55 protein-coding genes and 2 pseudogenes (2 of these 57 running past the window's edge) are annotated in these 55222 nt (G+C 73.7%); 39 read left to right on the forward strand and 18 right to left on the reverse strand.

The window, feature by feature from the left end; genetic code table 11:
- Window positions 1-32, reverse strand: the beginning of a protein-coding gene (locus QJR14_02190; protein MDI3316432.1) for a VIT1/CCC1 transporter family protein. Its footprint begins 679 nt before the window's first position; only the first 32 of its 711 coding nucleotides appear in the window; it begins with the start codon at window positions 30-32; its stop codon lies off the left edge, out of view.
- A 29-nt stretch (window positions 33-61) separates the two neighbouring features.
- Between QJR14_02190 and QJR14_02195 the strand changes: the two genes are divergently transcribed.
- Window positions 62-880, forward strand: coding sequence for an MBL fold metallo-hydrolase (locus QJR14_02195; GenBank protein MDI3316433.1), 819 nt, complete (start codon window positions 62-64; stop codon window positions 878-880).
- 34 nt (window positions 881-914) lie between these two features.
- Here the strand turns inward: QJR14_02195 and QJR14_02200 are convergent, their stop codons facing one another.
- Together QJR14_02200 and QJR14_02205 are read right to left on the reverse strand one after the other, a co-directional pair.
- Window positions 915-1883: a cytochrome d ubiquinol oxidase subunit II gene (locus tag QJR14_02200; protein MDI3316434.1), complete on the reverse strand. Its 969-nt coding sequence runs from the start codon at window positions 1881-1883 to the stop codon at window positions 915-917.
- Between the two features lie 46 nt (window positions 1884-1929).
- Window positions 1930-3282: a cytochrome ubiquinol oxidase subunit I gene (locus tag QJR14_02205; GenBank protein ID MDI3316435.1), complete on the reverse strand. Its 1353-nt coding sequence runs from the start codon at window positions 3280-3282 to the stop codon at window positions 1930-1932.
- 132 nt (window positions 3283-3414) lie between these two features.
- On the opposite strand from QJR14_02205, the gene QJR14_02210 reads away from it, so the two are divergent.
- From QJR14_02210 to QJR14_02225, 4 genes are read left to right on the forward strand one after another with little or no spacing between them, the layout of a single operon-like run.
- Window positions 3415-4290, forward strand: coding sequence for an alpha/beta fold hydrolase (locus QJR14_02210; protein ID MDI3316436.1), 876 nt, complete (start codon window positions 3415-3417; stop codon window positions 4288-4290).
- Window positions 4274-5014, forward strand: coding sequence for a uracil-DNA glycosylase (locus tag QJR14_02215; GenBank protein MDI3316437.1), 741 nt, complete (start codon window positions 4274-4276; stop codon window positions 5012-5014). The genes QJR14_02210 and QJR14_02215 overlap by 17 nt, the downstream gene beginning before the upstream one ends.
- Complete coding sequence (locus tag QJR14_02220) at window positions 5011-5949, forward strand: phosphotransferase (GenBank protein MDI3316438.1); 939 nt, start codon at window positions 5011-5013, stop codon at window positions 5947-5949. Before QJR14_02215 ends, QJR14_02220 begins: the two co-directional genes overlap by 4 nt.
- A gap of 4 nt (window positions 5950-5953) precedes the next feature.
- Entirely contained in the window at window positions 5954-6250 is a 297-nt protein-coding gene (locus tag QJR14_02225; GenBank protein MDI3316439.1) for a DUF503 domain-containing protein, read from the forward strand.
- Window positions 6251-6264: 14 nt separating this feature from the next.
- On the opposite strand, the gene QJR14_02230 is transcribed toward QJR14_02225, so the two are convergent.
- From QJR14_02230 to QJR14_02245, 4 genes are read right to left on the reverse strand one after another with little or no spacing between them, the layout of a single operon-like run.
- Window positions 6265-6666 (reverse strand): TrkA family potassium uptake protein, encoded by a 402-nt coding sequence (locus QJR14_02230; GenBank protein MDI3316440.1) that lies wholly within the window; start codon window positions 6664-6666, stop codon window positions 6265-6267.
- A gap of 15 nt (window positions 6667-6681) precedes the next feature.
- Window positions 6682-7119, reverse strand: a complete 438-nt coding sequence (locus tag QJR14_02235; GenBank protein MDI3316441.1) for an NAD-binding protein — start codon at window positions 7117-7119, stop codon at window positions 6682-6684.
- A 3-nt stretch (window positions 7120-7122) separates the two neighbouring features.
- Entirely contained in the window at window positions 7123-7722 is a 600-nt protein-coding gene (locus tag QJR14_02240; protein MDI3316442.1) for a universal stress protein, read from the reverse strand.
- A complete protein-coding gene (locus QJR14_02245) occupies window positions 7719-9269 on the reverse strand; it encodes an APC family permease (GenBank protein ID MDI3316443.1) in 1551 nt (516 codons plus the stop codon). The genes QJR14_02240 and QJR14_02245 overlap by 4 nt, the downstream gene beginning before the upstream one ends.
- A 233-nt stretch (window positions 9270-9502) precedes the next feature.
- Here QJR14_02245 and QJR14_02250 point away from each other — a divergent pair, with 233 nt between their 5' ends.
- On the forward strand, window positions 9503-10204 hold the full coding sequence (locus tag QJR14_02250) for a chlorite dismutase family protein (protein MDI3316444.1): 702 nt from the start codon (window positions 9503-9505) through the stop codon (window positions 10202-10204).
- Between the two features lie 38 nt (window positions 10205-10242).
- Here QJR14_02250 and QJR14_02255 read toward each other — a convergent pair whose 3' ends face one another.
- Window positions 10243-11262, reverse strand: coding sequence for an ornithine cyclodeaminase family protein (locus QJR14_02255; protein MDI3316445.1), 1020 nt, complete (start codon window positions 11260-11262; stop codon window positions 10243-10245).
- A gap of 145 nt (window positions 11263-11407) precedes the next feature.
- Here QJR14_02255 and QJR14_02260 point away from each other — a divergent pair, with 145 nt between their 5' ends.
- From QJR14_02260 to QJR14_02275, 4 genes are read left to right on the forward strand one after another with little or no spacing between them, the layout of a single operon-like run.
- Complete coding sequence (locus tag QJR14_02260; protein MDI3316446.1) at window positions 11408-12595, forward strand: branched-chain amino acid ABC transporter substrate-binding protein; 1188 nt, start codon at window positions 11408-11410, stop codon at window positions 12593-12595.
- 21 nt (window positions 12596-12616) lie between these two features.
- Complete coding sequence (locus QJR14_02265) at window positions 12617-13525, forward strand: branched-chain amino acid ABC transporter permease (GenBank protein MDI3316447.1); 909 nt, start codon at window positions 12617-12619, stop codon at window positions 13523-13525.
- A complete protein-coding gene (locus QJR14_02270) occupies window positions 13522-15348 on the forward strand; it encodes a branched-chain amino acid ABC transporter ATP-binding protein/permease (protein ID MDI3316448.1) in 1827 nt (608 codons plus the stop codon). Before QJR14_02265 ends, QJR14_02270 begins: the two co-directional genes overlap by 4 nt.
- Window positions 15345-16076, forward strand: a complete 732-nt coding sequence (locus QJR14_02275) for an ABC transporter ATP-binding protein (GenBank protein MDI3316449.1) — start codon at window positions 15345-15347, stop codon at window positions 16074-16076. Before QJR14_02270 ends, QJR14_02275 begins: the two co-directional genes overlap by 4 nt.
- A gap of 109 nt (window positions 16077-16185) precedes the next feature.
- Here the strand turns inward: QJR14_02275 and QJR14_02280 are convergent, their stop codons facing one another.
- On the reverse strand, window positions 16186-17562 hold the full coding sequence (locus QJR14_02280) for a hypothetical protein (GenBank protein MDI3316450.1): 1377 nt from the start codon (window positions 17560-17562) through the stop codon (window positions 16186-16188).
- 136 nt (window positions 17563-17698) lie between these two features.
- Between QJR14_02280 and QJR14_02285 the strand changes: the two genes are divergently transcribed.
- The 19 genes and pseudogenes from QJR14_02285 to lepB all read left to right on the forward strand — a co-directional run bounded on the left by QJR14_02285 (window position 17699) and on the right by lepB (window position 34146).
- Window positions 17699-18298: a DUF177 domain-containing protein gene (locus tag QJR14_02285; GenBank protein MDI3316451.1), complete on the forward strand. Its 600-nt coding sequence runs from the start codon at window positions 17699-17701 to the stop codon at window positions 18296-18298.
- Window positions 18285-18464 (forward strand): 50S ribosomal protein L32, encoded by a 180-nt coding sequence (rpmF, locus tag QJR14_02290; GenBank protein MDI3316452.1) that lies wholly within the window; start codon window positions 18285-18287, stop codon window positions 18462-18464. Before QJR14_02285 ends, rpmF begins: the two co-directional genes overlap by 14 nt.
- A 171-nt stretch (window positions 18465-18635) precedes the next feature.
- Window positions 18636-19193 (forward strand): annotated as a pseudogene (gene fapR / locus QJR14_02295) (transcription factor FapR).
- Window positions 19190-20242 carry a beta-ketoacyl-ACP synthase III gene (locus tag QJR14_02300; protein MDI3316453.1) on the forward strand — a complete coding sequence of 351 codons (1053 nt, stop codon included), beginning with the start codon at window positions 19190-19192 and terminating at the stop codon, window positions 20240-20242. The pseudogene fapR and the gene QJR14_02300 overlap by 4 nt, the downstream one beginning before the upstream one ends.
- Window positions 20230-21183 carry an ACP S-malonyltransferase gene (gene fabD, locus QJR14_02305; GenBank protein ID MDI3316454.1) on the forward strand — a complete coding sequence of 318 codons (954 nt, stop codon included), beginning with the start codon at window positions 20230-20232 and terminating at the stop codon, window positions 21181-21183. Before QJR14_02300 ends, fabD begins: the two co-directional genes overlap by 13 nt.
- The gene (gene fabG, locus QJR14_02310) at window positions 21180-21926 is read left to right on the forward strand and encodes a 3-oxoacyl-[acyl-carrier-protein] reductase (GenBank protein MDI3316455.1); all 747 of its coding nucleotides are present in this window, start codon (window positions 21180-21182) and stop codon (window positions 21924-21926) included. The genes fabD and fabG overlap by 4 nt, the downstream gene beginning before the upstream one ends.
- 22 nt (window positions 21927-21948) lie before the next feature.
- Window positions 21949-23232 (forward strand): beta-ketoacyl-[acyl-carrier-protein] synthase family protein, encoded by a 1284-nt coding sequence (locus tag QJR14_02315; GenBank protein MDI3316456.1) that lies wholly within the window; start codon window positions 21949-21951, stop codon window positions 23230-23232.
- Window positions 23229-24056, forward strand: coding sequence for a ribonuclease III (gene rnc / locus QJR14_02320; protein ID MDI3316457.1), 828 nt, complete (start codon window positions 23229-23231; stop codon window positions 24054-24056). Before QJR14_02315 ends, rnc begins: the two co-directional genes overlap by 4 nt.
- Window positions 24057-24247: 191 nt before the next feature.
- Window positions 24248-24508 carry a stage V sporulation protein S gene (locus QJR14_02325; protein ID MDI3316458.1) on the forward strand — a complete coding sequence of 87 codons (261 nt, stop codon included), beginning with the start codon at window positions 24248-24250 and terminating at the stop codon, window positions 24506-24508.
- A 186-nt stretch (window positions 24509-24694) separates the two neighbouring features.
- Window positions 24695-28264, forward strand: coding sequence for a chromosome segregation protein SMC (smc, locus tag QJR14_02330; GenBank protein MDI3316459.1), 3570 nt, complete (start codon window positions 24695-24697; stop codon window positions 28262-28264).
- Window positions 28265-28308: 44 nt separating this feature from the next.
- Window positions 28309-29262 carry a signal recognition particle-docking protein FtsY gene (gene ftsY, locus QJR14_02335; protein MDI3316460.1) on the forward strand — a complete coding sequence of 318 codons (954 nt, stop codon included), beginning with the start codon at window positions 28309-28311 and terminating at the stop codon, window positions 29260-29262.
- A complete protein-coding gene (locus QJR14_02340) occupies window positions 29259-29714 on the forward strand; it encodes a sigma factor-like helix-turn-helix DNA-binding protein (protein MDI3316461.1) in 456 nt (151 codons plus the stop codon). The genes ftsY and QJR14_02340 overlap by 4 nt, the downstream gene beginning before the upstream one ends.
- A gap of 106 nt (window positions 29715-29820) precedes the next feature.
- Window positions 29821-31209, forward strand: a complete 1389-nt coding sequence (gene ffh / locus QJR14_02345; protein ID MDI3316462.1) for a signal recognition particle protein — start codon at window positions 29821-29823, stop codon at window positions 31207-31209.
- Between the two features lie 96 nt (window positions 31210-31305).
- Window positions 31306-31656: a 30S ribosomal protein S16 gene (gene rpsP, locus QJR14_02350; protein MDI3316463.1), complete on the forward strand. Its 351-nt coding sequence runs from the start codon at window positions 31306-31308 to the stop codon at window positions 31654-31656.
- Between the two features lie 6 nt (window positions 31657-31662).
- Window positions 31663-31917, forward strand: a complete 255-nt coding sequence (locus tag QJR14_02355; GenBank protein ID MDI3316464.1) for a KH domain-containing protein — start codon at window positions 31663-31665, stop codon at window positions 31915-31917.
- A gap of 13 nt (window positions 31918-31930) precedes the next feature.
- The gene (rimM, locus tag QJR14_02360) at window positions 31931-32458 is read left to right on the forward strand and encodes a ribosome maturation factor RimM (protein MDI3316465.1); all 528 of its coding nucleotides are present in this window, start codon (window positions 31931-31933) and stop codon (window positions 32456-32458) included.
- The gene (gene trmD, locus QJR14_02365) at window positions 32455-33204 is read left to right on the forward strand and encodes a tRNA (guanosine(37)-N1)-methyltransferase TrmD (GenBank protein ID MDI3316466.1); all 750 of its coding nucleotides are present in this window, start codon (window positions 32455-32457) and stop codon (window positions 33202-33204) included. Before rimM ends, trmD begins: the two co-directional genes overlap by 4 nt.
- Before the next feature lie 34 nt (window positions 33205-33238).
- Window positions 33239-33622 carry a 50S ribosomal protein L19 gene (gene rplS, locus QJR14_02370; GenBank protein ID MDI3316467.1) on the forward strand — a complete coding sequence of 128 codons (384 nt, stop codon included), beginning with the start codon at window positions 33239-33241 and terminating at the stop codon, window positions 33620-33622.
- A complete protein-coding gene (lepB, locus tag QJR14_02375; protein ID MDI3316468.1) occupies window positions 33619-34146 on the forward strand; it encodes a signal peptidase I in 528 nt (175 codons plus the stop codon). Before rplS ends, lepB begins: the two co-directional genes overlap by 4 nt.
- A gap of 49 nt (window positions 34147-34195) precedes the next feature.
- Here the strand turns inward: lepB and QJR14_02380 are convergent, their stop codons facing one another.
- Window positions 34196-34444 carry a DUF3243 domain-containing protein gene (locus tag QJR14_02380; GenBank protein MDI3316469.1) on the reverse strand — a complete coding sequence of 83 codons (249 nt, stop codon included), beginning with the start codon at window positions 34442-34444 and terminating at the stop codon, window positions 34196-34198.
- A 137-nt stretch (window positions 34445-34581) separates the two neighbouring features.
- On the opposite strand from QJR14_02380, the gene ylqF reads away from it, so the two are divergent.
- The 5 genes from ylqF to QJR14_02405 are packed head-to-tail and all read left to right on the forward strand — an operon-like array spanning window position 34582 to window position 40876.
- On the forward strand, window positions 34582-35445 hold the full coding sequence (gene ylqF / locus QJR14_02385) for a ribosome biogenesis GTPase YlqF (protein MDI3316470.1): 864 nt from the start codon (window positions 34582-34584) through the stop codon (window positions 35443-35445).
- Entirely contained in the window at window positions 35426-36058 is a 633-nt protein-coding gene (locus tag QJR14_02390) for a ribonuclease HII (GenBank protein MDI3316471.1), read from the forward strand. Before ylqF ends, QJR14_02390 begins: the two co-directional genes overlap by 20 nt.
- Window positions 36059-36098: 40 nt before the next feature.
- A complete protein-coding gene (gene galU / locus QJR14_02395) occupies window positions 36099-36992 on the forward strand; it encodes a UTP--glucose-1-phosphate uridylyltransferase GalU (protein ID MDI3316472.1) in 894 nt (297 codons plus the stop codon).
- Complete coding sequence (locus tag QJR14_02400) at window positions 36989-39289, forward strand: bifunctional alpha,alpha-trehalose-phosphate synthase (UDP-forming)/trehalose-phosphatase (protein MDI3316473.1); 2301 nt, start codon at window positions 36989-36991, stop codon at window positions 39287-39289. Before galU ends, QJR14_02400 begins: the two co-directional genes overlap by 4 nt.
- Before the next feature lie 48 nt (window positions 39290-39337).
- Window positions 39338-40876, forward strand: coding sequence for a YifB family Mg chelatase-like AAA ATPase (locus QJR14_02405; protein MDI3316474.1), 1539 nt, complete (start codon window positions 39338-39340; stop codon window positions 40874-40876).
- Here QJR14_02405 and QJR14_02410 read toward each other — a convergent pair.
- The gene (locus QJR14_02410; protein MDI3316475.1) at window positions 40863-41450 is read right to left on the reverse strand and encodes a class I SAM-dependent methyltransferase; all 588 of its coding nucleotides are present in this window, start codon (window positions 41448-41450) and stop codon (window positions 40863-40865) included. The two genes, QJR14_02405 and QJR14_02410, sit on opposite strands and share 14 nt — an antisense overlap.
- Window positions 41451-41528: 78 nt before the next feature.
- On the opposite strand from QJR14_02410, the gene QJR14_02415 reads away from it, so the two are divergent.
- Entirely contained in the window at window positions 41529-42011 is a 483-nt protein-coding gene (locus QJR14_02415; GenBank protein ID MDI3316476.1) for an ATPase P, read from the forward strand.
- Window positions 42012-42036: 25 nt separating this feature from the next.
- Here QJR14_02415 and QJR14_02420 read toward each other — a convergent pair whose 3' ends face one another.
- The 3 genes from QJR14_02420 to QJR14_02430 are packed head-to-tail and all read right to left on the reverse strand — an operon-like array spanning window position 42037 to window position 45166.
- The gene (locus tag QJR14_02420; protein ID MDI3316477.1) at window positions 42037-43083 is read right to left on the reverse strand and encodes an MBL fold metallo-hydrolase; all 1047 of its coding nucleotides are present in this window, start codon (window positions 43081-43083) and stop codon (window positions 42037-42039) included.
- Window positions 43065-43973 carry a hypothetical protein gene (locus tag QJR14_02425; GenBank protein ID MDI3316478.1) on the reverse strand — a complete coding sequence of 303 codons (909 nt, stop codon included), beginning with the start codon at window positions 43971-43973 and terminating at the stop codon, window positions 43065-43067. The genes QJR14_02420 and QJR14_02425 overlap by 19 nt, the downstream gene beginning before the upstream one ends.
- Entirely contained in the window at window positions 43970-45166 is a 1197-nt protein-coding gene (locus tag QJR14_02430; protein MDI3316479.1) for a mannose-1-phosphate guanylyltransferase, read from the reverse strand. The genes QJR14_02425 and QJR14_02430 overlap by 4 nt, the downstream gene beginning before the upstream one ends.
- Here QJR14_02430 and QJR14_02435 point away from each other — a divergent pair.
- Window positions 45147-46991, forward strand: a pseudogene (locus QJR14_02435) (stage II sporulation protein P). The gene QJR14_02430 and the pseudogene QJR14_02435 sit on opposite strands and share 20 nt — an antisense overlap.
- An 80-nt stretch (window positions 46992-47071) precedes the next feature.
- Here the strand turns inward: QJR14_02435 and QJR14_02440 are convergent.
- Complete coding sequence (locus tag QJR14_02440; GenBank protein MDI3316480.1) at window positions 47072-48304, reverse strand: PQQ-binding-like beta-propeller repeat protein; 1233 nt, start codon at window positions 48302-48304, stop codon at window positions 47072-47074.
- A gap of 170 nt (window positions 48305-48474) precedes the next feature.
- Here QJR14_02440 and pruA point away from each other — a divergent pair, with 170 nt between their 5' ends.
- Window positions 48475-50022, forward strand: a complete 1548-nt coding sequence (gene pruA, locus QJR14_02445; protein MDI3316481.1) for an L-glutamate gamma-semialdehyde dehydrogenase — start codon at window positions 48475-48477, stop codon at window positions 50020-50022.
- Window positions 50023-50087: 65 nt separating this feature from the next.
- Here pruA and QJR14_02450 read toward each other — a convergent pair whose 3' ends face one another.
- Window positions 50088-50522: a PaaI family thioesterase gene (locus QJR14_02450; GenBank protein MDI3316482.1), complete on the reverse strand. Its 435-nt coding sequence runs from the start codon at window positions 50520-50522 to the stop codon at window positions 50088-50090.
- A gap of 279 nt (window positions 50523-50801) precedes the next feature.
- Between QJR14_02450 and QJR14_02455 the strand changes: the two genes are divergently transcribed.
- Entirely contained in the window at window positions 50802-53048 is a 2247-nt protein-coding gene (locus QJR14_02455; GenBank protein ID MDI3316483.1) for an aconitate hydratase, read from the forward strand.
- 142 nt (window positions 53049-53190) lie between these two features.
- Here QJR14_02455 and QJR14_02460 read toward each other — a convergent pair whose 3' ends face one another.
- Together QJR14_02460 and tatA are read right to left on the reverse strand one after the other, a co-directional pair.
- Window positions 53191-54240, reverse strand: coding sequence for an NAD(P)/FAD-dependent oxidoreductase (locus tag QJR14_02460; GenBank protein ID MDI3316484.1), 1050 nt, complete (start codon window positions 54238-54240; stop codon window positions 53191-53193).
- A gap of 216 nt (window positions 54241-54456) precedes the next feature.
- Complete coding sequence (gene tatA, locus QJR14_02465; protein MDI3316485.1) at window positions 54457-54705, reverse strand: twin-arginine translocase TatA/TatE family subunit; 249 nt, start codon at window positions 54703-54705, stop codon at window positions 54457-54459.
- Between the two features lie 118 nt (window positions 54706-54823).
- Here tatA and QJR14_02470 point away from each other — a divergent pair, with 118 nt between their 5' ends.
- Window positions 54824-55222: the 5' end (the start) of a DNA-processing protein DprA gene (locus QJR14_02470; GenBank protein ID MDI3316486.1), read on the forward strand. It continues 744 nt past the right edge of the window; 399 of the gene's 1143 nt are visible here — the first part of the coding sequence; it begins with the start codon at window positions 54824-54826; its stop codon lies off the right edge, out of view.

A 55222-nucleotide genomic window follows, 5' to 3' on the forward strand; every position in this document is an offset into this window, starting at 1 on the left:
TGCTCGACGTGCTTGCCCCGGGTCGTCTCCATGACCCTGACCGCCTCCTCCACCAGGGTGGATGATAACCTACGCGGGATGGGAGGTGCTCGACGTGCGACTGGAGGTACTCGGCTTCTGGGGGGGCTATCCTGGCCCCGGCGGCGCCAGCGCGGGCTACCTGCTCTCCGGGGAGGAGGCCGGTGGGGGCGAGATCCTGCTGGACTGCGGCTCCGGCGTGCTCGGCCGGCTGCTGGCGAGCGAGGGGCTGGACGGTTTGCGGCGGCTCAAGGCGGTCTTCCTCTCCCACCTCCACCACGACCATGCGGCCGATCTGGGTGTCCTCTCCCAGGCGCTCGTGGTGGAGTCGTATCGCGGTTTCACCCGGGCGCCCCTGCCCGTCTACGCGCCCGAGCAGGCGCTGGAGCGCGCCCGCTTCTACCTGGCCGGGGATCCCTGGACGGAGCTCCGGCCGCTCCGCGTGGGCGAGAGCGTCCAGGAAGGGGCCTTCCGGGTGGAGGTGGCCCCGGCCCGCCACCCGGTGCCCGCGCTCGCCCTCCGCGTCGAGAGCGGCGGCGCCAGCCTGGTCTACACCGGCGACACCGCCACCAGCCCGGAGGTGGAGGCGCTGGCCGCGGGCAGCGACCTCCTCCTGGCCGAGGCCACGCTCCGTGCGGGCGAGGACGGTTCCCGGGCGGGCCACCTGACGGCGGAAGAGGCCGGCAAGATGGCGCGGCGGGCGGGAGTGGCCGCCCTGCTGATCACGCACCTGCCTCCCTTCGGCGACCTCGAACGGCTGGAGAGGGAAGCGCGCGAGGCGTTCGCCGGCCCGACGCGGCGGGCGCGGGAGGGGCTGAGCCTGGAGGTGGGGAGCGAGCGCGGCCGCGACGACGGCTCCTAGCCCGCAGGCGCGACCGGGGCGGGGAGGACGACGACTACTCCGGGCCCATCGCCGGATTCCGGCCCTTGAAGACGGCGAAGAGGAGAGCCAACGCCGGCACCAGCAGCAGGAGGCCCCAGGGCAGGAGGGCGAGCACCTGGCGGAGGACCGCGCCGGGAGCCGCGGCGGCGGCGGCGGTCCATTCGCCGGCGACCAGCCAGGGCCACGAGGCGGCGGCCCAACCGGCCCAGACCAGGAGGACGAGGCTGCCGGTCCAGAGGCGGGCCACCTCGGGGTGCCGGAGGGCCAGGGCGACCGCGTCCAGGACGGCGGCCAGCGCCGCCAGCAGGACCCAGGGCAGGCCGGGGCCCCCGGCGAGGCGCGGGCCCAGCCAGGGCGCCGCCTGCTGCGCGGCGACCAGTGCCAGCGCCGCCAGCAGCGCGAAGACCGCCAGGCTTCTCGTGGCGCGCCGGAGAAAACGGCGGCGGAGCTCGTCCCGGCTTTCCACCGCCAGGTAGACCGCCGCCTCCAGCGCTCCGGCGGCCACCGTGGCGAGACCGACCAGCACGGCGAAGGGCGACCACCAGACCAGCCCCGGTTGCGCCGCGGCGGCCAGGCTCAGCCCCAGGAAGAAGGGCGCGATCAGGCTGCCGGCGCCGAAGACGGCGCCCCACCGGTCGGCGGCGGGATCGCCGCCGGCGGCCTTCCGGCCGTGGGCAAGGAAGACGAAGGCGGCCCCGCGCAGGATGATGCCGGCCAGCGCCAGGTGGAGCGGGACGAAGAGCCCCGTGCCCAGCCGGGCGAAGGCGCGGGGGAAGGCGGTGAAGAGGAGGACCAGCGCGAAGATCAGCCAGACGTGGTTCGCCTCCCAGACCGGTCCCATGCCGCGCGCCACCGCCCGCCGCTCGGCCGTCGCCCACCCGCCCCTGGCGACCAGGTTCCACAGCCCGGCGCCGAAGTCGGCCAGGCCGAAGAGCGCGTAGACCCCGAGGACCACGGCCAGGAGGAGCCCGGCCGCTGCCACGGGCCCTCCCTGCCCGTCCGGGATGGAAACCGGCAGTCCGCCCGGTTCAGTGGGCACGCTGGGGCACCCCCGGAAGCGCGGGCTCCTCCCGCAAGGCGTCGCCCGGCCCTTCCCCGGGATCGGGCGAAGCGGAGTCCAGCCGCCGCAGGAAGTAGACCACGGCCGCGCTCAGCGCGGCGTAGAAGAGGATGAAGCCCAGGAGGCTGAAGGAGATCCCGCCGCCGGTGGTGACGGCGTCGGCGGTGGACATCAGGCCGGCCACCGCCCAGGGCTGCCGGCCGAACTCGGTCACGAACCAGCCGGTCTCCAGGGCGACGAAGCCGAAGGGCGAGGCCGCCACCAGGAGGCGGAGCGACCAGCGCGGTGGCCGGCTCCGGGCCGCGCGGAGCCAGAAGAGGAGGGCGGCCACCACCAGGAGCAGGCTGCTCCCCACCATGACCTGGAAGCTCACGTGGGTCACGGTGACCGGGGGCCAGCGCGACGGGGGGACGGCGTCGAGGCCGCGCACCGTCGCGTCGCCCCTGCGGAAGGCGAGCCAGCTGAGGCCGGCGGGGATCTCCAGCGCCCAGCGAACGGTCCGGCGCGCCGGGTCGGGCAGGCCGCCGATGCGCAGCGGCGCCGCCGCCCGGGTCGTGAACTGGGCCTCCATGGCGGCCAGCTTGACCGGCTCGCGCACCGCCACCTGACGGGCGCTGGCGTCGCCGGAGACCGGCATGGCGACGGCCCCCACCAGCGCCACCAGCATGGCCAGCCGCAGGCCCGCCAGCCGCTCGGCCCGGAGGGGCCCCTCCGGTTCGCGCAGGAGGCGCCAGGCCGTCCATCCGGCCACGGCGTAGGCGGCGGCCGTCCAGGCGGCCAGCGTCGCGTGCACCGCCATCCGCGGCCAGACGGGGTTGCCGAGGGCGGCGCCCAGCGGATCGCTGGCCGCCGTCCGGGCCCCGTACGGGACCTGCATCCAGGCGTTGGCGGCCGTCACCAGCACGCTGGAGGCGGAACCCGCGACGGCCACCACCAGGCCGCTCAGCCAGTGCCCCCACGCCGGCAACCGCTCCCACCCGTAGAGGTAGAGCCCGAGGAAGATCGCCTCCGCAAAGAAGGCGAAGCCCTCCAGGAAGAAGGCCATCCCCAGGACCGGCCCGGCGAAGCCCATCAGCCGCGGCCAGAGGAGCCCCAGCTCGAAGGAGAGGGCCGTGCCGCTGACCGCGCCGACCGCGAAGAGGACGGCGGTCACCCCCGACCAGCGCCGGGCCAGCTGCAGGTGGACCGGCGAGCGCCGCAGCAGCCCCAGCCCCTCCGCCAGCACCATCAGGAGCGGCAGCGTCACCCCGAAGGCGGCGAAGAGCATGTGCCACCCCAGGGAGATCCCCATCTGCCAGCGCGCCGCCAGCAGGTCGCTCATCCGGCCTCCTCCTCCGCCGGCTAGTCTTCCCCGCCCGGGCTCGTTCCCGCCCCTGCCGGCGCCGGGAGCGGCTAGACTGGGGAGGAGGCGAGCGTCCGGGCCGCGGAGGGCCGGACGGGGAGGTGAGAGGCCTTGGCCGTTCCTTCGCGGAGGGCGGGAGGAAGCCCGCTCCACCTCCGGAGCGTGGAGCCTCCGGACCCGGACCCCGGGCGACCGGTGCTCCTGCTCCTTCCCGGGGCGGGCGCGGACCACCGCTCCTGGGGAGCGGAGCTGGCGGACTGGGGGCGCAGCTGGCGGGTTCTGGCGCCGGATCCGCCCGGGACCGGGCGGAGTGCGGGGCCGCTTCCCGCCGATTGGGAGGAGCTGCTGGCGGCCTACGCCCCCCTGGCGGAGGCCGCCGGACCGGGCAGGCTGGTGCTGGTGGGCCTCAGCCTGGGCAGCCGGGCCGCGCTCTCCCTGGCGGCCCGCCTGCCCAGGCGCCCCGCCGCCCTGGTGCTGGTCCACCCCTGGCTCGACGAGGACGGCGACCTGCGCGAGCGGAGACGGGCGGTGGCCGAGATGGTCCGCTGGGCGCCCGAGACGGTCTACTCGCGCACCCTGGCCTGGTTCCTGGGCTCGGCCGAGCTGGCGGAGGACCCCGACCGGCTGGAGCGGCTGGCCGCCGCCTGGCGCCCGCCGGCGGGCCCCCCGCGGGAGGCGCTCCTGGCCTACCTGGAGCTGGCGCCGGAGGTGGTGAGGCCGGAGGCGATCCCCGCCGTGCCCGCCCTGGTGGTGGCGGGCGAGCAGGACCGGATGATTCCGGCCCGCTACAGCCGGCAGCTGGCCGACCGGCTGCCCGGCGCCCGCTGGCTTCTCTTCCGCGGCCCGGGGAGCGGGCACCTGCTCCACCTGGAGCGGGCGGGGGAGTTCCGGCGGGCGGTGCGAACCTTTCTCGAGGAGGTTCTGGAGGCGCCCGCCCCGGCCGGCGCGGGCGCCCGGGGGAGGCGGCCGGATGGCGCGAACCGCTGAGTGGGCCGGAGAGGAAGGGGCCTGGCGCAGCCACGTGGAGCAGGTGGTCCACTGCCGGCTCTGCCCCCGCCTGGTCGCCTGGCGCGAGGAAGTGGCCCGGACCAAGGTCCGCCGCTACCGCGACCAGCCCTACTGGGGACGCCCGGTCCCCGGCTTCGGCGACCGGCAGGCGCGCCTCCTCCTGCTGGGGCTGGCGCCGGCCGCCCACGGCGCCAACCGGACCGGGCGCATGTTCACCGGCGACGATTCCGGCGACTTCCTGATCGCGGCGCTCCACCGCGCCGGCCTGGCCAACCAGCCCTTCAGCCGCTCGGCCGGGGACGGCCTTCGCCTGAGGGACTGCTTCCTGACCGCGCCCGTCCGCTGCGCCCCGCCCGGGAACCGCCCCACCCGCGAGGAGATCCTGGCCTGCCGCCCGCACCTGCGCCGCGAGCTGGCGCTGCTGCCGCGGGTGCGCGCCGTCCTGGCGCTGGGCCGCGTCGCCTGGGAGGTGGCTCGGGAGGAGTGGGGCGCCTCCATGCCGCCGGGAGAACGCTGGCCCTCCTTCGCGCACGGGCAGGTGGCGCGGCCGCTGGGCGGCCCGGCCGTGGTGGCGAGCTACCACCCGAGCCGGCAGAACACCCAAACCGGTCGGCTGACGGCCACCATGTTCGACCAGGCGCTGGCCACGGCGCTCCGCCTGGCCCGCGGGGGGAGCGGGCAGGCGGCGGGAGAGGCCGTTTGAAGGCTCCGCGGCGGAGCGCCCATGCCTGCCTGGAGCGCCTCCTGGGCGAGCCACTCCTCGCGTGGCGGCGGTTGGCGCCCGACTACGCCGGCCATACCAACCACGTCTGGAGCGTGGAGACGCCCACGCGGCGCCTGGTAGTCCGGCTGCCGCGCCGCCGGGCGGAACGCGTGGCGGGGAGCACGGCCTTCTGGGCGGGCGTCCGCCGGCTCTTCGGGCTCCGGCCGGACGACGTGGCCGCCATCGCGGAGGGTTATCTCTGGCTCTCCGGGGTCGAGGGGCTCCCCGTCCCGAGGCCGCTCAGCCTGGGCCTCCACCCCCGGCCGCACCTGGTGGTGGAGTGGCTGGCGGGGAGGATGCCGCGGTCGCTGGACGGGCTGGGCGACCAGCTCGGCTCGCTGGTGGCGCTTCTCCACAGCCGGCGGAGCCGGGGGTGGGGGCGGCCCGGCGCGGCAGAACGACCGCCGGCACGGTTTCACCCGGCCCTGCAGGCGGCGATGGCGGAGCAGGCCAGGGGGTTGGCCGAGGCCAAGCCGGCGCTGAAGGTGGAGCTGGCGCGGGCGGAGGCCGCGCTCCGGGCCCTCCCCGCTCCGGGATGGATGGCCCCGGTCCTGCTGGACTGGGACCACAGCCAGCTGCTGGTCGACCGCGGCCGGGTGAGCGGCATCGTCGACCTGGACGCGCTGGCCGTCGCCCCCCGCGAGCTGGACCTGGCCGCCTGGGAGCTCCTCCTGCCGCCGGCGGAGGCCGCGGCCTTCCAGGAGGCGTACCGGCGGCGGCTCCCCTGGCCCGCCCTCGCCCCCGTCCGGCAGCCGTACCGGCTCTGGCTCTGGCTGATCGAGTTCCAGGGGCGCGTGCCGCTGGACGACTGGCTGGCCCGGCCGGGCTTCGCCGACCCGGCCGGCGCCGCGATCTCGCCGCGAAGGGGGTCGTGAGGGGATGCCGCCGGTGGCCGTGGCACGGGTCCGGATCAACCTGCCCGCCTCCCGCAGCCTGAAGGAGAAGCGCGCCGTCCTCCGGGCCCTTCTGGACCGGATGCGACGCCGCTTCAACGTCTCGGCCGCCGAGGTGGGCGCCCAGGACGCCCACCACCTGGCCGAGATCGGCATCGCCGTGGTCAGCGGCGAGCCGTCGGTGGCGCGCCGGGTGCTGGACGAGGTGATCCAGTTCCTGGAGACCAGCGTGGAGCTGGACGGCCGGGCCGAGGTCCTGCGCGTGGAGACCGGGCTCCGCTAGCCCGGCCGGCGGTTTCAGGGCTTGGGCACGCTCTCCTCGATCATCTCGGCGATGGTCCGGGTGGAACTGACGGTGCGCACGCCGATGCGCCGGAAGATCTCCTCGTTGCGGGGGTCGTTCACCCGGGCGATGACGTGGGTGCGGGTCTTGAAGGCGATGGCGATGCGGGAGATGGCATAGTTGTCCTCGTCGTGGCCGCTGGCCGCGATCACCACGTCCGCACGCTCGATGCCGGCCTCGCGCAGCGTCTCCGGGTTGGCCCCGTCGCCCACCAGGACCGCGCCACTCAGCGCCCGCACCAGCCACTGGGCCCGTTCGGGCTGCTTCTCGATCAGGGTCACCTCGTGACCGCTCTGGATCAGGTCCCGGGCGAGCGCGTAGCCGACCTTTCCACCGCCTACCACCAGCAGGTACATGGAGGCTTCCTCCCGTCAGGGGTTGTCGGACGCGTCCGTCCCCCGGCCCGAGGCGGGCTGCACGGCGCAGAGCAGCGCCTCCTGGACGCCCAGCTCGACCGGGACGATCACGTCGTAGCCGAACCGTTGGTAGACCTCGCTGCCCTCGGCGTCGTTGACGATCAGGACGATGCGGCGCGTGCCGAGGAGCATGTGCGCCACGTCCGCGATCATCAGGTTGGCGTTGTCGTTCTCGGTCGCCGCCAGGAGCAGGTCGGCGTCGGCGGCGCCCGCCTTGCGCAGAACTTCCCGGTCGAAGCCGAGCCCGGGGACGACGCGGACCCCGGGAAGCTCGGACAGCTGATCCAGCGCGGCGGTCCGCCGGTCGACGACGGTCACGTCGTCGCCCCGCTCCGAGAAGGCCCGCGCCAGGCGCCGGCCGATGCGACCGCATCCGACGACCACGATGCGCATGAGCTACAGCACCTCCGACTCCTGCTGCTCTCGCGACCGCTCGGTTGCGCGCGGCCGAATGATGATAACTTCGCATCCCACCAGCGGCAACTCCCGCAGGAGACCTTCCAGCACCTCGCCCCGCTCGAAGGCCGACTCCTCCGCCACGCCGATGACGGCGATGTCGGCGCCCAGGCGGCGGACGAACTCCTTGGCCCCGTCCCAGTACTGCCGGGAGGGAACCACCCGGGTCACCGGGTGAAGCTCGAGGGAGCGGAGACCTTCCGCCAGCTCCGCCAGGAGGCCGCGCTCGATCTCCTCTTCCTGGGAGGGGGGGACGCTGAGGGAGCGGGTGAAAGGGATGCGGACCAGCGCCGCCAGGGTGACCTCCGCCTTGAGGGGTGCGGCCAGCCGGTGGGCGATGGCGACGGCGCTGGGTTCGGGCTTCCTGGGGTCGAGGAAGACCACGATGTGGCGGACGCCGCCCACCCGCGCCTCGGCCTCGGCCAGGACCCGGGGGATCGGCTTCGGGACGCGGCTCATCCAGACGAAGTTGGCGATGGTGAGGAGCGCGATGAGCAGGGCGACCAGGATACCCGCGGCGTGTTCGGTCAGGAAACTCACCGCGAGCCACCTTCCGGCCGCTCGGTACGCCCCTTGGCCACGGCCTGTTCATATTCCGCCAGCAGGTGGTACTCCTCCGCCGAAGCCAGGATCTCCTTGTGCTCGGCCACCCAATCCCGGGGCAGCGTGCGGATCCCGAGCCCCGACCGCTTCCGGAAGTAGACGAAGTAGAGAAGCCAGCCCAGCACCCAGACCGGCCCGAAGATCCGCCCCACGGCATGGGTGTAGAGCACCTCGAAGAGGACGACCAGCACGCCCACGAAACCGATGGCGGCCGGCAGGGGGAACAGGTACGGCCGCCCCTCTCGCGTCCTCAAGCGGATGTTGAATGGAATCAGGAAGGGCCGCGGCACCTCCGGCTCCTTCCTCCGCAACGCGATCAGCGCCAGGAAGACCACCACGTACCCGAGCGTGGCGCCGAAGGCGTACATGTTGCCCAGCGTGTCCATGACGCTGGGCGTGGCGAAGGCGAAGAGCGTCCAGATCAGGCCGATGCCGGAGAAGAAGAGGATGGTCCGGGTCGGTGTGAAGTGGCGCGGATGCACGTAATCGAACCAGCTGGAGAGCAGGTTGTGATGGCTCATGGAATAGGTGAGGCGCGAGACGCTCATCACGCCGGAGTTGGCGGAGATCGCCAGGATGGCCGTCCCCATGGCCGCGGTCAGCGGGCCTGCCACGCTCCCGATGAACGGCATCTTGCGCGCCAGGAGGGTGACCGAATCCTGCTCGTGACCGGCGAAGGCGTGCCAGGGCAGCGTCCCGGTGGCCAGCACCGAGTAGCCGACGCTGGTGATGAAGATGGTGGCGATCAGGGTCAGGGTGCTGCGCGGAAGGATGCGGGAGGGATGGCGCGTCTCCTGCGCCGCCTGGGAGATGGATTCCAGGCCCACGAAGGAGATGATGGCCAGCGAGGAACCGTACATGAACTGGTGGAGTGACGGCATCTCGTGGAAGAGCTGCTGGCCAAAGAACGGCGGTGCCCAGATCGTCGCGAAGCCGAGCAGGAGGATGACCATCTTCACGATCATGGTGGCCACACCCACGACCTGGTTGAACATGTTCGACTCGCGCATGCCGAGCACGTTGATCCAGATCAGGAGCACGATCAGGGCCAGCGTCTCCAGCAGCCAGACCAGCTGCACCTGCAGACCCAGGAAGGGGACCCTGACGGCGGTCAGGTCGAATCCGGTGAACCCGGTGACCAATGCGTTCAGATACCCCGTGGAGGAGACCGCGAAGAGGGCGATGTCGATCGTATAGTCCAGGAGCAGGGCGCTCCCGGTGATGAAACCCCAGATGTCGCCCAGGCCGCGCGTGGCGAAGTACTGCCCGCCCCCCGCCACCGGGTAGGCGGATGCGAGCTCGGTATAGGCCAGCCCGATGAGGATGTAGACGAGTCCCGCCAGCGCGAAGGCAATGGGCGCCGCCCCCTGCGCCGCCACCGTCACCAGGCCGAGGCCGGCGAAGATGTCGGCGCCCACGTCGGAGAAGCCCCACATGTACGAGCCCCAGACGCTCACCTCGCGCCGGAGCTGCGAGGGTGCCATCGCCGTAGCCCCTGCGGTGGAGCTCTTGCCCGTCGTCGACGTAGCCACCCCTGCCCTTTCGAATGCGGATTGAGCCATATTCGTCCCGGCGCCCTCGAACCCTGCAGACCAGGGCGATTCTCGCATCCGGCCTCTTCGCCCGTCCGCCGGCGCGCGGGCAGGACCGCGACGGGGACTCCGGTACAATATCTCCGCGCGCGTGAGCGCGTAAAGGGCGGGAGGGGGCAAGAGCCGTGAGCGTGGAAGGTGGCAGCCCGGAAGCCGGGAAGCGACGGGAGATCTATACGCTCCATGCGGTCTGGCGGCGCGGCGCGAACTGGGAGACAGCCGTCCGCGGGGAGCGGGAGCGGCTGGCCGACGAGGTGGCGGCCGCGTTGCAGTCGGAGCCCCAGCTGGCGGTGCGCGGGGTCTACTCGACGGTCGGGTTCCGCCCCGACGCCGACATCCTCTTCTGGCTGCTGGCCCCGGATCCCGAGACGCTCCAGCGCACCGTGGTGGCGCTCCGCCGGACCGCCTTCGGGCGGGGGTGCGAGATGAGCTGGTCCTTCCTGGGCGTGGCGCGGCCTCCGGAATTCGTAGGCGACCACTTGGCCGCCTTCCAGCGGGGGATCGAGCCGAAACGGTACGTCCAGGTCTATCCCTTCGTGCGCACCCCGGAATGGTACCTGCTTCCGACCGAGGAGAGGGCACGGCTCCTGCGCGAGCACGGCCGCCTGGGCGCCGAGTTCCCGCAGGTCTACACCAACAACGTCCAGGCCTTCGGCCTGGGCGACTACGAGTGGATCCTCTCCTTCGAGACGGACGATTTCTCGCAGTTCGTCGACCTGATCCGGCGCCTCCGCGAGGCGGAGGCCCGGCGTTACACCAAGCTGGACGTCCCCTTCATCCTGGGCGTCCGGAAGCCGCTGGTCGAGGCGCTGGCCGACCTGGACTGAACCCGGGGGGGCGGAGGGCGGCGGCTCCCGCGCGGGGCTCAGCGCTCCACGGGCCACTCGAGCCGCCGCCCGAGGCCGTGCCGTGCCGCAGACTCGGCCGCCTCCTGGGCGGCCAAGAGGTCCAGCTCGGCCACGCCCACGCTCTTGAAGAAGCTGGCACCCCCGTTGCGTCGCCCCTCCGGGGCGCCCTCGGCCAGAAGCTCGCCCAGCGGCCGGATCGACGGGCGCGCCACGACGCCCGCCTGCAGCGCGTCGATCAGCTCGCCCGCCTCGTTCAGCGCGGCTTCCTCTTTCTCCACCCAGATCCCGGCCTCTTCCGCCGCCCGGGCGACCAGCTCCCGGGGCAGCTCGCGCATGGCCGGGGTGAAGCTGCCGACGCCGTTGACGTGGACCGCCGGCGCGAGCCACTCCGCCCGGAGCACGGGCTCGCTGGCGGTGGTCGCGCAGGCGACGAGCTGGGCGCCGGCCACCGCTTCCTCGGCGCTGGCAGCCACGCGCCAGGTGACGGCGGAGAGACGTTCCTCCGGGAGGAGGGCGGCGACGCGGCCGCGGAGGCGCTCGGCGTGCGGCCGCTGGGGGCTCCAGACGCGGACCTCCTCCAGCGGCAGGACAGCAAGGGCACAGGCAGCCTGGAAGGCCGCCTGGGTGCCACTGCCGATCAGCGCCATCACCCGCGTGCCGGCCGGAGCCAGGGCCCGGGCGGCGGCCGCCGCCACGCCGCCGGTGCGCAGCCCCGTCAGCATGGTGCCGTCCAGCAGGGCACGGGGCACCCCGGTCCCGCCGTCGACCAGGAGCACCACGCCCACGGTGCCGGGCAGGCCGCGATCGGCGTTCTCCGGAACGACGCTGACCACCTTGACCACCAGGTGCCGGGCCGAGGCCGGCATCACCAAGGCGCGTCCCCCGCCGGCGAGCCGGAGACCCTGGCGCATGGGAACCTCCGCCTCGCCGCGCCAGGCTGCGACCAGCGCCCGCGCCGCCACCTCCACCGCCCGGGCGGGAGGAAGCGCCTCCCGCACCGCCTCTCCGTCCAGCCAGAGCAACTCCACCCGCTCCACCCCCTGTCGTCAGCCCCCCTTGGCCGCGGGCAAGCGAATCTCCTTCCCGGCCTTGCTTGGCCCAAGAGGAAAAGGCGGCTACCAGCGAAAAAACTGTAAATCTCAAAGGCTCGATTCCAGTCGATCAGGAAGGGAGCGGAATCGATTGAACCTGATCCGCAAATCCAGCCTCCTCGCCGGACTCCTGGGCGGTGCGCTCCTGGCGCTGGCCGCCTGTGGCGGGACGACGCCCGCAGGCGGCGGCTCCGCCCAGGGCGGCATTCCTTCCGGGCCGATCAAGATCGGCATCCAGGCGCCCCTCTCGCGCGACTACGCCCTGGAGGGTCAGGGTTTCCAGCGGGCGATCCAGCTTCTGGCGGGACAGATCAACGACAAGGGTGGCATCGACGGCCACAAGATCCAGATCGTGCCGGAGGATGACCAGGGGACGGCCCAGCAGGCGGCCACCGCCGCCCAGAGACTGGTCGCCGAGGGCGTGGTGGCCGTCGTGGGCGGCTACAACTCCACCGCCACCGAGGCGGCGCAGCCCATCTACAACCAGAACAAGGTGATCCAGGTCACGCCGGCTTCGACGGCGGTGCAGCTGAGCCAGAAGGGCTACAAGTACTTCTTCCGCACGGCCACCCTGGACAGTGCCCAGGGCAAGTTCGCGGCCGACCTGATGGTGAAGACGCTCGGGTTCCGGCGGATCGCGCTCCTCCACGACAACTCCACCTACGCCCTGGGGCTCGCCCAGGCCACCCAGAAGGCGGTCCAGGAGGACGGCGGCCAGGTGGTCTTCTTCGACGCCATCGTCCCCGGTTCCAACGACTACGGCGCGATCCTGACGCGGCTGAAGGCGGCGGCGCCCCAGGCGGTCTACTTCACCGGCTACTTCTCCGATGCGGGGCTCCTGCTGAAGCAGAGCCAGGCCATCGGCTTCAAGACGCAGTGGATCGGCGGCGACGCCAACAACAACCCGCAGCTGGTCCGCGTGGCCGGCCCGGATGCCGAGGGATTCATGGTGACGACGCCGCCCCAGCCCCAGGACCTGAAGACGCCGGAAGCGGAGCAGTTCGTTCAGGAGTACCGGCAGAAGTACGGCGAGATGCCGCCCAGCGTATGGACGATCTCGGCGGCCGACGCCTTCCGGGTCATCGTCGACGCCATCGAGAAGACCCATTCCACCAACCCGGACAAGCTGGCGGACGATCTCCACCAGCTGAAGGACTTCCCGGGCTTCACGGGACCGATCAGCTTCGCCGCCAACGGCGACCGCGAGGGGACGCTCCACAAGGCGTATATCGTGCGGAACGGGCAGTTCGTCCTCTATGAGAAGCAGCCGAACGAGTGAGAGGACCGGGGCAGGCGCGCGATGAGCCGGTTGTTGGAGCTGCTGCTGAACGGGGTGACGCTCGGGTCGGTCTACGCGCTGGTGGCGCTGGGGTACACCATGGTCTACGGCGTCCTCCGGCTGATCAACTTCGCCCACGGTGACCTCTTCGCCCTGGGAGCCTACCTGGCTTTCTCCCTCCTGACCGCGCGGGCGCTGGGCGGCCGGGTGGAGGGGGCGGCGGGGCTCCTGGTGGTTCTGGTGCTCGTGATGCTCTTCGTCGCCGTGGCCGGGGCGCTGATCGAGCGGGTGGCCTACAGGCCGCTGCGGCGATCGTCGCGGCTGGCGCCGGTGGTCTCCGCGCTGGGCGTCTCGGTCTTCCTCGAGAACGCGATCATGCTGGTGTACGGGCCCGACTACCAGGTCTTCCCGCACAGCCTGCTGCCCCAGGTGGGCTGGTCGCTGGGGGCAGGGATCCACGTCAGCCTGGTCCAGCTCCTGATCGTCCTGGTCTCCGTGGCCCTGATGGTGGCGCTCGTCCTGCTCGTCCAGAAGACGACGGTGGGCGCCGCCATCCGGGCTGTGGCGCTGGATCACGACACCGCCCGGCTGATGGGCATCGACGTCGACCGGATCATCCTGCTCGTCTTCCTGATCGGGCCCGCCCTGGGCGGGGCGGCGGGGCTGATGGTCGGCACCTACTACGGTCAGATCAGCTTCCAGATGGGATGGGGGTACGGCCTGAAGGCCTTCACGGCGGCCATCATCGGCGGGATCGGCAACATCCCGGGCGCCATGGTGGGCGGGCTGCTCCTGGGAATCCTGGAGGCGCTGGGAGCGGGGTACATCTCCTCCGCCTGGCAGGGCGCGATCACCTTCCTGGTGCTGATCCTGATTCTGATCTTCCGGCCGACGGGCCTCCTGGGCGAACGGGTGGTGAGCAAGCTGTGAGCCGGGAACGGCTGGCCACCGCCTGGGAGAGGGCGGAGGCGCGGCTCTGGCTGCCGGCGCTCCTGCTGGCCCTGGCCCTGCCCTTCCTGGTCAACGCCTACTGGATCGACGTCCTCAACGTCTTCCTTCTCTACCTGATGGCGGCCATCGGCCTGGACCTGATGGTGGGGCAGGCGGGCGTCTACAACTTCGGCCAGGCCGCTTTCTACGGCGTGGGCGCCTACACGGCCGCCATCCTGGCGACGCGGCTGGGCGTCCCGCTCCTCTGGACGGTGCCGGTGGCGGTCGCGGCGGCGGCGGGCCTGGCGGCGCTGGCCGCCTGGCCCGCCATCCACCTGCGCGGCGACTACCTCCTGATCGTGACGGTCGGGCTGGGGGAGATCTTCCGCATCGCGGTGGTCAACAACCCCTTCGGGCTGACCGGGGGGGCCAACGGGATCCCGGGCATCCCGTATCCGGTGGTGCTGGGCCAGGTCCTGGGGACGCCGGAGCGCTACTACTGGCTGGTCCTGGTCGCCACCATCCTGACCATGCTCTTCTGGCGGCGGATCGTCGACTCCCCGGTAGGCCGGATGTGGCGCCTGGTCCGGGAGGACGAGGAGGCGGCCATGGCCATGGGGGTCAACCCCGGCAGGGCCAAGCTCCTGGCGGTGGCGGCCGGGGCGGGCGTGGCCGGGCTGGCGGGGGCGCTCTTCGCCGGCAAGATGGCCATCGTGGCGCCGGACAGCTTCACCTTCTGGGAGTCGACGGTGATGTTCGCCATTGTCATCCTCGGTGGTCCCGGCTCGCTCCCGGGCCTGGTCGTCGGCGCCGCCGCCATGCAGATCCTGCCCGAGTTCTTCCGGGACTTCGCCCAGTACCGGATGGTGGTCTTCGGAGCCGCCATGGTGGCCATGATGATCTTCCGGCCGCAGGGCATCTGGCCTGCGCGGCCCTGGCGCTTCCTCGGCGGTGAGGTGGCGGGCGAGAGGGCGGGGGAAGCGCGGGCGGCCCGCACGGACGACGGGAGGGCCGTGCGGGCAGAGGGCGCCGGCGAGGAGCTTCTGGCGGTGGAGTCGGTGGGCAAGTCCTTCGGCGGTGTGGTGGCCGTCGAACGCGTCAGCTTCCGCCTGCGGCGCGGGGAGATCCTGGGCCTGATCGGGCCGAACGGGGCGGGGAAGACCACGCTCTTCAACCTGATCACGGGCTTCAACCAGCCCGACCACGGGGAGATCCGCCTGAACGGCCGCCCCGTCGCCGGGCTCCCCGCCTACCGCCTGGCCTCCCTGGGGGTGTCGCGGACCTTCCAGGCGGTCCGCCTCTTCTCCCGGCTGACGGTGCTGGAGAACGTGCTGGCCGGGCTCTACCGCTTCGGCGGGAACGGCTTCTGGAAGGTGCTTCTGGCACCGCGCCGGACCCGGGCGGAGGAGGCTGAAAGGGTGGCACGGGCCCGCCGGATCCTGGCGCAGATGGGGCTGGAGCGTTGGGAGAACGAGGTGGCGCGGAACCTGCCTTACGGTGCCCAGCGCCGGCTGGAGGTGGCGCGGGCGCTGGCGGCCGAACCGGTTCTGCTGGTGCTGGACGAACCGGCCGCGGGCCTCAACGAGCAGGAGAGCGCCGAGCTGATGGAGCAGCTGCGCGGAATCCGTGACGCCGGTATCACCCTGATCCTCATCGAGCACGACATGTCCGTGGTGATGAGCCTCTCCGACCGCGTGATCTGCCTCGACCAGGGGCGTCTGATCGCCGAGGGGACGCCGGCCGAGGTTCAGACGGATGCCAGGGTGATCGAGGCGTACCTGGGCGTGCCGGGGTCCGAGCTGGCCGGGGGTGAGAGCGCATGAGCCTCCTCGCGGTGAAGGAGCTGGAGGTCCGGTACGGCCACGTGGCGGCGCTCCGGGGTGTCGACCTGGAGCTGGGCGAGGGCGAGATCGTCGCCGTTCTGGGGGCGAACGGGGCCGGGAAGACCACCCTGCTGCGCACCATCTCCGGCCTGGTCAGGCCCGTCGCGGGCGAGGTCCGGCTGGGGGAGCGGACGCTGGTCGCCCGGCACGGCGGGCTTCCGGCGCACCGCATCGTCACCTTGGGCGTCGCCCACGTGCCCGAGGGTCGGCAGGTCTTCGCCACGCTGACCGTGGACGAGAACCTGACGCTGGGCGCCTACAGCCTGCGACGGGAGCGGGGGCGGGTGGAGGCCAACCGGCAGCGCGTCTTCCAGCTCTTTCCCCGCCTCGCCGAGCGGCGGGGCCAGCTGGCTGGGACGCTCTCCGGCGGGGAGCAGCAGATGCTGGCCATCGGCAGGGCGCTGATGGCCGACCCGCGGATCCTGCTGCTGGACGAACCTTCCCTGGGGCTGAGCCCGCTTCTGGTCAAGACCATCTTCCGCGCGCTCCAGGAGATCAACGCCCAGGGCGTGGCCACGCTGCTGGTGGAGCAGAATGCCCGCGCCGCCCTCCAGCTGGCGCACCGCGCCTACGTGCTGGAGAACGGGCGCGTGGCGCTGGCTGGGCCGGCCGTGGAGCTGGCCCGCGACGACCGGGTGCGCCGCGCCTACCTGGGTCTGAGAGGCTAGACACGGGTGGGAGGCAGGAACAAGGTCGCGAGGCCGCGCCGCCGCCTCGGCGTGGGTCCGGGTGGACCCGCAGGATGGCGGCGCGCGGCTGCCGGTCCTTCCGGCCGGCTCACCAGAGGCGGCGGAGGTCCAGGCGGTAGAGCCGGAGCGCGTCGGCGACCAGCGACTGCGTGCCTACGATGAGGAGCGTGGCGGCACCGGCGGCGCGCCCCCGGGCCAGCGCCGCCTCCAGGTCGGGCGCGAGCAGGGCGGTGACCCCGATCTCCCGGGCGACGGCCCGATCCCGCTCCAGGTCGAAGTGCAAGTAGGGGTTGCGGGCGCGGGTCAGGCAGACGGTCTCCGCCTCCGGTGCGAGGAGCGAGAGCGTGCCGGCCAGCTCCTTCCCCTGCGGCATCCCCACGATCAGCCAACGCGGGCGCGGCGCCCGGCGGAGCATGGCCAGCGCTCCCGCTGCGGCCTGCGGGTGGATGGCTCCGTCGACCGCCACCAGCGGTCGGCGCTCCAGGACCTCCAGCCGGCCATGCAGGCGGAGCCGCCCCAGCGCGCCGCGCACCGCTTCCTCCGGCAGAGGCCCCCCGAGCCAGCGCTCGGCTGCCCGGACCGCCACCGCGGCGTTCTCCACCAGGAAGTCCGCGCTTCCCCGGAGGGCCAGGCCCCGGTATCGCGCCCAGGGCGTCTCCAGGTCGAAGAGGAGCCGCCCCTCTCCCTCTCCCGCCCTCTCCCTCACCCGCCAGAGGAAGTCCCGCCCGGCCAGGTCGACCGCCGCCGGGTGCCCGCCCCGGCCGCTGCGCGCCTCCCGTTCCACGGCCTCCAGCACCACCCGCTCCTGGCGTGCCAGGACGGCGGCCTCGGTCTCCGGCCGGACCACCGCCGCCTTCTGCCAGGCGATCCGCTCCAGGGTGGGTCCCAGCTCGTACCGGTGCTCCCCCATCACCGGGGTGAGCACCGCCCACCGGTGGGGGACCTGGTTGACGTCGTCGCTGCGGGCGCCGCGTCCGTGCTCCAGCACCGCCACCGTCGCCCCTTCCTGGCGGAACCAGAGGAGGGCGGCCAGGAGCGCCAGCCCGACGGGGCTGGCGTAGAGCGGCGGTTCCAGGCGGAGCGCCTCCACCGCCGGCCGGAGTCGCCGGAGGATCAGGTCGGCCAGCTGCCCGGGCGGGATGGCCCGGCCGTCCAGGCGGATCCGCTCCGTATAGTCCAGCAGGTCGGGGCCGGTGAAGAGCCCGACCCGCGCTCCCAGGGCGTCCAGGAGCGAGGCCAGGAAGGAGGCGGTAGACCCCTTCCCCTTGCTTCCTGCCACGTTGACGACCTCCAGGCCGGCCTCCGGGTGGCCCAGCGCCTCCAGAAGCCGCCCGGTCACCTCGGGATGGCGCGTCACCTCGTCCCGGCCGGCGCCCGGCGGAGCCTCCAGCGCCGCGACGCGCGGCTTCGCCCGCAGCCAGGATTGGAAAAGCCAGTCCAACGCCGCCTCCAGCTCCGTCCCCATCCGGCAGACCCGCCCGCCTCTCCGCCGCCCACCGGGCCGTCTTGCTCGCCGCGTCATTCTAGCCCAGCGCCGGAGGGCGCGATCCCCCGGACCGCTTCGTTGACGCTCCCCGGGGGCAAGGCTATACTCCGCGCGGGTGATCGGGCTGAAGATCGACATCTCCGAGCTGCGGAAGCAGGAGCCGGGCGCCCGCACCCTGGTCCGGGGCGAGGAGCGCTGGGAGCCGGAGGAGGCGGACGACGGGCTACCGGTGCTGGTGGCACCGGTGCGCTACACGGTGGAGCTGGAGCGCCTGCCCCACCGGATCCTGGCACATGTCGAGGCCGACACGGTGGCTCGGCTGAGCTGCGACCGCTGCCTCGGCGAGTTCGAGCAGCCCCTGCATCTGGATTACGCGGAGACCTACCAGACACCCGAGGAGAGCGAGCGCTGGCCCCGGGACGACAAGGAAGCGGACGACCGCCCGACGCGCCTGGCCGACCCCCGAGGCGGGACCGTCGACCTCGGGGAGGGCCTGCGCGAGAACCTCTTCCTGGGCCTTCCGCTCAAGCGCCTCTGCAAGCCGGACTGCCGCGGGCTCTGCCCGGTCTGCGGGGCCAACCTGAACGAGGTCGACTGCGGTCACCGGCCTTCCGGCGGCCACGATCCGCGCTGGGCCGCGCTGGAGCGGCTCCGCCTCCCCGGGACCGGCTCCGGGGGCGACGAGGGGAGGGAGAAAAGCGATGGGCAATCCTAAGAGAAAGTTTTCCAAATCCCGCCGGGACAAGCGTGCGGCGCACTGGAAGCTGACCCCGCCCAACCTGGTGCCCTGCCCGCACTGCCACCAGATGAAGCTGCCCCACCATGCCTGCCCGCACTGCGGCTACTACGGCGAGCGCGAGGTGGTCCGCAGCGCCGAGTAGCCGGCGCCGAATCGCCGTCCGAGGGCGGCCAGGGTCGGGTGCTCCGGCCTTGGCCTCTTTTCGCACCCGCCTGGTTAGGATCAGGTCTTAAGATCATGCTACAATCACCGGGATCGTCACCCCGCGAGCCGGAAGGCAGGTCGATCGGGTACGTTCACCCAGCAGCATCGCCGCCAGCGCCTCCGGGCGCTGCGCGAGTACCTCGAGCGGAACCCCTTCGTCACCGACGAGGAGCTGGCGCGCCACTTCCTGGTCAGCGTCCAGACGGTCCGCCTGGACCGGATGACGCTGGGCATCCCGGAGCTCCGTCAGCGCGTGCAGGAGATGGCCCGCCGCGCCTACGAGCGGCTGCGGAGCGTCGCCCGGGCCGAGGTGGTGGGCGAGTTGGTCGACCTGGAGCTGGGCTCGCACGCGCTCTCCTTGCTGGAGACGGAGGAGGCGATGGCCTTCGAGCGCTCCCGGGTGGTCCGCGGCCAGCTCCTCTTCGCGCAGGCCGAGTCGCTGGCGCTGGCGGTGATCGACGCGCCGGCGGCGCGGACCCGGGTGGCCAACGCCAAGTTCAAGAGCGAGGTGCGGGTCGGCGAGCGGGTGCTCGCCCGGGCCGAGGTGATCCGCCGCCCCGCGCCGGGCGAGCACGTGGTTCTGGTCGAGAGCCGCGCCGGCAGCCGGCCGGTCTTCCGCGGCAAGTTCATGATCGTCGAAGAGCAGGGTGGGGGTGGAACGCTTTGACAGGTGTGACCATACGGGGGCTGGGCGTTTCGCTCCCGGAAGAGATCCGCACCAACGAGGATCTGGCCGGCATGGTGGAGACCAGCAACGAGTGGATCCTCACCCGCACCGGCATCGCCGAGCGGCGCATCGCGTCGGCCGCCGTCGCCACCTCGGACCTGGCGCTGGCGGCCGCCCGCCAGGCACTGGACGCGGCGGCCGTCTCCCCGCAGGAGCTGGACCTGATCGTCGTCGCCACCGTGACGCCCGACATGCCCTTCCCGGCCACGGCCTGCCTGCTCCAGGCCGAACTCGGCGCCACCCGCGCCGCCTGCTTCGACCTGGAGGCCGCCTGCTCCGGCTTTCTCTATGGGGCGGGCATCGCGGCCCAGTTCGTGCGCACGGGCGTCTACCGCCACGTGCTGGTGGTCGGTGCGGAGACGCTCTCGCGCATCGTCGACTGGAGCGACCGCTCCACCTGCGTCCTCTTCGGCGACGGGGCCGGTGCGGCCGTGCTGGGCCCCGCCTCGGAGGAGGAAGGCCTGCTCGGCTTCGTCCTCGGGGCGGACGGCGCCCATGCCGGCCTGATCACCCAGCCGGCCGGCGGCTCGCGGCGGCCGGCCTCGCTGGAGACCGTCCTCCAGGGCGAACACACCATCCGCATGCAGGGGCGCGAGGTCTACCGGGTGGCGGTGCCCGCCATGGTCCGTGCCTCGGAGGAAGTGCTCGCGCGGGCGGGCGTCGGCATCGGCGACGTGGACCTCTTCGTCCCGCACCAGGCCAACGCCCGCATCATCGAGGCGGTGGGCGAGCGGCTGGGCATCGACCGCGACCGCGTCTTCTTCAACATCGAGCGGTACGGCAACATCTCCGCGGCCTCGATCCCTGTTTCCCTCTACGATGCCGAGAAGGCGGGGCGGCTCAAGCCGGGCCACCTGGTCCTGACCGCCGCCTTCGGCGCGGGCCTCACCTGGGCCGCCGCGCTCTGGCGCTGGACCGGGGCCGGCGGGCAGGAGCGGGCCACCGCCCGCGTCCGCGAGGTCCTCCGGGACGGGCGGTGGCGGCCGTGAGCCGGGTCGCCTGGCTCTTCCCCGGCCAGGGGGCGCAGGCGGTGGGGATGGGCTTCGACCTCTGGCAGCGCTGGGCCGTGGCGCGCCAGGCCTTCGCCTTGGCCGACCGCGTCCTCGGCTGGCCGCTCACCCGGCTCTGCTTCGAGGGTCCGCAAGCCGAACTGGACCGGACGGAGCGCACGCAGCCCGCGCTCCTGGCGGCCAGCGTGGCCGCCGCCCGGGTGCTCCGGGAGCTGGGGCAGCAGCCTGCCGCGGTGGCCGGCCTCAGCCTCGGCGAGTACTCCGCGCTGGTGGCGGCCGGCGCCGTCGAGCTGGAAGAAGCGCTCCGCCTGGTGGAGCACCGCGGCCGGTACATGCAGGAGGCGGTGCCCGAGGGTGCCGGGGCGATGGTGGCCGTGATCGGGCTGGAGCGGGAGCCGGTGGTCCGGGCCTGCCGGCAGGTGAGGGAGGCGGGGGGACTGGTCCAGCCGGTCAACTTCAACTGCCCCGGGCAAGTGGTGATCGGGGGCGAGCGGGAGGCGGTGGAACGGGCGGTGGCGATCCTGCGCGGGGAGGGCGCGCGGCGCCTCGTCCCCCTGCACGTGAGCGCACCGTTCCACTGCGACCTGATGACCCCGGCGGCGCGCCGCCTGGAGCCCGAGCTGCGCGCCCTCCGCCTGCGCACCCCCTCGGTCCCGGTCTACTCCAACGTGGACGCGCGCCCGCGCCGGTCGCCCGCCGCCATCCGCCGGGCGCTGATCCGGCAGGTGGATCACCCGGTCTACTGGGAGGAGACCCTGCGCGCGATGTGGAGGGATGGGATCCGCCACTTCGTCGAGGTCGGGCCCGGAACCGCCCTGAGCGGCTTCGTCCGCCGGACCCTGCCCGAGGCGAGGGTGAGCCACGTGGGCGAGGCGGCCGAGGCGGAGGAGCTGGCTCGTCGGATGGAGGTGGGTCCATGAGCGAGCTGGAGGGGAACGTCGCCCTGGTGACGGGTGCCTCCCGCGGCATCGGCCGGGCCATCGCCCTGGAACTGGCGCGGGGAGGGGCCAGGGTGGCCATCCACTACCGCAGCCAGGCCGGACGCGCCCAGGAAGTGGCCGCGGAGGTGGAGCGGCTCGGCTCCGAGGCGCTGGTGCTGGCGGGTGACGTGGCCGATCCGGCGACGGCCGACCGCCTGGTGAAGGCGGTGCTGGAACGCTGGGGCCGTCTGGACATCCTGGTCAACAACGCCGGCGTCGCGCGCGACGACTTGCTCCTCCGCCTGGACGAGGAGAGGTGGCGGGAGGTGCTGGAGACCGATCTGACCGCCGTCTACCGGCTGACCCGGGCGGCCCTCAGGCCGATGCTCCGCCAGCGCTACGGGCGGATCGTCAACATCGCGTCGGTGGCCGGGATTCTTGGCAATGCCGGCCAGGCGAACTATGCTGCCGCCAAGGCGGGCGTGATCGGCTTCACCCGCGCCGTGGCGCGCGAGGTGGGCTCCCGCAACATCACCGTCAACGCGGTGGCCCCGGGGTACATCGAGACGGAGATGACCGCCCCGCTGGCGGGGCGGTTGGAGGAGATGGTGCGCCAGGTCCCCCTGGGGCGGCCTGGGCGCCCGGAAGAGGTGGCCAGCGCGGTCCGCTGGCTGGCAGGGGGCGGGGCCTCGTACGTCACCGGCCAGACGCTGGCCGTGGACGGCGGGCTGGTCATGCTCTGAGCACGAACGGGGGGCGTGGTGGGTGAGCGGCAGCGGCCGAAACCCGAAGGGGCGGCGCCGCGTCTTCATCACAGGGGTGGGTATCGTCAGCCCTCTCGGCGGGGACCGTGAGAGCACCTGGACGGCGCTCCTGGCAGGTCGCAGCGGCGTCGGTCCCCTGGACCGCTTCCCCAGCGAGGGGTGGGGGGTCCGGATCGCCGCCCAGGTGCGCGACGAGTCCGTGGAGGAAGACGATGCGGAGGCCGTCCGTTACGACCGCTTCATCCGCTTCGCGGCGCGGGCGGCGCGGGAGGCTCTGGCGGACGCGGAGGCGCGCGTGGGCGGTTCGCCGCAGGCGGAGCGGACCGGGCTCTTTCTGGGGACCGGGCTGGGCGGCATCGAGACGCTCGGCCGCGGCGTCGCCTGGCGGCGGGGGGCGGAGCCGGATTTCACGGAGACGGAGATCCTGCGGACGTTTCCGGCGGTGAGCGCGCTCCGCTTCCTGGCCATGCGGCACGGGTTGCGCGGCCCGACCGCCAGCTTCTCCAGCGCCTGCTCCTCCAGCGCCCACGGCCTGGGGGAGGCGCTGCGCGCCATCCGCCGGGGCGAGGCGGACCGGGTGCTGGTGGTGGGCACGGAGGCCTCTATCGTGCCCCTGGCGGTGGCGGGCTTCGCCAACATGCGCGCCCTGGCCGGGCGGAATGAGGAACCCTGGCGGGCCTCGCGGCCCTTCGACCTGGAGCGGGACGGCTTCGTCATCGGCGAGGGAGCGGCGGCGATGGTCCTGGACGCCGAGGAGCGCCTGCGCGGCGGGCGGCCGTACGCCGAGCTGGCCGGTTACGGGATGAGCGAGGATGCCTACCATCCCACGCTGCCCGATCCGGAGGGGCGGGGGGCCGAGGCGGCCATGCGACGGGCGCTCGCCGACGCGGGCGTGGAGCCCGGGCAGGTCGGCTACATCAACGCCCATGCCACCGGCACCCCGGCCGGCGACGAGGCGGAGGCGCGCGCCATCGGGGCGGTCTTCGGCCGGTACGTCGGGGACGGCGCGGCTCCCTGGGTCAGCTCGACCAAGGCGCAGACGGGCCACCTCCTGGGGGCGGCGGGCACGCTGGAGGCGGCGTTGACGGCCCTCGCCCTGGAGCGCGGCATCGTGCCCGGTACGGCCACGCTGGAGCATCCCGACCCCGCGCTGGCGATCCGGCTCTTCCGGGAGCCCCGGGCGATGCGGCTTCAGGTGGCCATCTCCAACAGCTTCGGCTTCGGGGGGCAGAACGTGACGCTGGTCCTCTCTGCGGTACGGGGAAACGGAGGCCCCCTGGATTGAGGTCTGCGCGCAGGTTGCACTCCGGCTTTCCCGACTGGGAGCGCCTGGAGGCGATCCTGGGCTGGAAGCCGGAACACAGCCCGATCTACGTCCGGGCGCTGATCCACTCCTCGTATGTCAACGAGCACCGGAACGAGCGCTTCCTGGTGGCGCCGGGGAAGCCGCTGGTCCATCTCGGCTCCAACGAGCGGCTGGAGTTCCTGGGCGACGCGGTCCTGGAGCTGGTGGTCAGCGAGGAGCTCTTCCGCCGCTATCCCGACTGGCCGGAAGGGGAGCTGACCAAGCTCCGCGCGGCGGTGGTCTCCAGCGAGAGCCTCGCGCGGACGGCGGCCGAGATCGGTCTGGGGGAGCTGCTCCTGCTGGGCCGGGGAGAGGCGCTCAGCGGCGGGAAGACACGCCCGAGCCTGCTCGAGGACGCCTTCGAGGCGCTCTGCGGGGCCATCTACGTGGTCGAGGGCGAACGCGGTCTGGAGCGGGCGCGCTCCTTCATCCTCCGCCACCTCGGACCGCAGATCGAGCAGGCGGTCCGGGGCGGCGGGCTGCGGGACGCCAAGAACCGCCTGCAGGAGTGGGCGCAGCGCCAGGGCTTCCTGGTCACCTACCGGCTGGTGGCCACCCGGGGACCGGACCACGCCAAGGAGTTCGAGGTGGAGGTGGAGCTGGGCGGGCGCGTCCTGGGACGGGGCGTGGGCCACTCCAAGAAGGACGCGGAGCTCTTCGCGGCCCAGCAGGCGCTCCTGGCGGTGGGCGGCGGAGCGGTCCAGCACGCCCTGCAGGTGGCGCGGCCCATGCAGCGGCAGGGGAGTTCCGCCCCGGGGATGTAGGCTTTTCCTGTCGAACGGCGTCGCTGCCGAAACGGAAATCGATGATCAGGCGGGGGTGGGCTGGCAGGGTTTCTCGGAAAGGGCGCCGAATCCACCGCTACCAATCGCATCGTCGTGGCTCAGCCGGTGCTCTGGGTTGGTGCCTCTCTACTTGACGGTAGGGTTCGTGCCTCAGAGGAGGGACTCGCTCCATGGAGGTTCTCAAGGTTTCGGCGCAGTCCAGCCCGAAGTCGGTGGCCGGAGCGCTGGCCGCGGTCCTGCGCGAGAACGGCTCGGCCGAGGTCCAGGCGGTGGGGGCCGGAGCGGTCAACCAGGCGGTCAAGGCGATCGCCATCGCGCGCGGATTCGTCGCACCCAACGGCATCGACCTGGTCGCCATTCCCGCCTTTGCGGAGATCAACATCGACGGGGAGGAGCGGACGGCGATCAAGTTCATCGTCGCGCCCCGGTAGAGAGGGCGGTGGCCGGGCGTCGGGCACCGCCGCGGGGCAGGAGAAGGAGCGTTGCGGGATGAACCTGTTCCGGCCGGGTGGCCGGGACAGGTTTTTTTCTCGCCCGGCCGGATCGGCCCCGCCGGGGCCGGCCTGCACCGGTGCCGCCGGCCGAACACCGGGCGAGCGGAAGGAAGAGGGCGGAGGGTGCGACTCAAGTCGCTGGAGATCGTCGGTTTCAAGAGTTTCGCGCAACCGGTCCGGCTCGAGTTCGGCCCCGGGGTGACCGCGGTGGTCGGGCCCAACGGGAGCGGCAAGTCCAACCTGGCCGACGCCCTCCGCTGGGTGCTGGGGGAGCAGAGCTCGCGCGAGCTCCGCCTGGAGCGGATGGAGGATCTGATCTTCCACGGCAGCGCGGGGCGCCGCGCGGTCGGTCTCGCCCGCGTCACCCTGACCCTGGACAACAGCGACGGCACCCTGCCCCTGCCCCAGTCCGAGGTGAGCATCACCCGCCTCCTCGACCGCTCCGGCCTGAGCGAATACCGGCTCAACCGGGTCCCCTGCCGGCTGCGCGACATCACCGAGCTCCTCTGGGGGAGCGGCCTGGGTCGGAACAGCTACGCCTTCGTCGGTCAGGGCGAGGTGGACCGGCTGGTCTTCAGCCGGCCGGGCGAACGTCGCCTGCTGGTGGAGGAGGCGGCCGGCGTCACCCGGATCCGGGCGCGGCGGCAGGAGGCGGAGCGCCACCTGGAGCGCGCGAGGCAGGCGTCGGAGCGCGTCCGTGACCTGGTCCACGAGCTGGAGCTGCAGCGCGACCCCCTGCGCGAGGCGGCCGCCCGCGCGGAGGCGTGGGCGGCGCTGGAGGCGGAGCGCCGGTCCCTGGTCCGCGCCCTCTTCCTCGTCCGCGAGCGGCGGGTCGAGGCGGCGACGGCCCGGGCGGGCGAGGAGCTGGCCCTCCTCCAGGAGGAGTCCGGGCAGGCCGCCTCCGAGGTGGCCCGGGCCGAGCAGGAGCTGGCGGAAGCCGGGCGGGAGGAGGCGGAGGCCCGCGAGCCGCGCATGCGGCTCGAGCGGCAGGCTGCCGCCGAGGGGGCGCGCTGGTCGGCGGCTGTCGACGCCTGGCTCCACCGCCTCCGGGAGGCGGAGCGGGCGGCGCAAGAGGCGCGCGAGGCCCGGGAGGCGGCGCGACCTGGCCGCCAGCCAGGCGCCCGGGAGATCGAGGGGCGCGCCCAAGCGCTGGCGGCGGAGCGGCGGGCCGCCGAGGAGGAGGCGGCCCGGCGGGAGGAGGCGGCCCGCGAGGCGGCGGCCGCGCTGGAGGTCGCGGAGCGGGAGCTCCGCCAGGCGGAGGAGGACGTGGCCGCCCGCGAGGCGGAGTGGAGGCGGGGATGGGAGCGCCTCCAGGCGCTGCGCGGGCGGGCCGAGGCGGAGCGCGCCGGCCGGATGGAGCGCCTCGAGGCCGCACGGGCGCGGCGGCGGCAGCTGGAGCGCGAGCTGGCAGAGGCCGAGGCGGAGCTGGCGAACCGGCTGGGGGCGGAGAAGGAGGCGGCCGAGCGGCTCGAGGCGGAGCGACGGCGCTGGCGGGAGGGGCGGGCCGAGCTGGAGCGCCTGCGCAGACGACGGGAGCAGGCCGGAGAGGAGTGGACGCGGGCGCGGGAGGAGTTCCGGGCGCGGCGGCAGAGACTGGAACTCCTGCGCGGGATGGAGGAGGCGGAGGCCGGCTATCCCTCCGGGGTGCGGGCGGTCCTCCAGGGGCGGACGCGGGGCGATCCCGTCTTCCGGGCGGTCGTCGGGCCTCTGGGCGAGCTGCTGGAGGTGGAGCCCCGCCTGGCCGTGGCCCTGGAGGTGGCGCTGGGGGGCCAGGCCTACCACCTGGTGGTGGAGAGCGGGCAGGCGGCCCAGCAGGCGGTGGAGGCGCTGCGCCGGGCCGGTGCGGGACGCGCCACCTTCCTCCCGCTGGACGGGTTGCGGCCGCGCAGGCCCTCCCCCCAGGAACTGCCCGCCGCGCGGGAGGCGGGGGCCCTCGGCTGGGCCGCCCAGCTCTGCCGCTACGAGCCGCGGCTGGCACCGGCGGTGGAGTACGCGCTGGGGCGCGTCCTGATCGCCGAGGAGCTGAGCCAGGCCCGCCGCATCGCGCTCCGCTACGGGCTCCGCTTCCCGGTCGTCACGCTGGCGGGTGACCAGGTCCACGCGGGCGGTGCGATCAGCGGGGGCTCCCGCTCGAACCGGAACCCCGGCCCGCTGGAGCGCCGCGCCGAGACCGCCAGGCTGGAGGCGGAGCTGGCTGCCGAGGCCGACCGCCTGCGGCGACTGGAGGCGGAGGCGCGGGCCATCCTGGCGGAACAGGAGGAGTCCGAGCGCCGCCAGGCCGCGCGGGAGGCCTCCCTGCGGGAGGCGGAGATCGAGGCGGCGCGCGCCGAGGAGCGGGCCGAGCAAGCGCGGGCGAGGCTTGCCGAGCTGCGCCGGGACGCGCAGTCCGCCGCCGGCCCGGCCGGGGAGGAGGCGGCCGCCGGTGCCGGGGAGGCGGGTCCCGAGCCGGCCGCGGGAGCGGCGGAGCGGGAGCTGGCGGAGGCGGAGGCGCGCCTGGCGGCGGCGGAGGAGGCCCGGCGGCTGGCCGAGGAGCGGCTGCGCGGGGCACGGGGGCGGCAGGAGGCGGCAGCGTCGACGCTCCAGGAGGCGCGCCTCGCCTGGGAGCAGGCCCGGAGCCGGGCGACCCAGCTGGCCAGGGAGCTGGCCTGGACCACCGACGAGGCGCTCCGCCTGGAGCGGCTGGCGCGGGAGCGGATCGAGCGGGCGCGGCAGGCGGAGGCGCGGGCGGAGTCGCTGGCGCAGGAGGCGGCCGCCCTGCTGGCCGGCCTGGCCCGCCAGGCCTGGCGGGTCGAATGGCTGGAGGCCGGGGCGGCGGCCCTGGCGGAGCGGCAGGCCTCCGCCCGGGCCCGGGCGGAGGCGGCCGAGAGGGCGTTGGAGCAGGCCCGACGCCGGTCGGAGCAGGCGGCCCAGCGCCTGCAGGCGGCGCGGCTGAGGCTGGCCCGGTTGGAGGCGGAGGCGGAGTCCGTCCGGCGCGAGGCGGCGGCCGCCGGCCTGGGGGCGGAGTGGGCGGAGGAGGCGGAGCCGCCCGCGGAATCCGAGGCGGCCCTGGAGGCCAGGCGGCAGAAGGTGGAGGAGGAGCTCCTCCGGATGGGCCCGGTCCATTCCGGGGCGCCGGCGCAGCTCGCCTCCCTGGAGGCCCGCCTGGGCTATCTGGCCGGCCAGCTGGAGGACCTGGAACGTTCGCGGGGCAACCTGGAGAAGCTCTTGCACGACCTGGACCAGGAGGGCGAGCGCCGCTTCCGCCAGGCGCTGGAAGAGGTGCGCCGGGCCTTCGGCGAGATCTTCGTCCGCCTCTTCCAGGGGGGCGAGGCGGGCCTGCGCCTGACGGACGAGGAGGAAGGGGAACCCGGCATCGAGATCGAGGTGCGCCTCCCGGGGAAGCGGCGGGCGCCGCTCAGCCTCCTCTCCGGGGGCGAGCGGGCGCTGACCGCCGTCGCCTTCCTCCTCGCCCTGGAACAGGTCCGCCCCTCGCCCTTCGCGGTGCTGGACGAGGTGGACGCGGCGCTGGACGAGACGAGCGTGGCGCGGCTGGCCGGCTTCCTCAAGGAGCAGGGGCGGCGGCTCCAGATCCTGGTCATCACCCACCAGCGCGCCACCATGGAGGCGGCGGACCGGCTCTGGGGCGTCACCAGCGCCGAGAGGGGCGTATCGCAACTCTTTCACGTGGAGCTGGCCGAGGCGGCGGGCGACTGACCCCCGCGGGGCTCCCGGGAGCCACGAGGAGAGATGGAGCGGCGATGGCGGAGAAGGAAGGATGGCTGGCGAGACTCCGGGCGGGCCTGGCGCGCAGCCGCCAGGGCTTTGCCCAGAGGCTCCTCGCGGCCGTCGGGCTCCACCGGACGGTGGACGAAGCGCTCTTCGACGAGCTGGAGGAAGTGCTGATCACCGGCGACGTGGGCGTGGAGGCGACGGAGCGGCTGGTCGGCGGGCTGCGCGAGGGCTGGCGCAGCCGGCGCTGGAGCTCCCCGCAGGAGGTGCTGGACGCGCTCCGCCAGGAGATGGTCCAGGCGCTCGCCGGCGGTCCCGCGGGCGAGCTGGACCTGGAGCGGCCGCCGGCCGTCCTCCTCTTCGCGGGCGTCAACGGGGTCGGCAAGACCACCACCATCGGCAAGCTGGCCCACCAGCTGGCGGCCGGCGGGCACCGGCCGATCCTGGCCGCGGCCGACACCTTCCGCGCGGCGGCGGCCGAGCAGCTGGCCGTCTGGGCGGAGCGCGCCGGCTGCGACCTGGTGCGCCACGCGGCGGGCGCCGACCCGGCGGCGGTCGCCTTCGACGCCGTCCAGGCGGCCCGGGCTCGGTCGGCCGACGTGGTGCTGGTCGACACGGCCGGCCGCCTCCACACCCGGAGCAACCTGATGGAGGAACTGCGCAAGATCGACCGGGTGATCGGGAGGGCGGCGCCCGGGGAGCCGCGCGAACGCCTGCTGGTGATCGACGCCACCACCGGCCAGAACGCGCTCCAGCAGGCGCGGCTCTTCCGCGAGGCCATCGGCCTGACCGGGGTGGTCCTGACCAAGCTGGATGGGACCGCGCGGGGCGGCATCGTCTTCGCGGTCCGCGAGCAGCTCGGCATTCCCGTGCGCTGGATCGGGGTGGGCGAGGGGATCGACGACCTTCGCCCCTTCGACGCCCAGGCCTTCGTCGACGCCCTCTTCGCCCCGCTGGAGACCGGGGGCGAGGAGCCGGCATGAACCCCGACCCCCTGGCCCAGGCGGTCCGGGTGGGGCTTCTGCGCGACCTCTACGGCGCCCTTCTCACCCCGGGGCAGCAGCGCGTGCTCGAGCTCGCCTTCGACCGGGACCTGAGCCTCACCGAGGCGGCGGAGCTCCTGGGGGTCAGCCGCCAGGCGGTCCACGACCAGATCCGTCGCGCCATCTCGCAGATGGAGGGGTACGAACAGGCGCTGGGGCTCCTGGCGCGGGAAGAGCGGCAGGAAGCGCGCCTGCGCGCCGCGCGGGAGGCGTGGAGCGCGCTCCGCCGCGAGCTGGAGCGGCTCGACCTGCCCGAGCCCGAGCGACGTCGCCTCCTCGCCCTCTGGAGGGCCGGCGCCGAAGCCCTTCGCGACCTGGAGCGAGGAGAGGGCGCGGAGGCCGCCGGGGAGGAAGCACCTCCCCATTTGACAGGCGAGCCGCCGCTTGGCTAGACTCGCACTGTTCGTGTAAAGGGCTTCTCCTTCACAGGGGTGGCGGGTGGCCGGCCATCGCCCGCAGCCGGGCCTCCGGGCCGAAGTCACCGAGAGGAGGGAGGGCATGTTCGAACAGCTCTCCGAACGGCTGAAGGCCACCTTCCAGCGGCTCCGCGGCCGGGGCAGGCTGACCGAGAAGGACGTCGACGAGGCGCTCCGCGAGGTTCGGCTCGCCCTGCTGGAGGCCGACGTCCACTTCCGGGTGGTGCGCGACTTCGTCGCGCGCGTCCGCGAGCGTGCGATCGGCGAGGAGGTTCTGGGCTCGCTGACGCCGGGCCAGCAGGTGGTCAAGATCGTCCACGAAGAGCTGACCCGGATGATGGGCGCGGGCGAGGCCCGCCTCGCCGTGGCCCCGCGGCCGCCCACGGTGGTCATGCTGGTGGGGCTCCAGGGTTCCGGCAAGACGACGACGGTGGCCAAGCTGGGCCTCTGGCTGCGGCGCCAGGGGAGGCAGCCGCTCCTGGTGGCCGCCGACCTGGCGCGGCCTGCGGCGGTGGAGCAGCTGCAGACGCTGGGCCGCCAGGCGGAGCTCCCGGTGTACAGCCGGCCCGGGGCGCGGGATCCGGTGGAGGTGGCTCGGGGGGCGGTGGAAGAGGCCCGGCGGAGCGGCCGCGAGGTGGTGCTGGTGGACACCGCCGGGCGGCTGGAGATCGACGAGCCCCTGATGGCCGAGCTGGAGCGGATGAAGGATGCGATCCACCCCACCGAGATCCTGCTGGTGGTGGACGCCATGACCGGCCAGGCTGCCGTCCACGTGGCCGAGACCTTCCATCGCCGCCTGGGCGTGGACGGCCTCGTCCTGACCAAGCTGGACGGCGACAGCCGCGGCGGGGCGGCGCTCTCCGTGCGCGAGGTGACCGGGCGACCGATCAAGTTCGTCGGCACCGGTGAGCGCCTGGACGGGCTGGAGGCCTTCCATCCGGACCGGATGGCCAGCCGGATCCTGGGTATGGGCGACGTCCTCACCCTGATCGAGCGCGCCCAGGAGGCCTTCGACGCCGAGCAGGCGCGGAGGATGGAGGAGAAGCTGCGGGAGGCCAGCTTCACCCTGGAGGACTTCGTGGAGCAACTCCGGCAGGTCCGCCGCATGGGGCCGCTCGATCAGCTTCTCGGCATGCTTCCGGGCATGGGGCCGCTCAAGGGGCTGCGCGGCGCCCAGGTGGACGAGAGGGAGCTGGCGCACGTGGAGGCCATGGTGCTCTCCATGACGCCGGAGGAGCGACGCAGACCGGAGATCATCGACGGCTCGCGCCGGCGGCGGATCGCCCGCGGGAGCGGCACGCAGGTGCAGGACGTCAACCGGCTGCTGCGCGACTTCGACCAGGTCCGGCGATGGATGAAGGGGGTCATGGCCGGTGCCGTCCCCGGCAGGGCGGGGCGCCCGGGGCCGCAGCCCGCCGCGGCGCCGGGGCAGCGGAAGCGCCGCAGGAAGGGGCCGCGGCTCCCCTTCTGACGCGCCTGGGACCGGAACCGGGGACGGTACGGCCGGCGACGAAGACGGGGGAAGCGACGGCCAGCAACGAGAAGCGACAGGGAGGGAGACGATCGGATGGCAGTCAAGATCCGGCTCCGGCGCATGGGAGCCAAGCATCGCCCGTTCTACCGCGTGGTGGTGGCCGACTCGCGTTCGCCCCGGGACGGCCGCTTCATCGAGACCATCGGTTACTACGATCCCCTCGCCGAGCCGGCGGTCTCCAAGATCGACGCCGAGAAGGCGGTGCTCTGGCTGCGCCGGGGCGCGCAGCCGACCGAGACGGTGCGGGCGCTCTTCCGGCACCACGGGATCTTCGGGCGGCTCCAGGGCGGCTCGACGGCTGAGGCCGCCGCGGCGAGCGCCGGAGAGGCCCGCGAGGCGGCCGCCGGGGCCGGAGAGGGCGGAAGCGCCGAGGCGCGGGACTGAGCCGGCGTGCGGCCTCGGGAGACGCTGCGGCAGCTCCTGGAGCACCTGGTCGAATCGCTGGTCGAGCACCCCGAACGGGTCCAGATCTCGGAGGAGGCCGACCCGGAGGCGAAGACCGTCCGCTACCGCGTCCGTCTCGACCCCGGGGACGTGGGGCAGCTGATCGGGCGGCAGGGACGGATCATCCAGGCGGTGCGGACGGTGCTCCGCTCGGCGGCCGCCCGAGCCGGTCTCCGCGCCGAGGTGGACGTGGAGGAGTGAGGAGTTGGCCCGGGTGGAGCGGATCACCGTCGGCCGCGTCCGCACCGCCCACGGCGTCGGGGGCGAGGTGGCGGTGGAGCCGCTCACCGACTTCCCCGAGCGTTTCCGACGGCGCCGGCGGTACTGGGTGGAAGGATCGGAGGGCGCTCCGCCCGGCTGGTACGACGTGGAGCGGGTGCGGCGGCGGGGAGGCCTCTTCCTGATCAAGTTCCGCGGGGTGGAGGTGCGGGAGCAGGCCGCAGCGCTGCGCGGGGCGGAGCTGCAGGTGCCGGCGGCGGAGCTCGAGCCGCTTCCCGAGGGGCGGTTCTACGACCACCAGATCGTCGGCCTCGAGGTGCGGACGCCGGAGGGGCGGCTCCTGGGGGTGGTGGAGGCGGTGGAGCATCCGCCCGCCAACGACGTCTACCGGGTGCGGAAGGTGGGAGGAGGCTTCCTCTGGGTGCCGGCGCTCCGGGACGTGGTCCGCCTCCTGCTCCCCTCCCAGGGCACCATGGTGGTCGACCTGCCGCCCGGGACGCCCGGCCTGGAGGAAGGGCGATGAGCGCCGGTCTGCGCGTCGACGTGGTCACCATCTTTCCGGAGATGGTCGAGGCGGTCCTGGCGACCGGCATGCTCCGCAAGGCCCGGGAGACCGGCCTTGCCGACCTCCGGGCCGTCGACCTCCGCCAGTTCGCGGAGGGCGTCCACCGCGTGACCGATGACGCCGCCTTCGGGGGCGAGGGCGGCCAGGTGATGAAGGTGGAGCCGATGGTCCGGGCGGCGGAGGCGCTGCGCCGGCCCGGCAGCCGGGTCATCCTTCTCAGCCCGCAGGGCGATCGCTTCGACCAGAAGCGCGCCTGGGAGTATGTCGGCCTGCCGCACCTGATCCTGCTCTGCGGGCGGTATGAGGGCGTGGACGAGCGGGTCCGGCAGCTGGTGGTGGACGAGGAGCTCTCGGTGGGCGACTATGTCCTCTCCGGCGGGGAGCTGGCGGCGCTGGTGGTGGTGGACGCGGTGGTCCGGCTGCTGCCGGGGGTGCTCCACCGGCCGGGCGCCGCCCGGGACGACTCCTTCGCCAGCGGCCTCCTGGAGGGGCCGCAGTACACCCGGCCGCGGGTCTTCCGCGGCCTGGCGGTGCCCGAGGTGCTTCTCTCGGGCGATCACGCGGCCGTCCGCCGCTGGCGCAGGAAGGAGGCGCTCCGGCGGACGCTCCAGCGGCGCCCCGACCTGCTGGCGCAGGCGGAGCTCGGACCCGGCGACCGGCAGCTCCTGGCCGAGGTGCTGCGCGAAGAGGGTCGGATGCTATAATGTGGCGCGTCATGGGGAGGACGGTGGGGGACGGATGGACTGGCTTCAGGCTCTGCAGACCGAACAGCTCAAGCAAGGGATTCCCGAATTCTCCCCCGGCGACACGGTCCGGGTGCACACCGTCGTGCGCGAGGGTGGCCGTGAGCGGGTCCAGGTCTTCGAGGGCACGGTCATCGCCAGGAAGCACGGCGGACTCCAGGAGACGTTCACGGTGCGGCGCATCGCCTCGGGGGTGGGCGTGGAACGGATCTTCCCCCTACATTCGCCCCGCGTGCAGAAGATCGAGGTGGTCCGCCGGGGATCGGTCCGGCGTGCCAAGCTCTACTACCTGCGCGGGCGGACCGGAAAGGCGGCCCGGGTGCGGGAGCGCAGGCAGGAGCGGCCCACTCGCGGCAGCGACGCACGGGAACAGCAATGACGGTCGAACGAGGGCGCCCCGTCCGGGACGCCCTCGAAGTGATCCTGGTCGCCCTGCTGATCGCGGTCGGCGTCCGGGCTTTCGTGCTGGAAGCCTTCGTCGTCGAAGGCCCGTCCATGGAGCCGACGCTCTATTCCGAGGAGCGACTCCTGGTCTTCAAGCTCGCCTACCTCTTCGGGCCGCCCAGGCCGGGGGACATCGTGGTCTTCCGCGTCCCCTGGGACGGCTCGAAGGATTACGTCAAGCGCGTGATCGCCACCGGCAACGAGACGGTGGAGATCCGGCAGGGGACGGTCTACGTCGACCACAGGCCGGTCGCCGAGCCGTACACCCATCTCCCCGACCGGAGCAACCTGGCGCCGGTCCGGGTGCCTCCCGGGTACATCTTCGTCCTGGGCGACAACCGGCCCCAGAGCGAGGACAGCCGCTACTTCGGTCCGGTCTCCGACCAGCTGATCGAGGGCAAGGCCATCTTCCTATGGTGGCCCCCCAGCCGCTTCGCCTGGCTGGGCGGTCCCTTCTGATCCGGCCCCCGGCTGCCGCTCCGGCCGGCCGGGTGGCGCGGCCCTCCCCTCAGAAGCGCCCGACCAGTTTGACCAGCGAGCTGGCCAGCGCCCGCTGCTCGGCCTCGTTGCTCACCTGCCACATCTCCTTGAGCAGCCGCTGCTCGGGGCTCCTGGGCTCCACCTCACGCACCAGCCAGTCCCCGATGCGGCTGGCCTGGTCGACGATGGTGCCCTGGCTCATGCCGATCTCCCGTGCGACTCCGACGCGCTGTGCGAGCTCCTCCTTGAACTGGCCGAAGGTATCGGTGTACGCCAACGCTTCGCCCTCCCCACTGCAACTCGTCGATGCGCAAGCTTAGTATGCTCGGCGGCGACGGGGCTAGTCGGGCGGCGGCCCTTCGGACCCGATCGGACGTCGAAGAAGCGTCCAGCGTGGAAGGAAGGGGTCGTCCCATGCCAGGCGGAAATACGGAAGGTCGAAGGGGCCGGCCCGGTCTCCTGCGCGGCCACATGGCCCGGGCGCTGCGGCTCGTGCGGCAGAGGCTGCGCCTGGTCGACGTCGTCGTCGAGGTTCTGGACGCGCGTCTCCCCCGGGCCAGCCGCTACCCGGCCCTCGCAGGGATGGTGGCGGGCCGTCCCCGGCTCCTGGTGCTGGCCAAGGCGGATCTGGCCGATCCCCTCCTGACGGGTCGGTGGCTCGCCGCGCTGCGGGCCGCGGGCGAACGGGCGGTGGCGCTCGACCTGCGCCAGGACCGCGACGCGGCCCGGCTGCGGCGCGAGCTGGCTCCGCTGGCGGCAGCGCGGCAGGGACTCCGCGCGCGGCGCCTGCCCCGGGTGATGGTGGTCGGCCTGCCCAACACCGGCAAGTCGACGCTGCTCAATCGCCTGGTGGGAAGGAGCGCCAGCCGGACCGGGGCGGTTCCCGGCGTCACCCGGGGGGAGCAATGGGTCCGGGCCGGGGGCTTCGAGATCCTCGACCTGCCGGGCGTGCTTCCGCCCACGCTGGGCAACCGGCAGGTGCTCGGCCTCCTCGCCGTCTGCCAGCTGGTGGGCCCGGAGACGGTGCCCGAGGAGGAGGCCGCGAACCTCCTGGCCGGTTGGCTGGCGGCCCGGGCTCCCGCGGTGCTGGAGACCGCCTATGGCTGGCAGCCGGGGCAGGCTCCGCTGGAGGCGGTCGCCCGGCGGCGCGGCGCGCTCCTGGCCGGCGGGCTGCTGGACCTGGAGCGGGCCGCGGGCGTCCTCCTGGCCGACTTCCGCCACGGCCGCCTGGGCCGGTTGACGTTGGAGGCGCCGGAAGATGCCGGACCTGGTTCGTGAGGCACGCTGGTGGACACTGGGCCTCCGGCGGGTGGCAGGTGTGGACGAGGTGGGGCGGGGTCCGCTGGCGGGGCCGGTGACGGCGGCGGCGGTCGTCCTGCCTCCGTGGGTCGATCCCGGGTGCCTGCAGGGCGTCGATGACTCCAAGCGCCTCTCGGCGCCGGCACGCCGCCGCCTCCTGCCCCGGATCCTGGAGGTGGCGGTGGCCTGGGCGGTGGGGGAGGCGTCGGTGGAGGAGATCGACCGGCTGCACATCCGCCGGGCCACCTTCCTGGCCATGGAGCGGGCGGTGCGCGCCCTGCCGGTGCGGGCCGAGGCGGTGCTGGTGGACGGCCCGAACCCTCCCCCGCTGGGCTTGCCCGAGATGCGGGTGGAGGCGGTGGTGGGGGGCGACCACCTCTCGCTCAGCATCGCCGCCGCCTCGGTGGTGGCCAAGGTCATGCGGGACATGCAGATGGAGGAGTGGGACCGGCTCTGTCCCGGTTACGGGTGGGCCCGGAACAAGGGCTACGGCACGGCGTCGCACCGTCGTGCCATCGCCCGCCTCGGACCGAGCCCGCTTCACCGGCGGAGCTTCCTGGGCGAGGGGGAGGCCGGCCGGGCGGCCTCGTAGAAGCGGATGCCCAGGCGGCGCCGAGAGGGGGGATCCGGAAGTGCCAACCGTGCGCAAGGCGGTCATTCCGGCGGCGGGATTGGGGACGCGCTTCCTGCCGGCCACCAAGGCCCAGCCGAAGGAGATGCTGCCCATCGTCGACGCTCCGGCCATCCAGTACGTGGTGGAGGAGATCGTCGAGGCGGGGATCGAGGACGTCCTCATCGTCACCAGCGCCAACAAGGGTTCGATCGAGGACTACTTCGACCGCTCGCTCGACCTGGAGGCGGCGCTGGCGAACAAGGAAGGGAAGGCCGCGGAGCTGGAGATGGTCCGGCGCATCGGCGAGATGGCCAGCGTACATTACGTCCGCCAGAAGCAACCTCTGGGACTGGGGCACGCGGTCCTCTGCGCCCGCATGCACGTCGGCGACGAGCCCTTCGCCGTCCTCCTGCCCGACGACCTGATCCGCGGCGAGCCCTCGGCCCTCCGCCAGCTCCTGGAGGTGGCCGAACCGGGCACCTCGGTGGTGGCGGTCCAGCCGGTGCCGGAAGAGGAGGTCTCCCGCTACGGGGTGATCGACGGTCGGCCGCTGGGCCGGCGGAGCTACAGCGTCCAGGCGATGGTGGAGAAACCGAAGCCGGGCGAGGCGCCTTCCAACCTGGCCATCATCGGCCGGTACGTCCTCGACGCCGCCGTCTTCGGGGTGCTGGAGAAGCTGCCGCCGGGCCACGGCGGGGAGATCCAGCTGACCGACGCGCTCCGGGTCCTGGCCGGAGAGGGGCGGGTCAGGGCGCGGGAGGTGGAGGGGGAGAGGTTCGACGTGGGAGACCGGCTCGGCTGGCTGACGGCCAACCTGCGCTACGCCCTGGACCGGCCGGATCTGGCGCCGGCGCTCCTGGACTTCCTGGAGGCGACGGTGGAGCGGGCGCGCCCGGCGGGAGGCAGGGCGTGAGCGAGGCGGCGCGGGACCCGCGGAAGGCGCGCGCGGCGACCGCGCTGGCGGGCCGGCAGCTGGTGGTGGTGGCCAACCGCGAGCCTTACGTCCACCGCCGCCGGGAGCACGGGGTGGTGGTGGAGCGGCCGCCCGGCGGCCTGGTGGCCGCCCTGGATCCGGTGCTGCGGGCGGCGGGCGGCACCTGGGTGGGCTGGGGCAGCGGCTCGGCGGACCGCGAGGCGGTCGACGCGGGCGACCGCCTCGCGGTCCCGCCGGAGGCCCCGGCGTACACGCTTCGCCGCGTCTGGCTCTCCGAGCGCGACGTGGCCGGCTTCTACAATGGCTACTCCAACCAGGCGCTCTGGCCGCTCTGCCACCTGCTGCCCTCGCTCGCCCGCTTCGAACGCCGCTTCTGGCGCGCCTACCGGCGCGTCAACGAGCGTTTCGCGCGGGCGGCGGCGGAGGAGTGCCGTCCGGGGGCGCTGGTCTGGATCCAGGACTACCACTTCGCCCTTCTGCCCGCGCTGCTCCGCCAGGAGCTGGCGCGCCGGCAGATCCGGGACGTGCGCCTGGGCCACTTCTGGCACATCCCCTGGCCGCCCTGGGACGTCTTCCGCATCGCTCCGCAGCGGACCGAGATCCTCGAGGGGCTCCTGGCCAACGACCTTCTGGCCTTCCACCTGCCGCGCTTCGCCGAGAACTTCCTGGACTGCGTGGAGCGCGAGCTGGGCGCCCACGTGGAGCGGGACCAGGGGACGGTGGAGTGGAACGGGCACCGGACGCGGGTCGCCGCCTTCCCCATCAGCGTCGACTTCGGGGCGCTGGAGGAGGAGGCGGCCTCCGCCGCGGCCGTGCGCGCCTTCCGGAGGCTCGCCCGCAAGGCCGGCCTGCTCGACCAGCGGCTGGTGCTGGGCGTCGACCGGCTCGACTACACGAAGGGGATCCCGGAGCGGATCGCCGCCGTCGACCGCTTCCTCGAACTCCGCCCGGAGTGGCGCGGCCGCTTCCGCATGGTCCAGAAGGTGAGCCGCAGCCGCAGCAGCATCCCCGCTTACCGGGAGCTGGAGACGAAGGTCAAGGAGGCGGTGGCCCGGGTGAACGCCCGCTGGGCGGAGGGGGGATGGGAGCCCATCGTCTACCTGGAGGGACCGCTTCCTCCGCACACCCTGGCGGGACTCTACCGGGCGGCGGACGTCGCCCTCGTCTCCTCCCTCCAGGACGGGATGAACCTGGTTTCCAAGGAGTACATCGCGTGCCAGGTGGACGAGCGCGGCGTCCTCCTGCTCAGCGAGCTGGCAGGGGCGGCCGAGGAGATCGAGGGGGCCATCCGGATCAACCCCTACGACGTGGAGGCGATGGCGGAGGCGATCCACCGCGCCCTCTCCATGCCGGAGGAGGAGCGCCGCCGGCGGATGCGGGCCATGCGCGCCTTCGTCCGCGGGCACGACATCTACCGCTGGGAGGAGGAGTTCCTGACCGCCCTGGAGGAGACGGCGGCCTCCGGGGGAGGGGAGTGGCAGGACGCCTTCCTGGCGCGCCTGCGGGAGGGGCGGCGGCTGGCGCTCTTCCTCGACTACGACGGGACGCTGGCGCCGCTGGCGGAGCGGCCGGAGGAGGCCGTCCTCCTCCCCGCCGCCGAGGAGGCGCTGCGGCGGCTGGTCCGGGCGCCGGGCGGCCTGGTGGCGGTGGTCAGCGGGCGGTCGCTGCAGGACCTGCGCCGGCGGCTGCCCATCCCCGGCTTGGCGCTGGTCGGCAACCACGGTTTCGAGATGGAGTGGGAGGGACGGCGGCGGATCCACCCGCTGGCCGAGGAGGCGCAGGCCAAGGTGGAACGGGCCGTCGAGCTGGCGCGGATCGGGCTCCGGGAGGTCTCCGGGGCGCGCGTGGAGGCCAAGGGGCTGACCGCGAGCGTCCACCTCCGCCGGGTGGCGCCCGAGGCGGTGGAAGGCGTGCGCGCCGCGGTGGAGGCGGCCGTCCGCGAGGCCGCGCCCGAGGGGGGCCTGGTGATCACGCCCGGCAAGGAGGTCCTGGAGATCCGTCCGGATGTCGCCTGGGACAAGGGCCGCGCGGTCCTCGCCCTGCTGGAGGAGGTGGCGGGGCCGGGGTGGCCGGCATGGGCTGTCCTCTACGCCGGAGACGACGTCACCGACGAGTCGGCCTTCCGCCTGCTGCCGCCGCCGGCCTTCACGGTGCGGGTGGGCCGGGAGGAGGCGCCCGAGGGCGGGATGACCGCCGCCCGCTTCCACGCCGAGGGGCCCGAGGCCGTCGCCGGCTTCCTGGGCCGCGTCGCCGATCAGCTGGAAGGAAATGGCTAACCGAATGCCGAACCCTCCCCCGGATCCCGGGTGGAGGGGGTGAGGGCCATGCTGGCGGTGGTCCATTCGGCGACGCTCCTGGCCGTGCAGGGTCGGCGGGTGGACGTGCAGGTGGATGTGGGGCGCGGCCTGCCCGGTTTCGCCGTGGTGGGCGGCGCCAGCGGGACGGTGCGGGAGGGTCGCGACCGGGTCCGGAGCGCGATCCGCAACGCGGGCTACACCTTCCCCTCCAGCCGGGTCACCGTCAACCTGGCCCCCGCGGGCCTGCCCAAGGCGGGGACCCACCTGGACCTGGCCATCGCCCTGGGCATCCTGCTGGGCAGCGGCCAACTCCGCCTGCCCGCCGCCTCCCTGCAGACGACGCTGGTCCTGGGGGAGCTGGCGCTGGACGGGCGGCTCCTCCCCGTCCACGGTGCGCTGCCCATGGCCTGGGCGGCGGTGCAGGAAGGGTTCCGCCGCGCGGTGGTCCCGCTGGGGAACGAGACCGAGCTCAGCCTCCTGCCCGGCCTGGAGGTGGTGGCGCTGGACCGCCTCCGCGGGCTGCCGCAGGCGCTGGCCGGGGCGCCGGGCCGGCCGCGGTCGGGGGCGGGCGAGGCGGCCCCGGCCTCCGCGCCGCCGGCGGCCGGGCGCCCGCCGGTCCTCCTCGAGCAGATCGAAGGACAGTCGGCGGCCAAGCGGGCGCTGGAGCTGGTGGCGGCGGGCGGGCACCATCTGCTTCTCACGGGCCCGCCCGGCGTGGGCAAGACGCTTCTCGGCCAGGCTCTGGCCGGTATCCTCCCGCCGCTGGACGAGGAGGAGCGCTTCGAGCGGGCGGCCGTCGCCAGCGCTGCCGGCCTCGGCCTGGCGCTCGACCGTCCCTTCCGCGCGCCCCATCACTCGGCCACGATGGCCGCCATCCTCGGCGGCGGCGCCTCGCTCCGCCCGGGCGAGGCGACCCTGGCCCATACCGGGATCCTCTTCCTGGACGAGGTGGGCGAATTCGCCCCGCCGGTGCTGGAGGCGCTGCGCGAGCCGCTGGAGTCGGGCGAGATCCGGCTCTCCCGCGCCTGGGGCAGCGTCCGCCTGCCGGCCCGCTTCACGCTGGTGGCCACGCGCAACCTCTGCCCCTGCGGCCGGCGGGGCGCCCCGGGACAGGTCTGCCACTGCCGGCCCGCCCAGGTGGAGCGCTATGAGGCGCGCCTCTCCGCTCCCCTCCTCGACCGGATCGACCTGCACGTGGAGGTGGAGGCCGAGCCCGGCGGCCGGAGCGACCCGATCCGGACGGCACAGGTCGTGGAACGGATCCGCCGCGCCCGCCGGATGCAGCGGGCCCGGGGCGGGCCCCTCAACGGCCGGCTGGAGGGCCCGCTGCTCCGCGAGCGGGCGCCGCTCAAGCCTGCGGCTGCGCGGATGCTGGCGCGCGTCCAGGCGGCGGGGCTGCTCAGCCTCCGCTCCCGGGACCGGCTCCACCGGGTGGCGCGCACCCTGGCGGACCTGGAGGGGCGCGAGCAGATCGAGCCGGAGGACGTGGCCCTGGCCGCCCAGCTGGCGCGCCCGGTCCGGCTGGGGGGCGCCGGGGCGGGGGAGGGGGGGCTCAGGCCGGCGTGAAGAGGCGGTGGTACCAGGCCTCACCGGCGTCGCCGCCGGCGATCAGCGCCAGCCTCGCCTCGCCGGCCGCCTCCTCGAGGTCGGCGGAGGTCAGGCGCTCCTCGACCGGGGGGCCGAAGCGGAGGCCGCGGCCGGGATCGAACTCCACCACCAGGAGACGCCCCTGCGGCCGGAGCAGGCTCCGCGCCAGCGCGAGGAAGTGGACGCGCCGCTCGACGTGATGGAGGACGTTGGCGATCAGGATCCGGTCGAGGCTGCCCGGCGGGATGGGGAGCTCCCCCGGCTCCACCCGGGCGAGGTCCGCCTGCAGAGGCCGGACCCAGGTCTCCATCGCCGCCTCGGCCACCAGGCGCCGGGCTCGCTCCACCATCTCGACGCTCCGGTCGACCGCCCAGACCCGCCCGTCGGGGCGGACCCGCTCGGCCATCTGCAGGGCGACCAGGCCCGGTCCGGAACCGAGGTCGGCCGCCTCCATCCCGGGCCGCAGGTCCAGGATGCCGATCCAGCGCAGGGAGTCGGCGGCACGCGCGCGCTGGTGGCCGAGAACCTCCTCGGGATCGCGATGTCGCTGCACAGGGCGGGCCTCCTTCCTAGCCGTGGGTACGTCCCGACGGACGACTCTCCTGCGCCCGGGTAGACTGGAGGGGTGGGGGTGAGCCACCTGCCGTTGCGCATCGAGATCCCCGGGCGGAGTCCGATCGAGATCGAACACGTCGTCTTCGACTTCAACGGCACGCTGGCCGTCCACGGGGAGCTGGTGCCCGGCGTCCGCCCGCGCCTGGCGGCCCTGGGCGAACGGTGCCAGGTGCACGTGGTTACGGCCGATACCTATGGCTCGGTGTCCGGGCAGCTCCGCGGCCTTCCCGTCCACGTGACGGTGCTGGGCGGCGGCGAGGGGTCGGCCGCCAAGCGCCGGCTCCTGGCCAGCTTGGGAGCCGATCACTGCGCCGCCGTCGGCAACGGCCGGAACGACCAGGCGATGCTGGAGGTGGCCGAGCTGGCGGTGGCGGTGCTGGGCGGCGAGGGACTCTACCCGCCCCTGCTGCAGGTGGTCGACCTGGTGGTACCCAGTCCGGTGGACGCCATCGACCTCTTCCTGGAACCCAGGCGATTCGCGGCCGGTCTCCGCCCCTGATTCTTCCCCGGGGTGGGGACGCCCGCTAGCGGGCGACATAGCGGGCGGGCGAGCCCGGGAGAAGGCGGACGCGCCCGTGCCGCTGGAGCCAGCGCAGGTGCGCCAGCGTCTCCCCCAGGGCGAAGAGCTGCTGCTCCTCGGCCAGGTCGGGGGAGAAGAGCTGGGGGAGCAGCTCGTAGGCGGTGGCGGGTCGCCCCTCCACCAGCCGGCGGCAGAGCTCCAGGCGCCGGCGGTGGTGCGCCTGGAGCTCCCGCAGGCGACCGGCCAGGTCCTCCAGCGAGCTGCGGTGGGCAGGCAGCACCCGCCGCACGCGAAGACGTTCCAGCCTCTCCAGGGAGCCGAGGTACTCCTCCAGAGGCTCCACGCTTCCGGAAGGCCAGAGGCTGATGTTGGGCGTGATCCCTCCGAGGACGTGGTCGCCGCTCAGGAGGAAGCCCGGCTCGGGCAGGTGGACCACCAGATGGCCGGCCGTGTGGCCGGGTGTCCAGAGCGCCACCGCCGGATGCGGCCCGAAGCGGAAGGCCGCCCCGTCATGGAGCGGCTCGAGGTGCGAGATCGGATGGGACGGCTTGGCCAGAAAGGCGTTGGCGGCCATCAGCCCGTCCACCGCCTCCTCCGGGATCCCGTTCTCCACGAGGTGGCGCCGCAGCCGCCGGCTGGCGCCGGCCAGCCGGGAGGAGGAGGTCGTGCTGGCCTGCCGGATCAGGGGGAGCTCCCGGGCATGGGCCAGGACGCGGCCGCCCCACCGCTCCACCAGCCAGCCGGCCAGCCCCAGGTGGTCGGGATGGAAGTGGGTGACCACCACCCGCTCCAGCACGCCGGCGGTCCAGCCCAGAGCCCTCGCCGCCTCCTCCCAGAGGCGGCGGGCGGGCGGCCAGTCGAATCCCGGGTCGAGGACGCTCCAGCGCCCGTCGCCGGCCTGGGCGAGGTAGCTGTTGGTCCAGCCCAGCGGGCCGGGCATGGGCGGGCGGAGGACCAGGAGGCCCGCCTCCAGGCGTTCGAGCCCCGGATCGGGTCGGGAAGCGGGCCCTTCCGCGCGCTGCCGCCCCGGGCTCACAGCTGGATCGTCCACGGGTACTCGTCCACCACCGGCTCCAGGTCCAGCACCGACATCGGGATGCTGAAGCGGCCGCCGTCGCGGTCGGTGAGCTCCGCCATGCGCACGAAGTTGGGCGCGACCTCGTCCGGATAGACCACCGTGTTCCTCCGGAAGAGGCGCATGCGCGCGAAGGCGTCAGGAAGCGGACCGGGCGTCCCCTGGGCGGCGCGCACCTCCTCCACCCGGCGCGCCACCGGGGGGCGGCCGGGCCTCTCTTCCTGGTAGGCGTTGACGAAGACGGTCTCCTGCCAGAGCGGGCCCCGGAAGGCCGCCAGCACCTCGCGCACCGCCCGCTCGGCGCCGCGGCCGAAGTTGCCGGGGATCACCGCCACCTGCGCCCGCAGCACCTCCGGATCGGCCACGCTGAGGAGCGGCAGGTAGACGTCGCTGCAGATCAGGAAGAGGGCCGTCAACGGCTCCTCCCCGCCGGGCGGCCGCAGGCGGACGCGGTGGAGCCGGCGGTACGGCCGGACGCCGATCTCCGCGAAGCGGGGGTCGTAGTGCCGCTGCTCGAAGGACTGGACGGTCACCTTGGCCTGCGGGGTGTGCAGCTCGCCGTGCCGCGTCACCACCACCAGCGTGTTGTAGGCGGCGCCCGGCTCGGCGCCCGGCAGGCGGCCTCCCACCTCCTCCGGGACCAGATTGAGGGTGGTGATCAGGTTGAGGCCGAGGCGGCGCGCGGCCTCGCTCAGGGCGGCCAGCGCCGCCCTCGAGGCGTCGCGGGTGTAGGCCAGGTACTCGGGGAGGACGACGCAGGCGCCTGCCGGCGCGTCAAGGCGCTCCAGGCGCTCCAGCGCCTGGCCGAGCACCTCGGGCTCCGGCCCCATCCTGTAGGCCAGCGGCAGCCAGACCGGCCCGCTCACGGCCGGCCGGCCCCCGCTCCCGGTGCCGCCCGGCCCGCCGCGGGCGCCGTGGGTGCCGCCCCCCAGGGCGCTCCCGCCTCGGGCGCCGGGTTCTCCGCCGGCGGGCGCTCGCCCACATCGTCCACCAGCCGCCCGTAGCCCTGGCGCCGGAGGGCGGCCAGAAGCTCCTTCCAGTCCGCCGCCCGCGCCTTGGGTGCCACCACGGTGACGCGCGGGGTATGGACGGTGAGCAGGTCCTGCGTGCCGAAGGCGATCAGCATGTGCCCCGCTTCCTCGTTGTGGAGGGTGCAGCCCGTCGCCGCCAGCGCCAGCCCCTCCCCCCAGACGCGGTTCCCGCGCTCGTCCGCCTCGGTCAGCCGGTCCAGCGCCGCCCAGCTGCCCACGTCGTCCCAGGTGAAACGGCCCGGGACCACGGCTACGTCGCCGCCCAGGCGCGCCTCGTCCTGCATGACGCCGAAGTCGATGCTGATGGCCGGGAGCCCGGCGAAGAGGGCGGCCCTCTCCTCGGGCGGCGCCTCCCAGGCTCGCTCCAGACCTTCGCGCAGCGTGGGCAGCCGCCGCCCGATCGCCTCCAGGATGCTGCGCGCCTGCCAGACGAAGATGCCGCTGTTCCAGAGGTAGCTCCCTTCCTCCAGGAAGCGGAGCGCCGTCTCCGTGTCCGGCTTCTCCACGAAGCGGTCCACCCGATAGGCGCCCTCCACCGCCCCCAGCGGCCCGCCCAGGTGGATGTAGCCGTAGCCGGTCTCGGGCCGGGAGGGCCGGATGCCCAGCGTCACCAGCGCCCCCCGGCGCGCCGCCTGGACGGCCCGGTCGACGGCCAGCGCGAAGGGATCCAGGTCGGAGAGGTAATGGTCGGCGGGCATCATCACCAGGACGGCCTCCGGGTCGGCGGCCAGCAGATGGAGCGCCGCCCAGCCGATCCCCGCCGCCGTGTCGCGGCGGACCGGCTCCAGGATCAGGCGCCTCGCCACCAGCGCCGGAGGAAGCTGGTCCCTCAGCAACGCCTCGTACTCGGCGGCGCTGGAGACCCAGATCCGCTCCTCCGGCACCAGGGCGCGCGCCCGCTGGAGCGCCTCCTGGAGGAGCGTCCGCTGCCCGAAGAGGCGGATGAACTGCTTGGGCACCGTGGGCGTCGAACGCGGCCAGAAGCGCTCCCCCCGGCCACCCGCCAGGATGACCACATGCTCGGCCATCGTTCCACCTCCACGATCAGGCGGCTTCGGCGTGGGACGGCTCTGCTCCTCTCTCGACGCCGGATCGGGCGCCGGGAGACCGGCGCCGGCGACCGGGGCCGGCGACCGCCTTCGAGGGCGGCGGCCCCCGGATGCCGGCCGGCTCCGGGCGGGCAGGCTAGAGCGCGAGCTCTCACGGGGAGGTGGGCCCAAGCTGCCGGACGTCTGGCCCGTCGGCTCGATCCTGGCCGTGGGCGCCCTGGCCGCCCTCTCCCTGGGGGCGGGCCAGCACGTCCTCGAGGCCCTCGGGCTGGCTCCACGCCAGGCCTGGCTTCTCCTCTCCCTGCTGGCGGTCAGCGGCTGGATCCCTTCCGTCGCCTGGGGGTCGGTCCGGTTCAACCCGGCCGCCACCCTGATCCCCCTGGGGATCAGCCTCTACCTCCTGCTGGGGGCCGACCGGCGCGAGGAGAAGGCGCATGCGGCCGTCGCCTCGGTCCTCACCCTCTCCGTGGTCTTCGCCGGCGACCAGCTCCTGCCCGCCGACCCCGGTGCGGGGCAGGGCGCCCTCTCCACCTTCGCCGACCCGACCTGGGCTCCGGGCCTGGCGGGCGGGCTGCTGGGCGCGCTCCTGGGCGGCTCCGTACGGGGCGCCTACGTCGCCGCCACGCTGGCGGTGCTGGGGAACGACCTGGTCTCGGTCTTCCTGGCCTCGCTGGTGGCGGTGCCCGGCGCCCTCGCCGCCCTGGGCGGGGCGGGGGTCCTGGACAGCACGGTGATCGCCGGCTTCGTCGCGGTCCTCCTGACCGAGGGCTTCCGCTGGCTCCGCGCCCGCCTGCTGCCGCCGGCCCGGGGGCGACGCCGACGGCTGGCCCGGCGGCCCGCGCGGGCGTGGAGGCGGTATACGCGCCGCCCGCTGCCCGCAGCGGGCGGTCCGGGGCGGGGCGGGCTCAGCCTGGGCGTGGCGCTCGTCCTGCTGGTGGGCGGCTGGTGGGCCGGGCCTTACGGGCCGGACGCGCTGGCCCGGGGAGGGCCCTGGGGGGACGAGCGGCTCTCCGGGCCGCCCGTGGCCCTGCGGGCTCCGTCGGCCCTGCTCTGGCGGACCGGGCGCCTGCTCGGCGCAGGCGACGCCTGGTCCTCGCCGCGGGGACGCTGGTACCGGGTGGTGCGGGTGGAGGGGGGGACGGCCTGGGCCGAGCCCGTGGAGGCACCCCGCCGTCCGGGAAGCCCCCTTTCCCGGGCCGGACCGGCGGGAGGGCAGGCACCCGGCGGCCGGGAGGCGGGGAGACGGCGCGTCGCGGTGGGGGCGCCGCCCCGCCAGCTGCGCGTGGGCCTCTACGTCACCCACAACGACGAGGCGTACACCGCCGGCCGAGGCGAAGCGGGGCCCCGGACCGTGGAGGAGGCGGCCAGCCACCTGGCTCGCAGGCTGGCGGCGGAGGGACTGGCCGCCCGCTTCGACCCGAGCCTCCACCTTCCCCACGATCGGGGCGCCTACCGGCGTTCGCGGCGGAGCGCCCTCGCCCTCCTGGCCCGGGGAGGAAGCTCCATCCTCCTGGACGTCCACCGCGAACTGGCGCCCCAGGGAGCGGTCGACGTCCCCGGGCTGGGACGGGCGGCTCCGGTGGTGCTGGTGGTCGGGCGGGGCGACCCGCACTACGCGGCCAACCTGGCCTTCGCCCGCCAGCTGCGGGAGCTGGCGGCCGGCCGTTATCCGGGGCTGGTGAGCGGCATCCTCCTGACCGCCGGGGATTACAACCAGGACCTCTCACCCTTTGCGCTCCTCCTGGAGCTGGGTGCCTCCGACAGCCGCCCCGCGGAGGTGGACCGTTCGATCCGGGGCCTGGCCGCGCTCCTGGCCGACTGGAGCCGCGCGCGGCAGCCTCCGGAGGGCGGCCGCCGAGCCCCCGCGGCGGGGCCGGCCCCGGCCTATCGACCCGCTCCGGCGGCGAGGCGGGCGGCCACGGAGGCGGGCACCCAGTTCATCCCGTCGGGCACGTCCAGGTGGGTGGCGTCGTCCCCGGGAACGCCGGTCACGCCGAACTGCCAGACGATGGAGTCGCTCGCGGGGTCGATGACGACGACGCGGTGGTCGGCGTCGTCGTTGACGGCGACCAACCCGTTGGGCAGGCGGATGGCCAGGGAGGGCAGGCGGAGCCTGCCCGCTCCCGAGACCGGGGCGTACCGCCAGAGCACCTTCCCGCTGGTCGTCACGCGCAGCACCTGGCCGGGGTCGGTGTACCCCGCCACCAGGATGCTGCCGTCGGGCAGCAGCTGCGCGTCGGAGGGGTAGGTCAGTCCGGGCAGCTTCAGATCCCAGAGCACCTGCCCCCGGGGGGAGAGCCGGAGGACGTGGGAGCCGCCGATCTCGGTCACCAGCATGCCGCCGTCGGGAAGCGGGGTGTCCCCGTTGGGGCTGGCGAGGTAGCGGGGCGGCCGGTGGAGGCAGGCGCCGGTGGTCCCGATCTGCCGCACCACGCGGCCGTCCGGGGCGATGAAGAGGATCCGGCAGTTGCGGATGTCGGCGACCGTCGTGGTTCCCTGGGGTACCCCGGCCAGCCGTGCCTCCTTCGGGCTGAGGCGGTAAGCGTCGTCGGGGCCGTTCAGGTAGCCCCGGGCGGCACCCGGCACCCCGGGGTGGCCGTAGTGCCAGAGGACACGCCCGCTCACCGGGTCGATCTCCGCGATGACGTGGTGGTCTTCCTCGTTGGTGATGATGCTGCCGTACCCGGGCGTGAAGAAGGCGTCGTCGGGGCCGTCGGCGGGCCGGTTGCCGGCCCAGAGCGGGGCGAAGCGGTAGGACCAGAGGATCCGCTTCCGCTCGTCCACCAGCAGCAGGCGGTGGTTGTAGCGGTCGGCGATCAGGAGCGCCCCGCCGGCCAGGGGGCCCGACCCGCCGGGGGAGACCTCGCCCGCCGCGGCGCCTCGTCCGCCGTTGGCGGCGGCGCCGGAAGCGGCGGCCGTACCGCCGCCCCCCTTCGCGGCCTGGACCGGGTGGCCGGCCGCTGCGTGCCGGGAGGAAGCGGGCGCCGCCTGCCCGGAGCAGGCGGCCAGGGCGCCCAGGAGGAGGGCGAGCAACCCGTACCAACGGAAGCGCGCGCGGAAGCGCCCGCGCGCCGATCGCGCCACCGGTGCCGGTGGGACCCGGGGATCCGTCCGCATGTGCGTCCCCTCCCGCAGCATCCACAAGCGAGAAGTATTGTATACGTCTTCCCCGTGCTCACCCGGCATGGGGACACCCGGGGACGAGGGGAGAAGCTAAGATGGTCACGATGGACATCCCGGGGGAGCGGGGCCCCGTCCGGGTCCAGGTCAAGGGGGGATCGAGGAAGATGATGCCGCCTTTTGTCAACGAGCCGGTCACCGACTTCCGCGCGCCGGAGAGGCGGGAGGCCATGGAGCGCGCGCTGGCACAGGTCCGCTCGGAGTTCGGCCGGCGGTACGACCTGATCATCGGCGGGCGGCCCGTCCGCACCCAGGCGGAGATCCGGTCGACCAACCCGGCTCGGCCCGACCAGGTCGTCGGTCTCGTGGCGCGCGCGGGGCGCGCGGAGGCGGACCAGGCGCTGGCGGCGGCGGAGGAAGCCTTCCGCACGTGGCAGCACTGGGACGCCAGCGCCCGGGCGCGCGTGCTCTGGAAGGCCGCAGCCATCATGCGTCGCCGGAAGCTGGAGCTGGACGCCTGGGAGGTTTACGAGGCGGGGAAAAGCTGGGTCGAGGCCGACGCGGACGTGGCCGAGGCCATCGACTTCCTCGAGTATTACGGCCGCGAGATGGTCCGCCTCGCCCAGCCGCAGGAGCTGACCCGGATCCCGGGCGAGGACAACGAGAACTACTACATACCGCTGGGCGTCGGCCTGATCGTCCCGCCCTGGAACTTCCCGCTGGCCATCCTGACCGGCATGACCAGCTCGGCCGTGGTCGCGGGCAACACCGTCATCCTCAAGCCGGCTTCGGCCACGCCCGTGATCGCCGCCAAGTTCATGGAAGTGATGATGGAGGCGGGGATCCCCGACGGTGTGATCAACTTCCTGCCCGGTCCCGGCGGCGAGGTGGGCGACTACCTGGTCCAGCACCCGCGCATCCGCTTCGTCAGCTTCACCGGCTCGATGGAGGTGGGCCTCCACATCAACGAGGAGGCGGCCAAGGTCCGTCCCGGCCAGCGCTGGATCAAGCGGGTGGTGGCGGAGATGGGCGGCAAGGACGCCATCATCGTCGACGAGACGGCCGACCTCGACGACGCGGTCAACGGGATCATCACCTCCGCCTTCGGCTTCCAGGGACAGAAGTGCTCCGCCGCCTCGCGGGTGATCGCTCTGGAGCCCGTCTACGACACGCTGCTGGAGAAGCTGGTGGCGGCGGCCAAGGCGATCCGGGTGGGCCGGCCCGACGACCCCGAGACCTTCATGGGTCCCGTGGTGGACGAGGGCCAGTACAAGAAGATCCTCCAGTACATCGACATCGGACGTTCGGAGGGGCGGCTCGTGGCCGGAGGCCGCGCCATCCCGGGCGAGGGCTGGTTCATCGAACCCACCGTCTTCGCCGACGTGCCGCCCGACGCCCGCATCGCGCAGGAAGAGATCTTCGGCCCGGTGCTGGCGGTCATCCGCGCCCGCGACTTCGACCACGCGCTGGAGATCGCCAACGGCACGGTCTACGGCCTGACCGGCAGCGTCTACAGCCGGAACCGCGAGCGGCTGGAGAGGGCGCGGCGCGAGTTCCACGTCGGCAACCTCTACTTCAACAGGAAGTCGACCGGCGCGCTGGTGGGCGTCCATCCCTTCGGCGGCTTCAACATGTCCGGCACCGACTCCAAGACCGGCAGCCACGACTATCTGCTCCTCTTCATGCAGGCCAAGTCCGTGTCGGAGAAGCTCTGAGCGCGGAGCCCCCAGGGGAGGCCGGCCGCGCGGGGCGCGCGAGGAAGGGGCTGCGGGCCCCTTCCTCACGCCTGGTGGGGGGAGTCGCCCTCCAGGCGCCAGAAGGTGGCGCGGGCGCTGGCCAGGAGCCTGCCCGACCTCTCCTCGCGGATCTCCGCCTCCATCTCCACCAGGCGGTGCCGTCCGCCCACCCGGTGGGCGCGGACCACCACCGGCTCTCCCACCTGGACCGGTTGGCGGTACTCGATGCTCATGCGCGCGGTGACCGCCCGCTCCCCGTCGTGGTAGGCCACGTACGCCATCACCTCGTCCATCAGCGTCGAGACCAGCCCGCCGTGGACGATGCCCGGCCAGCCGGCATGCCACGGCTGGGGCGTGAAGTGCGCCTCTTCCCAGCCGCCGGCCACGCGCCTCACCTCGAGGTGGAGACCATGGGGATTCTCGCTCCCGCAGGCGAAGCACCCTTTCTCCGAGCTCAGCGATGCTTCGGGCTCCTGCATCTCCGCAGCGACCTCCTCCCTTGCGTCAGGCGAATTCCGTCTCCCCAGGAAGCTGACGGGATCACCGCTACGCCGCCGGCGCTGGCGGTTCCTGCGCATCCCGGCCTCCCGGTGCCCGCCAGCCGGGGGCGGAAGGCGCCGAGTATAATGAAAGGCGGTCCCGTCGCGAGCGTTCGCGGCGGCGCGCGGCCGGGGGGCTCGGCGCCGCCGCAGAGGGAGGCGCACCCCTTGCCGACGATCGAATCCACACCGGAATTCGTGGCTCACGTCTATGAAGAGATGGAGGCCCGCCTGGCCGTGGTCCGGAGGCGGCTGGGTCGGCCGCTCAGCCTGGCGGAGAAGCTGCTCCTGGGGCATCTGGACGACCCCGAGCACCAGGAACTCCGGCCCGGCGAGAGCTACCTGGCCCTCCGCCCCGACCGCGTGGCCATGCAGGACGCGACCGCGCAGATGGCGCTGCTGCAGTTCGCCCATGCCGGCCGGGACGAGGCGGCCGTCCCCACCACGGTCCACTGCGACCACCTGATCCAGGCGTTCGCGGGCGCAGGGCCCGACCTGCGGCAGGCGCTCATCTCCAACCGGGAGGTGTACGACTTCCTCAAGTCCGCCGCGGAGAAGTACGGGCTGGGCTTCTGGGAGCCGGGAGCGGGCATCATCCATCAGGTGATCCTGGAACACTACGCCTTCCCCGGCGGCATGATGATCGGCACCGACTCGCACACGCCCAACGCCGGCGGCCTGGGCATGCTGGCCATCGGCGTGGGCGGGGCCGACGCCGTCGACGTGATGGCCGGCCTCCCCTGGGAGGTGCTCTACCCGAAGCGGATCGGCGTCCGCCTGACCGGGCGGCTGGAGGGCTGGGCGGCCCCCAAGGACGTGATCCTGAAGCTCCTGGGCATCCTGACCGTCAAGGGCGGCACCAACCGGATCGTGGAGTACTTCGGACCCGGCGCCCGCTCCATCAGCGCCACCGGGAAGGCGACCATCACCAACATGGGCGCCGAGCTGGGCGCCACCACCTCGGTCTTCCCCTTCGACGAGCGGATGGCGGTCTACCTGCGCGCCACCGGACGGGAGGCGCTGGCCGAGCTGGCGGAGCGCCACCGGGAGCTGCTCGCCGCCGACCCCGAGGTGGAGGAGAGACCGGAGGCGTTCTTCGACCAGGTGATCGAGATCGATCTCTCCCGGCTGGAGCCGCACGTGGTCGGGCCGCACACGCCCGACCTGGCCCGGACCGTCTCCGAGCTGGGCGAGGCGGCCCGGCGCGAGGGATACCCCCTGGAGCTGTCGGCGGCGCTGATCGGCAGCTGCACCAACTCCTCCTACGAGGATCTGAGCCGCGCCGCCGAGGTGGCGCGGCAGGCGGCCGCGCACGGGTTGAAGGCGCGGGTCCCCTTCCTGGTGACACCGGGCTCGGAGCAGATCCGGGCCACCATCGAGCGGGACGGCCAGCTGAACGCCTTCGAGGCGATCGGTGCCACCGTGCTGGCCAACGCCTGCGGCCCCTGCATCGGCCAGTGGCGGCGGCAGCCGCCGGCCGAGGGCTCGACGCCCGGGGTGGCGGGGGCTCGCAATTCCATCATCACCTCGTTCAACCGGAACTTCCCGGGGCGGAACGACGGGAGCCGGGACACCCTGGCCTTCATCGCCTCGCCCGAGATGGTGGTGGCCTTCGCCCTCTCCGGACGGCTGGACTTCAACCCGTTCACCGACGAGCTGGAGGCGCCGGACGGCAGCCGGTTCCGGCTCGAGCCGCCGGCTCCGGCGCCGGAGGTGCCCGCGCAGGGCTACGCCGGCGGTGAGAGCGGCTTCGTGGCGCCGCCGGCGGAGCGGAAGGCGGTCGAGCTGCGCGTGGACCCGAACAGCGAGCGGCTGCAACTGCTGGAGCCCTTCGCGCCCTGGGACGGGCACGACTTCGTCGACCTGCCGCTCCTGCTCAAGGTGAAGGGGAAGTGCACCACCGACCACATCTCGCCGGCCGGCCCCTGGCTCCGCTACCGCGGCCATCTGGACCGGATCAGCGACAACATGTTCCTGGGTGCGGTCAACGCCTTCACGGGCGAGACCGGCAGGACGCTCAACCTCCTTACCGGGGAGCGGGGGCTGCCCGTCGCCCAGGTGGCCCGCGACTACAAGGCGCGCGGCATCCGCTGGGTGGTGGTGGGCGACGTCAACTACGGCGAGGGCTCCAGCCGCGAGCACGCGGCCATGTCGCCCCGCTACCTGGGGGCCGCGGCGGTGATCGCGCGGAGCTTCGCCCGCATCCATGAGACCAACCTGAAGAAGCAGGGCATCCTGCCCCTCACCTTCGCGGACCCGGCGGACTACGAGAAGGTGCAGGAGGCGGACAGGATCAGCATCCTCGGCCTGGCCGGGCTCGCCCCGGGCAAGGAGTTGACCGTCCGCCTGCGCCATGCCGACGGTAGCGAGGAGAGCTTCCCGGTCCGGCACTCGCTGAGCCAGGAGCAGATCGAGTGGTTCCGCGCCGGCTCGGCGCTCAACCTGATCGCCCACCGGGCCGCCTGAGCCACCGGTCGCGCGCCGGCCGGGCGGTCGCTGGAAAGAGAGCGGAAAGGGAACACAAGGAGCCGCCCCGGAGCGGCTCCTTGCGTTCCCTGCCCTTTGCACGGCCGGCGGTCGGCGGAGCGCGCGCCAGCGGCGGCCGGAATCAGCGCGCCTTGGCCATCTTCTCGCTGGAGTGGCCCGGGAAGGCGGCGGCGCCGGGCTCCAGGTAGGCCTTGGCGTTGTTGACGGCGGTGGCCGCCTCGCCAAAGCCGGTGGCGATCAGGCGGAGCTTGCCCGGGTAGGTGCAGATGTCGCCTGCCGCGTAGATGCCGGGCAGGTTGGTCTCTCCGCGGGTATTCACCTTGATCTGGTTGCCCTCCAGGTCGAGGCCCCAGTCGCGGATGGGGCCCAGGTTGGCGGCGAAACCGGTGCCGATGACGACGGAGTCCAGATCGAGGTGGCTTTCCTCCTGCGTCCGGTTGTCGAAGAGGACGGCGCCGGTGACGTGGCCCTCGCCCTCGACGCGCCGGAGCTCGTGGAAGAGGCGGATCTCCACGGGGCTCTCGCGCAGACGCTCCACGCTCTCTTCCTGGGCGCGGAACTCGCCCCGCCGGTGAATCAGGGTGACGTGGGAGGCCACCGGCGCGAGCATGAGGGCGAAGTCGACCGCGCTGTCGCCGCCACCCACCACCAGCACCCGCTGGCCGCGGTAGGCTTCCTTGTTGCGGACGGTGTACTCGACGCCCCGTCCCTCCAGCTCCCGCACGCCCGGCTGGTCCATGCGCTTGGGGGAGAAGGAGCCGATTCCGGCGCAGATGAGGACCGCCCGGGCCCGGTACTGATCCTGGTCGGTGCGGACGGTCCAGACCGGTCGTCCCGGACGGGACGTCTCGCTGGCCGCCAGCCCCGTCACCCGCTCGGCCAGGCGGACGACCGCCTCGGGATGGCCCGAGCGGGCCTGCTCGACCAGGTTCTCCACCAGCTCCGCCGCCTGCACCCTCGGGAAGCCGGCGACGTCGTAGATCTCCTTCTCAGGGTAGAGGGCGGTCAGCTGGCCGCCGAGGAAGGGCTGGCTCTCCACCAGGAGCGTCCGCATCTGGCGCATGCCGGCGTAAAAGAGGGCGAAGAGCCCGGTAGGTCCTCCGCCGATGATGACGAGATCGAAAAGCTGGCTGGTGGACGACTCCTCCAGGTGGTTCCCTGGCTCACTCATGTGGCTGCTTCCTCCCGAGCGGCGCGAACCGCGCGAGACCCACACTTGGACGCCCGCTCCTGCCGCCGGAGGCGGCTCGCGCCGTAGTGGTCCTGCCCCCAGCATACCCGCCCGGCACGCCTCTTCGCACGCTTCGCAAGGTAAAAATGAGGCGTTCCGCCAATGAAAGTCCAACGCTCCGCGGCATCCAACGAAGCGCAAAGGTTGACGGAAGGCTTACTTGGAAGCCGAATCGTCCTTCCGACCGGATTCGGGTCGGGGCCCGTCGCCCGGGGCGCCCGCGCCGGGCGCCCGGTCCTCCTCTCCCTCCAGCCCCTGGCGGAAGGCCCGGCCGCTCTGCCCGATGGAGCGAGCCAGCTGCGGAAGCCGTTGGGCCCCGAAGAGAAGCAGCAGGATGAGAAAGATGACCACCAGCTCGGTCGGACCGATGCTCCCCAGCAAGCGCTTCCCTCCCCCCGTGAGCATAGCGGAGCGGACAGGCCGCGAACAGTCCCGGCAGCCGGGGTACCGCCGCGGGCGCAGGAACCTCGCCGGCATGGTAGAATATGGAAGACGCGAAGGGGGACGGACGAGGTGATGCGCGATGGAGGAGATGGAGGCCGTGGCGGCGCTGACCGCGCTCCCCGGGATCGGGCCGGTTCGGCTCCAGCGGCTCCTGGAGCATACCGGTTCGGCCCGGGGGGCGTGGGAGCTGGGGGCCGCCGGAATCGCGGGCGTCCTGAAGCTGGGGCCCGAGGCGGGTTCGGCCGTGGCCGCCGCCTGGAGGCCGGACCTGGGCCGGCGGACGCTGGAGCAGGCGGCCGGGCACGGCTTCCGCCCCCTTCTCCTGGGCGCGCCCGGTTATCCCAAGGCGCTGATGCAGGTGGAGATGCCGCCTCTCCTCCTCTGGGTGGCGGGCCGGCTGCCCGAGGCGGGGGAGCCGTGCCTGGCGGTGGTGGGGACGCGGCAGGCGAGCGAATCGGGCCGCCGGCTCGCCCGCCGT

This window comes from Bacillota bacterium (genome assembly GCA_029961055.1).
Classification (GTDB): Bacteria; Bacillota; Sulfobacillia; order JAIMAT01; family JAIMAT01; genus JAIMAT01.

Excerpts from the sequence above, each read along its gene's own strand:
- QJR14_02195 (MDI3316433.1), top strand. The coding sequence starts at position 62 with ATGATAACCTACGCGGGATGGGAGGTGCTCGACGTGCGACTGGAGGTA.
- QJR14_02205 (MDI3316435.1), bottom strand. The coding sequence starts at position 3,282 with ATGAGCGACCTGCTGGCGGCGCGCTGGCAGATGGGGATCTCCCTGGGG.
- QJR14_02215 (MDI3316437.1), top strand. The coding sequence starts at position 4,274 with ATGGCGCGAACCGCTGAGTGGGCCGGAGAGGAAGGGGCCTGGCGCAGC.
- QJR14_02225 (MDI3316439.1), top strand. The coding sequence starts at position 5,954 with ATGCCGCCGGTGGCCGTGGCACGGGTCCGGATCAACCTGCCCGCCTCC.
- QJR14_02230 (MDI3316440.1), bottom strand. The coding sequence starts at position 6,666 with ATGTACCTGCTGGTGGTAGGCGGTGGAAAGGTCGGCTACGCGCTCGCC.
- QJR14_02235 (MDI3316441.1), bottom strand. The coding sequence starts at position 7,119 with ATGCGCATCGTGGTCGTCGGATGCGGTCGCATCGGCCGGCGCCTGGCG.
- QJR14_02245 (MDI3316443.1), bottom strand. The coding sequence starts at position 9,269 with ATGGCACCCTCGCAGCTCCGGCGCGAGGTGAGCGTCTGGGGCTCGTAC.
- QJR14_02265 (MDI3316447.1), top strand. The coding sequence starts at position 12,617 with ATGAGCCGGTTGTTGGAGCTGCTGCTGAACGGGGTGACGCTCGGGTCG.
- QJR14_02275 (MDI3316449.1), top strand. The coding sequence starts at position 15,345 with ATGAGCCTCCTCGCGGTGAAGGAGCTGGAGGTCCGGTACGGCCACGTG.
- QJR14_02280 (MDI3316450.1), bottom strand. The coding sequence starts at position 17,562 with ATGGGGACGGAGCTGGAGGCGGCGTTGGACTGGCTTTTCCAATCCTGG.
- rpmF (MDI3316452.1), top strand. The coding sequence starts at position 18,285 with ATGGGCAATCCTAAGAGAAAGTTTTCCAAATCCCGCCGGGACAAGCGT.
- fabG (MDI3316455.1), top strand. The coding sequence starts at position 21,180 with ATGAGCGAGCTGGAGGGGAACGTCGCCCTGGTGACGGGTGCCTCCCGC.
- QJR14_02325 (MDI3316458.1), top strand. The coding sequence starts at position 24,248 with ATGGAGGTTCTCAAGGTTTCGGCGCAGTCCAGCCCGAAGTCGGTGGCC.
- ftsY (MDI3316460.1), top strand. The coding sequence starts at position 28,309 with ATGGCGGAGAAGGAAGGATGGCTGGCGAGACTCCGGGCGGGCCTGGCG.
- QJR14_02340 (MDI3316461.1), top strand. The coding sequence starts at position 29,259 with ATGAACCCCGACCCCCTGGCCCAGGCGGTCCGGGTGGGGCTTCTGCGC.
- ffh (MDI3316462.1), top strand. The coding sequence starts at position 29,821 with ATGTTCGAACAGCTCTCCGAACGGCTGAAGGCCACCTTCCAGCGGCTC.
- rpsP (MDI3316463.1), top strand. The coding sequence starts at position 31,306 with ATGGCAGTCAAGATCCGGCTCCGGCGCATGGGAGCCAAGCATCGCCCG.
- trmD (MDI3316466.1), top strand. The coding sequence starts at position 32,455 with ATGAGCGCCGGTCTGCGCGTCGACGTGGTCACCATCTTTCCGGAGATG.
- rplS (MDI3316467.1), top strand. The coding sequence starts at position 33,239 with ATGGACTGGCTTCAGGCTCTGCAGACCGAACAGCTCAAGCAAGGGATT.
- lepB (MDI3316468.1), top strand. The coding sequence starts at position 33,619 with ATGACGGTCGAACGAGGGCGCCCCGTCCGGGACGCCCTCGAAGTGATC.
- ylqF (MDI3316470.1), top strand. The coding sequence starts at position 34,582 with ATGCCAGGCGGAAATACGGAAGGTCGAAGGGGCCGGCCCGGTCTCCTG.
- QJR14_02390 (MDI3316471.1), top strand. The coding sequence starts at position 35,426 with ATGCCGGACCTGGTTCGTGAGGCACGCTGGTGGACACTGGGCCTCCGG.
- QJR14_02405 (MDI3316474.1), top strand. The coding sequence starts at position 39,338 with ATGCTGGCGGTGGTCCATTCGGCGACGCTCCTGGCCGTGCAGGGTCGG.
- QJR14_02430 (MDI3316479.1), bottom strand. The coding sequence starts at position 45,166 with ATGGCCGAGCATGTGGTCATCCTGGCGGGTGGCCGGGGGGAGCGCTTC.
- QJR14_02440 (MDI3316480.1), bottom strand. The coding sequence starts at position 48,304 with ATGCGGACGGATCCCCGGGTCCCACCGGCACCGGTGGCGCGATCGGCG.
- pruA (MDI3316481.1), top strand. The coding sequence starts at position 48,475 with ATGATGCCGCCTTTTGTCAACGAGCCGGTCACCGACTTCCGCGCGCCG.
- QJR14_02450 (MDI3316482.1), bottom strand. The coding sequence starts at position 50,522 with ATGCAGGAGCCCGAAGCATCGCTGAGCTCGGAGAAAGGGTGCTTCGCC.
- QJR14_02455 (MDI3316483.1), top strand. The coding sequence starts at position 50,802 with ATGGAGGCCCGCCTGGCCGTGGTCCGGAGGCGGCTGGGTCGGCCGCTC.
- QJR14_02460 (MDI3316484.1), bottom strand. The coding sequence starts at position 54,240 with ATGAGTGAGCCAGGGAACCACCTGGAGGAGTCGTCCACCAGCCAGCTT.
- tatA (MDI3316485.1), bottom strand. The coding sequence starts at position 54,705 with ATGCTCACGGGGGGAGGGAAGCGCTTGCTGGGGAGCATCGGTCCGACC.